This is a genomic window from Actinoalloteichus fjordicus, from assembly GCF_001941625.1.
Lineage (GTDB): Bacteria > Actinomycetota > Actinomycetes > Mycobacteriales > Pseudonocardiaceae > Actinoalloteichus_A > Actinoalloteichus_A fjordicus.
Genome location: NZ_CP016076.1, coordinates 3,572,872 through 3,630,542, shown reverse-complemented (window position 1 = coordinate 3,630,542; position 57,671 = coordinate 3,572,872). Strand labels below are relative to the sequence as shown.

48 protein-coding genes, 1 pseudogene and 2 CRISPR repeat arrays (2 of these 51 only partly in view) are annotated in these 57,671 nt (G+C 66.6%); of the genes and pseudogenes, 22 read left to right on the top strand and 27 right to left on the bottom strand.

Going from position 1 to position 57,671, the window contains the following annotated elements:
• The 3 genes in view from UA74_RS16075 to UA74_RS31865 are tightly spaced (each overlapping or abutting the next) and all read right to left on the bottom strand, a layout consistent with a single transcriptional unit that may run on beyond the window.
• Positions 1 to 113, bottom strand: the start of a protein-coding gene (locus tag UA74_RS16075) for a cytochrome P450 family protein (RefSeq protein ID WP_232237278.1). It extends 1,045 nt beyond the left edge of the window; the window shows 113 of its 1,158 coding nt (coding positions 1-113); the start codon lies at positions 111 to 113; the stop codon falls past the left edge of the window.
• Complete coding sequence (locus UA74_RS33625) at positions 74 to 868, bottom strand: cytochrome P450 (RefSeq protein WP_232237277.1); 795 nt, start codon at positions 866 to 868, stop codon at positions 74 to 76. The genes UA74_RS16075 and UA74_RS33625 overlap by 40 nt, the downstream gene beginning before the upstream one ends.
• A complete protein-coding gene (locus UA74_RS31865) occupies positions 862 to 1,395 on the bottom strand; it encodes a cytochrome P450 family protein (RefSeq protein ID WP_157442242.1) in 534 nt (177 codons plus the stop codon). The genes UA74_RS33625 and UA74_RS31865 overlap by 7 nt, the downstream gene beginning before the upstream one ends.
• Before the next feature lie 538 nt (positions 1,396 to 1,933).
• On the opposite strand from UA74_RS31865, the gene UA74_RS16065 reads away from it, so the two are divergent.
• The 6 genes from UA74_RS16065 to UA74_RS34010 all read left to right on the top strand — a co-directional run bounded on the left by UA74_RS16065 (position 1,934) and on the right by UA74_RS34010 (position 7,263).
• The gene (locus UA74_RS16065) at positions 1,934 to 3,142 is read left to right on the top strand and encodes a helix-turn-helix domain-containing protein (protein WP_075764715.1); all 1,209 of its coding nucleotides are present in this window, start codon (positions 1,934 to 1,936) and stop codon (positions 3,140 to 3,142) included.
• Positions 3,139 to 3,816 (top strand): HAD-IA family hydrolase, encoded by a 678-nt coding sequence (locus UA74_RS16060; RefSeq protein WP_075764713.1) that lies wholly within the window; start codon positions 3,139 to 3,141, stop codon positions 3,814 to 3,816. The genes UA74_RS16065 and UA74_RS16060 overlap by 4 nt, the downstream gene beginning before the upstream one ends.
• Before the next feature lie 92 nt (positions 3,817 to 3,908).
• Positions 3,909 to 4,160, top strand: coding sequence for a hypothetical protein (locus UA74_RS33620; protein WP_157442241.1), 252 nt, complete (start codon positions 3,909 to 3,911; stop codon positions 4,158 to 4,160).
• 213 nt (positions 4,161 to 4,373) lie between these two features.
• On the top strand, positions 4,374 to 5,297 hold the full coding sequence (locus tag UA74_RS32890) for a phosphotransferase family protein (RefSeq protein WP_232237276.1): 924 nt from the start codon (positions 4,374 to 4,376) through the stop codon (positions 5,295 to 5,297).
• 528 nt (positions 5,298 to 5,825) lie between these two features.
• A complete protein-coding gene (locus UA74_RS16045; protein ID WP_157442240.1) occupies positions 5,826 to 6,770 on the top strand; it encodes a hypothetical protein in 945 nt (314 codons plus the stop codon).
• A gap of 370 nt (positions 6,771 to 7,140) precedes the next feature.
• Positions 7,141 to 7,263: a hypothetical protein gene (locus tag UA74_RS34010; protein WP_257787473.1), complete on the top strand. Its 123-nt coding sequence runs from the start codon at positions 7,141 to 7,143 to the stop codon at positions 7,261 to 7,263.
• 608 nt (positions 7,264 to 7,871) lie between these two features.
• On the opposite strand, the gene UA74_RS32885 is transcribed toward UA74_RS34010, so the two are convergent.
• From UA74_RS32885 to UA74_RS16035, 3 genes and pseudogenes are all read right to left on the bottom strand, one after another.
• Positions 7,872 to 8,441 (bottom strand): 2OG-Fe(II) oxygenase family protein, encoded by a 570-nt coding sequence (locus UA74_RS32885; RefSeq protein WP_198042727.1) that lies wholly within the window; start codon positions 8,439 to 8,441, stop codon positions 7,872 to 7,874.
• A gap of 87 nt (positions 8,442 to 8,528) precedes the next feature.
• Positions 8,529 to 8,708, bottom strand: a pseudogene (locus UA74_RS34275) (2-oxoglutarate and iron-dependent oxygenase domain-containing protein); the annotation flags it as partial.
• 331 nt (positions 8,709 to 9,039) lie between these two features.
• Positions 9,040 to 10,809 carry a tyrosine-type recombinase/integrase gene (locus UA74_RS16035; RefSeq protein ID WP_075764708.1) on the bottom strand — a complete coding sequence of 590 codons (1,770 nt, stop codon included), beginning with the start codon at positions 10,807 to 10,809 and terminating at the stop codon, positions 9,040 to 9,042.
• Between the two features lie 208 nt (positions 10,810 to 11,017).
• On the opposite strand from UA74_RS16035, the gene UA74_RS31855 reads away from it, so the two are divergent.
• Complete coding sequence (locus tag UA74_RS31855) at positions 11,018 to 11,380, top strand: hypothetical protein (protein ID WP_157442238.1); 363 nt, start codon at positions 11,018 to 11,020, stop codon at positions 11,378 to 11,380.
• A 122-nt stretch (positions 11,381 to 11,502) separates the two neighbouring features.
• On the opposite strand, the gene UA74_RS16030 is transcribed toward UA74_RS31855, so the two are convergent.
• The 3 genes from UA74_RS16030 to UA74_RS16020 are packed head-to-tail and all read right to left on the bottom strand — an operon-like array spanning position 11,503 to position 17,356.
• Positions 11,503 to 14,580, bottom strand: a complete 3,078-nt coding sequence (locus UA74_RS16030; protein WP_075764707.1) for a type I restriction endonuclease subunit R — start codon at positions 14,578 to 14,580, stop codon at positions 11,503 to 11,505.
• A 3-nt stretch (positions 14,581 to 14,583) separates the two neighbouring features.
• Positions 14,584 to 15,792, bottom strand: coding sequence for a restriction endonuclease subunit S (locus UA74_RS16025; protein WP_075764705.1), 1,209 nt, complete (start codon positions 15,790 to 15,792; stop codon positions 14,584 to 14,586).
• Entirely contained in the window at positions 15,785 to 17,356 is a 1,572-nt protein-coding gene (locus UA74_RS16020; RefSeq protein WP_075764703.1) for a type I restriction-modification system subunit M, read from the bottom strand. The genes UA74_RS16025 and UA74_RS16020 overlap by 8 nt, the downstream gene beginning before the upstream one ends.
• Before the next feature lie 322 nt (positions 17,357 to 17,678).
• On the opposite strand from UA74_RS16020, the gene UA74_RS16015 reads away from it, so the two are divergent.
• Both UA74_RS16015 and UA74_RS16010 read left to right on the top strand, forming a co-directional pair.
• Positions 17,679 to 18,059: a hypothetical protein gene (locus UA74_RS16015; RefSeq protein ID WP_075764702.1), complete on the top strand. Its 381-nt coding sequence runs from the start codon at positions 17,679 to 17,681 to the stop codon at positions 18,057 to 18,059.
• Positions 18,044 to 18,232 (top strand): hypothetical protein, encoded by a 189-nt coding sequence (locus UA74_RS16010; RefSeq protein ID WP_075764700.1) that lies wholly within the window; start codon positions 18,044 to 18,046, stop codon positions 18,230 to 18,232. The genes UA74_RS16015 and UA74_RS16010 overlap by 16 nt, the downstream gene beginning before the upstream one ends.
• Positions 18,233 to 18,766: 534 nt before the next feature.
• Here the strand turns inward: UA74_RS16010 and UA74_RS16005 are convergent.
• Positions 18,767 to 20,998, bottom strand: a complete 2,232-nt coding sequence (locus tag UA74_RS16005) for an N-6 DNA methylase (protein ID WP_075764698.1) — start codon at positions 20,996 to 20,998, stop codon at positions 18,767 to 18,769.
• Between the two features lie 17 nt (positions 20,999 to 21,015).
• Positions 21,016 to 21,645 carry a hypothetical protein gene (locus UA74_RS16000; RefSeq protein ID WP_075764696.1) on the bottom strand — a complete coding sequence of 210 codons (630 nt, stop codon included), beginning with the start codon at positions 21,643 to 21,645 and terminating at the stop codon, positions 21,016 to 21,018.
• A gap of 1,074 nt (positions 21,646 to 22,719) precedes the next feature.
• Between UA74_RS16000 and UA74_RS15990 the strand changes: the two genes are divergently transcribed.
• The 3 genes from UA74_RS15990 to UA74_RS15980 all read left to right on the top strand — a co-directional run bounded on the left by UA74_RS15990 (position 22,720) and on the right by UA74_RS15980 (position 25,046).
• On the top strand, positions 22,720 to 23,619 hold the full coding sequence (locus UA74_RS15990) for a hypothetical protein (RefSeq protein WP_075764692.1): 900 nt from the start codon (positions 22,720 to 22,722) through the stop codon (positions 23,617 to 23,619).
• A 419-nt stretch (positions 23,620 to 24,038) separates the two neighbouring features.
• A complete protein-coding gene (locus tag UA74_RS31850; RefSeq protein WP_157442237.1) occupies positions 24,039 to 24,599 on the top strand; it encodes a hypothetical protein in 561 nt (186 codons plus the stop codon).
• Between the two features lie 3 nt (positions 24,600 to 24,602).
• Positions 24,603 to 25,046: a maleylpyruvate isomerase N-terminal domain-containing protein gene (locus UA74_RS15980; RefSeq protein WP_075764688.1), complete on the top strand. Its 444-nt coding sequence runs from the start codon at positions 24,603 to 24,605 to the stop codon at positions 25,044 to 25,046.
• A gap of 160 nt (positions 25,047 to 25,206) precedes the next feature.
• On the opposite strand, the gene UA74_RS15975 is transcribed toward UA74_RS15980, so the two are convergent.
• Together UA74_RS15975 and UA74_RS15970 are read right to left on the bottom strand one after the other, a co-directional pair.
• Positions 25,207 to 26,004 (bottom strand): hypothetical protein, encoded by a 798-nt coding sequence (locus UA74_RS15975; protein ID WP_075764686.1) that lies wholly within the window; start codon positions 26,002 to 26,004, stop codon positions 25,207 to 25,209.
• 267 nt (positions 26,005 to 26,271) lie between these two features.
• Entirely contained in the window at positions 26,272 to 27,480 is a 1,209-nt protein-coding gene (locus UA74_RS15970; RefSeq protein ID WP_075766167.1) for a hypothetical protein, read from the bottom strand.
• Between the two features lie 850 nt (positions 27,481 to 28,330).
• On the opposite strand from UA74_RS15970, the gene UA74_RS15965 reads away from it, so the two are divergent.
• Positions 28,331 to 30,961 carry a DEAD/DEAH box helicase family protein gene (locus UA74_RS15965; RefSeq protein ID WP_157442236.1) on the top strand — a complete coding sequence of 877 codons (2,631 nt, stop codon included), beginning with the start codon at positions 28,331 to 28,333 and terminating at the stop codon, positions 30,959 to 30,961.
• Positions 30,962 to 31,090: 129 nt separating this feature from the next.
• Here UA74_RS15965 and UA74_RS15960 read toward each other — a convergent pair whose 3' ends face one another.
• From UA74_RS15960 to UA74_RS15950, 3 genes are all read right to left on the bottom strand, one after another.
• Complete coding sequence (locus UA74_RS15960) at positions 31,091 to 31,342, bottom strand: hypothetical protein (RefSeq protein ID WP_075764682.1); 252 nt, start codon at positions 31,340 to 31,342, stop codon at positions 31,091 to 31,093.
• A gap of 239 nt (positions 31,343 to 31,581) precedes the next feature.
• A complete protein-coding gene (locus UA74_RS15955) occupies positions 31,582 to 32,970 on the bottom strand; it encodes a hypothetical protein (protein WP_075764680.1) in 1,389 nt (462 codons plus the stop codon).
• A gap of 465 nt (positions 32,971 to 33,435) precedes the next feature.
• On the bottom strand, positions 33,436 to 33,675 hold the full coding sequence (locus UA74_RS15950; RefSeq protein ID WP_075764678.1) for a hypothetical protein: 240 nt from the start codon (positions 33,673 to 33,675) through the stop codon (positions 33,436 to 33,438).
• Positions 33,676 to 34,165: 490 nt separating this feature from the next.
• Here UA74_RS15950 and UA74_RS15945 point away from each other — a divergent pair, with 490 nt between their 5' ends.
• Positions 34,166 to 35,296, top strand: coding sequence for a tyrosine-type recombinase/integrase (locus tag UA74_RS15945; protein ID WP_075764676.1), 1,131 nt, complete (start codon positions 34,166 to 34,168; stop codon positions 35,294 to 35,296).
• A 572-nt stretch (positions 35,297 to 35,868) separates the two neighbouring features.
• A CRISPR array of direct repeats spans positions 35,869 to 36,957; the repeat unit is 30 nt; unit sequence GTTGCGAACCCTCCTAGGGCAGATGAGGAC.
• A gap of 112 nt (positions 36,958 to 37,069) precedes the next feature.
• On the opposite strand, the gene cas2 is transcribed toward UA74_RS15945, so the two are convergent.
• From cas2 to UA74_RS15905, 8 genes are read right to left on the bottom strand one after another with little or no spacing between them, the layout of a single operon-like run.
• Positions 37,070 to 37,333, bottom strand: coding sequence for a CRISPR-associated endonuclease Cas2 (gene cas2 / locus UA74_RS15940; RefSeq protein ID WP_075766165.1), 264 nt, complete (start codon positions 37,331 to 37,333; stop codon positions 37,070 to 37,072).
• Positions 37,334 to 37,335: 2 nt separating this feature from the next.
• Entirely contained in the window at positions 37,336 to 38,316 is a 981-nt protein-coding gene (gene cas1b / locus UA74_RS15935) for a type I-B CRISPR-associated endonuclease Cas1b (RefSeq protein ID WP_075764674.1), read from the bottom strand.
• The gene (locus UA74_RS15930) at positions 38,316 to 38,813 is read right to left on the bottom strand and encodes a CRISPR-associated protein Cas4 (protein ID WP_075764672.1); all 498 of its coding nucleotides are present in this window, start codon (positions 38,811 to 38,813) and stop codon (positions 38,316 to 38,318) included. Before UA74_RS15930 ends, cas1b begins: the two co-directional genes overlap by 1 nt.
• Positions 38,810 to 41,239, bottom strand: a complete 2,430-nt coding sequence (locus tag UA74_RS15925; RefSeq protein WP_075764670.1) for a CRISPR-associated helicase/endonuclease Cas3 — start codon at positions 41,237 to 41,239, stop codon at positions 38,810 to 38,812. The genes UA74_RS15930 and UA74_RS15925 overlap by 4 nt, the downstream gene beginning before the upstream one ends.
• Entirely contained in the window at positions 41,236 to 41,910 is a 675-nt protein-coding gene (cas5, locus tag UA74_RS15920; protein WP_075764668.1) for a CRISPR-associated protein Cas5, read from the bottom strand. Before cas5 ends, UA74_RS15925 begins: the two co-directional genes overlap by 4 nt.
• Positions 41,907 to 42,929 carry a type I-B CRISPR-associated protein Cas7/Cst2/DevR gene (gene cas7i, locus UA74_RS15915; protein ID WP_075764666.1) on the bottom strand — a complete coding sequence of 341 codons (1,023 nt, stop codon included), beginning with the start codon at positions 42,927 to 42,929 and terminating at the stop codon, positions 41,907 to 41,909. Before cas7i ends, cas5 begins: the two co-directional genes overlap by 4 nt.
• Positions 42,926 to 44,362 (bottom strand): hypothetical protein, encoded by a 1,437-nt coding sequence (locus tag UA74_RS15910; RefSeq protein ID WP_157442235.1) that lies wholly within the window; start codon positions 44,360 to 44,362, stop codon positions 42,926 to 42,928. Before UA74_RS15910 ends, cas7i begins: the two co-directional genes overlap by 4 nt.
• Positions 44,359 to 45,096: a CRISPR-associated endoribonuclease Cas6 gene (locus UA74_RS15905; RefSeq protein ID WP_075764662.1), complete on the bottom strand. Its 738-nt coding sequence runs from the start codon at positions 45,094 to 45,096 to the stop codon at positions 44,359 to 44,361. The genes UA74_RS15910 and UA74_RS15905 overlap by 4 nt, the downstream gene beginning before the upstream one ends.
• Positions 45,097 to 46,461: 1,365 nt before the next feature.
• A CRISPR array of direct repeats spans positions 46,462 to 47,015; the repeat unit is 30 nt; unit sequence GTCTTCATAGTCCCTACGAGGGTTCGCAAC.
• A 365-nt stretch (positions 47,016 to 47,380) separates the two neighbouring features.
• Here UA74_RS15905 and UA74_RS15900 point away from each other — a divergent pair.
• Entirely contained in the window at positions 47,381 to 48,199 is an 819-nt protein-coding gene (locus UA74_RS15900; protein ID WP_198042726.1) for a nucleoside-diphosphate kinase, read from the top strand.
• Positions 48,200 to 48,207: 8 nt separating this feature from the next.
• Here the strand turns inward: UA74_RS15900 and trpD are convergent, their stop codons facing one another.
• Positions 48,208 to 49,275, bottom strand: coding sequence for an anthranilate phosphoribosyltransferase (trpD, locus tag UA74_RS15895; protein WP_075766163.1), 1,068 nt, complete (start codon positions 49,273 to 49,275; stop codon positions 48,208 to 48,210).
• A 125-nt stretch (positions 49,276 to 49,400) separates the two neighbouring features.
• Between trpD and UA74_RS15890 the strand changes: the two genes are divergently transcribed.
• From UA74_RS15890 to UA74_RS32865, 6 genes are read left to right on the top strand one after another with little or no spacing between them, the layout of a single operon-like run.
• Complete coding sequence (locus UA74_RS15890) at positions 49,401 to 50,336, top strand: ADP-dependent NAD(P)H-hydrate dehydratase (RefSeq protein ID WP_198042725.1); 936 nt, start codon at positions 49,401 to 49,403, stop codon at positions 50,334 to 50,336.
• Positions 50,337 to 50,371: 35 nt separating this feature from the next.
• Positions 50,372 to 51,511 carry an acyl-CoA dehydrogenase family protein gene (locus UA74_RS15885; protein ID WP_157442234.1) on the top strand — a complete coding sequence of 380 codons (1,140 nt, stop codon included), beginning with the start codon at positions 50,372 to 50,374 and terminating at the stop codon, positions 51,509 to 51,511.
• Positions 51,511 to 53,055 carry an AMP-binding protein gene (locus tag UA74_RS15880; protein WP_075764654.1) on the top strand — a complete coding sequence of 515 codons (1,545 nt, stop codon included), beginning with the start codon at positions 51,511 to 51,513 and terminating at the stop codon, positions 53,053 to 53,055. Before UA74_RS15885 ends, UA74_RS15880 begins: the two co-directional genes overlap by 1 nt.
• On the top strand, positions 53,042 to 53,665 hold the full coding sequence (locus UA74_RS32875; RefSeq protein WP_198042724.1) for an HAD family hydrolase: 624 nt from the start codon (positions 53,042 to 53,044) through the stop codon (positions 53,663 to 53,665). Before UA74_RS15880 ends, UA74_RS32875 begins: the two co-directional genes overlap by 14 nt.
• Positions 53,666 to 53,691: 26 nt before the next feature.
• Positions 53,692 to 54,603: an NAD-dependent epimerase/dehydratase family protein gene (locus UA74_RS32870; RefSeq protein ID WP_075764650.1), complete on the top strand. Its 912-nt coding sequence runs from the start codon at positions 53,692 to 53,694 to the stop codon at positions 54,601 to 54,603.
• The gene (locus UA74_RS32865; RefSeq protein WP_075764648.1) at positions 54,600 to 55,568 is read left to right on the top strand and encodes an aldo/keto reductase; all 969 of its coding nucleotides are present in this window, start codon (positions 54,600 to 54,602) and stop codon (positions 55,566 to 55,568) included. The genes UA74_RS32870 and UA74_RS32865 overlap by 4 nt, the downstream gene beginning before the upstream one ends.
• Positions 55,569 to 55,604: 36 nt before the next feature.
• On the opposite strand, the gene UA74_RS15860 is transcribed toward UA74_RS32865, so the two are convergent.
• Positions 55,605 to 56,681, bottom strand: coding sequence for an acyltransferase (locus tag UA74_RS15860; RefSeq protein WP_157442233.1), 1,077 nt, complete (start codon positions 56,679 to 56,681; stop codon positions 55,605 to 55,607).
• A 95-nt stretch (positions 56,682 to 56,776) separates the two neighbouring features.
• On the opposite strand from UA74_RS15860, the gene UA74_RS15855 reads away from it, so the two are divergent.
• Positions 56,777 to 57,466, top strand: a complete 690-nt coding sequence (locus UA74_RS15855; protein WP_075764644.1) for a PIG-L deacetylase family protein — start codon at positions 56,777 to 56,779, stop codon at positions 57,464 to 57,466.
• Here the strand turns inward: UA74_RS15855 and UA74_RS15850 are convergent.
• Positions 57,450 to 57,671, bottom strand: partial view of an NUDIX hydrolase gene (locus UA74_RS15850; RefSeq protein WP_075764643.1) — the 3' portion only. Its footprint extends 261 nt past the window's final position; the window shows 222 of its 483 coding nt (coding positions 262-483); its start codon lies beyond the right edge, outside the window; the stop codon is at positions 57,450 to 57,452. The genes UA74_RS15855 and UA74_RS15850 overlap by 17 nt on opposite strands.

The window sequence follows — 57,671 nt, the reverse complement described above, 5'->3', positions numbered from 1 at the left end:
CCGGGCCAGTGCCGGTGGGCGTCTTTGGACACCCTCGGGTCCGACAGGAGACGTCTCAGATGATCGTGGCTGGTCACCGTCCATGCCACCACCGGGCCAGGGAGCTCCACCACCGTCGCGACACCCTCGCTGCGGAGAAGCGTCGCCTCGCCGTGGATGTCGCGGCCTGCGGGGTCGAGTCGGTACGGCCGTCGGGAAGTCGAGTGATCGGGCACGTGAGCTCTCCTGCAGTCGGGGTCGGGATGGAGGTCGGGGGGAAACGCACGGGCAGCGTGGTCAGTGCGCGGTGGAAGGGCCCGGGTCGCCAGGTCAGGTCCTCGACGGCCACGGCCAGCTCCAGGCCTGGGAGGTGGTCCAGGATCGTGTCGATCGCGATGGCGGCGATCAGGCGTGCCTGGGCTCGGGCGGGGCACAGATGCGGGCCCGCGCCCCAGGCCAGATGCGCCTGGTTGCCCGCTCGGTCGACGCCGCCCAGTGCGGGGTCGTTGTTGGCCGCGGTCAGGCTGACCAGCACCAGCGAGCCAGCGGCCAGGTGGAGGCCGTCGATCTCGATGTCGTCTGCCGGGTGGGTGGGGGTGTAGTTCGCCATCGGCGGGTCAGCCCAGAGGACCTCGGTGATGGCGTCGTCGACCGACACGCTCCCGCCGAGCAGCCCGTCGGCGAACCGAGGCTCGGACAACAGCACGCGTACGGCGTTCGCGATGAGATTCCGCGTCGGCTCCACCCCTGCCGCCACCAGCAGCACCAGCTGCTGCACCACCTCCTCCGACGACAACCCCGCCGGATGCGCCAACAGCCACGACGGAAGGTCTTCCCCCGGTACGACCCGTTTCAGATCGACCAGTTCGCTCCAACACCGCGTCAACACCCGGTCAGCCGCCCCAGCCCGGTCCCCGCATCGAAGATCAACGGCAGGTGCGTCATGAACTCCGTCGCCAACCCCGCAGGACAACCCAGCAACTCGGTGAACATCATCACCGGCAACCGAGCCGCGAACCCGGCTACCAGCTCCGCCTCACCGCGACCGGCCACCTCCTCGACGAGGACCAGGGCGCTGCGCTCCACCACTGCTCGAAGCCACCGCGGATCGATCTGCCCAAGACTGTCCGCCAGCGCCGCGCGCAGACGCGCATGCGCCAGGCCATCACTGAACAGCGCATTCGGCCGAAACCCCAACATCGGCAACACCGGACACCCCGACGGCAACGATGCTTGCCACCCCCGAGGATCCCTCGGAAACGCCTCCGGATCACGCAGCACCCGCAACGCCAACCCATAACTCGTCACCAACGTCGCCGACACCCCCGGCGCGATCTCCACCACCGCCGCCGGACCCACACCCCGCAGCCGGGCATACACCGCCGACGGATCCGCAGCGAACTCCGAGCCATACAACCGAGCCGTCCCGTTTTGGGCCGGGCGGCCCGGTGGCGTGGCAACGGCATCTGTCGATTCGCGAGTCGCTGAGTCGGTGTTGTCGAGGCGTGCCGTCCGGCCGACGGGGATGACCGGTGGTACGAGACTTTTCGTCATCGTGACCTGCCTGTCTCCCGCCGTAGCAGGCAGCACGGGTGGCTCAGCAGTGTGGAAGGTGGACGAGGTCCCTGGCTGGGCGGAGCATGGCGGCTCTGATGCACGCGGGGACGGGAACAGATCACGGGTTCTCCTGAGCATGGCTACGCGAAGGCACGGTTCGTCATGGGTAGCGAGGGGCGGTGATGAAGGAGGCGCGCATGGCTAGACGGGCTCCGGCGGTGACGAAATCTAGGGCTTGACCTGCTCAGCGGCGGTTCCCCATTCTGAGCTCGTAGATCATCCGGTGGTCACATTAGAGAGAGTCAACGGAGATCACTGGCAGTTTTTCTGCCAGGTAGCTGGAAGCTGCGCCTTACCCTGAATGGGGTGGCGACGAGAGAAGGACCGGGGGCACCGGATGGAACTTCCCATTGAACTGACCGTCGGCGAACGCATTGCCCGTGCCCGCATCGCTCGCGGTATCAGCCAGGAGGCTCTTGCTGGTCTGGTCGGCCGATCCGCTGGCTGGGTGTCCAAGGTCGAGCGTGGAGTTCTGCCGTTGGACCGGAAGTCGGTGTTGCTGAAACTGGCAGCCGTGCTCGAGGTTGACGTCGACGTGCTCGACGGCAGGAGTCCGGTAGCGAATGTGTCCGGCGACATCAGCAGGGCTGTCGTGGTCGGCGAGGTGAGGCAGGCCCTGATGAGGTGGGCGATGCCAGTGATCAACCAGGCTTCGGCAGGGCCTTGCCATCCGCTGAGCGCACTGCGGCAGCGCGTCGATACGGCGAACCGGCTACGGCAGGATGCAAAGTTCGGGCGCCTTGCTCTCGTGCTGCCAGCCTTGCTCGACGATCTCCGCGACGCAATTTCTCGCACAGAGTCGTCTGTGGACCGGGCCATTGCTCAGACTCTGGCGGCAGAGGCGATGCACGACGCACGCGCCATGACGAAGAAACTCGGCCATCTCGACCTGGCCTGGATGTCGGCCGAACTGGCAGGACAGGCAGCACGACAGAGCAGCGACCCACTGATGATCGCCGCTAACGCCTGGAACCACATCGAGGTCTACAAGACCGCGAATGCGCCCGGTCCCGCACGAGCGCTGGCATTGGCCACGATCGACCGATTGGCCGAGGGTTTGAGCACAGCAACTCCAGGCCACCTGAGTCTGTGGGGAACGCTGCACCTTCAAGCCGCACTCATCGCGGCGTACTGGAGCAATCGCGACGACGCCGCTACACACCTCGACGAAGCCGCTGCCGCCGCGCGACGTCTTGGCGGCGACGGCAACCATTACGACACGATGTTCGGTACCACCAATGTCGGCATCCATCGTGTCGCGGTGGCAGTGGAGTTGGGAGAGCCTGAGGCGGCGATCGCCCATGCCAAGAAGATCGACGCGTCCGGTTTGGGTCGCGAGCGGCGCGCTCGTCTGGAGATCGATCTCGCCCGAGCGTTCTCGCAGGCACGTCGGCACGAAAAGACTCTCGGGTCGTTGTTGGCGGCGGAGAAGCTCGCTCCTGACTACGTACGCCCACACCCGCTCGTGCGTGAGATCGTCGGCTCTCACCTGCGGCGCGCCAAGCCAGCGTTGCGCTCGTTGGCGCAGAGGATCGGAGTCACATGACGACTGATGTCACCACGATCAAGGTTCAGGGGCTGTTGTTCGACAACGACGGCGTCCTCATCGACAGCACCGCCGCCGTTGAAGCCTCCTGGCGGGCCTTCGCCAGTTGGTACGACCTGCCGGCGGACGAGGTGCTCGCCCGGGTCCACGGCCGTCGCTCTCGGGATGTCATCGGCGCCTACTCCGATCGCCTCCCCGTGCCCCCAGACGAGGCATTCCGCCGGTACATCGAAGCCTGTGTCAGCGACTTCGCCGACGTCACAGTGCTTCCAGGCGCAGCAGAACTCATCAGTGCCCTACCCGTCTCGGGATGGGCGGTCGTCACCTCCGGCACCGCCGTCGTCACCCAGGCTCGCATGGCTGCGGCAGGGCTCTCCGCACCACCCGTGATCATCACCGCCGACGATGTCCCAGTAGGCAAACCCGACCCAGCGCCCTACCGCATCGCCAGCGAACGACTCCAACTCGACCCCGCCGACTGCTTGGTCATCGAGGATTCACCAGCCGGCCTCAGCTCCGCCCACGCAGCCGGGTGCAGAACGCTAGGCCTACTCACCACCCACCACCAGCATGAGCTTGAGGCCGACTTCTATGCAAGCAACCTCTCGGATGTCCGAGCCATCGAGAACGGCCGATTCTCCGTGACGGTGGAAGGCGCAAGACGACACCGATGACTGAGCCAGACCTAGAACGATGGCATGAAGCCGGTTCGGATGCCGACGCTGCCGCACACGGGCGGACGCAGTGACATAGCGGCATCCACACGATGGCCTCCTACGCGATCGACGCCCTACTACGCCAGCACCGCGCCCCTACCGAGGTCGCCGTCGACTGGCTGAACGCCCTCACAGCTCTGGCCGGGCCGCGTCCTACCCGAGCGCTGTGGCTGCGGATATCTCCAGAGGTCGCCGCCCGTCGCGCCGATCAACGCGGCGGAGGCCGCCGCCCCGCATTCACCGGCGAACAACGCGCTCGCCTCACCTGGGTCGACCACGCCTACGCGCTGCTTGCCGAATGAGACCCACAGCTCACCGTCCTCGGCGTCACCGGGCTCGACCCGGTCGACGCTCACCACGCAATTCACGCGACCTTGCGTCAGATCAGCCAGACGAGCGACATCGATCTGAGCCCGTGTGTGGGGCACCACGAAACCGCCGTCTTCTACGCTGACCACGCCCGATCCCGTCCATCCGTGCCGAGCCGAAACCGAGCGTCCGAAACGGTGACCACGTTGGCCAGCCACCGCGAGCACACCGCTCCCACCGACCTGCTCAAGGCCCTACGCACCGTGCGTGCGGCCGGCACCGACGCACTGGCCGCCACGCTCGACGAATACGGATTGCACGAACTCGACGGTGGTCGCAACAACGACGTCTTCGTCTGGACCACGGCCCCCACGCCGATCTGCATCAAGCTCTACAAGAAGACCGACCGGCAGCGCGTCGAGCGCGAGTGGCAGGGACTCACTCACGCCGCCGGCCTGGGCAGCGCACCAGAACCGCTGTGGCTCGACGAGGACCCCGAACAGCCAGCCCTCGGCATGACGCTGCTGGCCGGCTCCCCGATCCTCGACGTTCTCGACCCTGCGTCGGCCATCAAGTCGCTGGCCAACACCACCCGTGCTCTGCAGAGCGTTCCGCTGAAAGAGCCGCTGGCCAGCCTGGAGCGCGTCGACTCCATCGGCCACTACATCGCCCGCCTCGCCGATGTCTGGCCCGGCCAGCTCGCCGACGCCGCCGACGATCCCCAGACCCCCGAGATGCTGAAGCTCCTGCACCGATGGGAGAACAGCGGCGACGCCGAACTGCTCGCGCAACCCGCCACCCGCGTCTACTCCCGCGGCGACGCGAACCTGCTCAACTGGCGCAACGATGGCGAGTCCACCTACGTCGCGGACTTCGAGTTCAGCGGCTTCTCCGACATTGCCGTCGACGCCGCCGACCACATCGAGCACATCAGCGCCCGCGTCATTCCCGACGACGTCTGGATCAGCGCCGAAGCCGACCTCGGCATCACGCCGGACAACCGCGCAAGGTTCGACGCCGCTCAGCGCACCATCGCGCTGCGGTGGCTCGCCGTGCTCTGGAAGCACCGCACCAAGCGGGGCGAGGAGTTTACCGCGCAGTACGAGCGGGTCCGCGCCCTCGAGGGCTGAATCACGACTCCACATCGCCTGCCAGCGACGTCAGCATGGACACCGCGTCGGCTGCACATGCGGTGCAGCCTTACACGCTGCATGAAGCCGACGGGTACCAACGCTGCCGAACGCTGGCGGGCGGCGGACTTCTTCCACGAGCTCGGAGATCGTCCCTTCCATGGCGCCACGGGAACACTGGGCAGAAGCAGACCGTAGCCGGTGCCGGTGCCGGTCGACCCATCCTCGCCCGCACGGGAGAGCTGAGGGTGCCCACCTTAATGATTGGGGCGGTTCTCGTTGAGCTCGCCGTGATGATCGGGCGGGGTCGGCTGCGGTAAGGACGAGGATCTCGAAGGCAGCCTGACATGGGGCGGGGCACGCCGTGCCCTACGTCGCCACCGGACGAGGTCTGGGCTACGTCATTTGCGTGGCCGCGACAGACTGCACCGGCAGGGTCGCTGTGCGACCACGCCACCCGAGACTGTGAGTTACCCAGAGTGTCCAGTCGATTACGCCAAGTGACTTTATGCATGGTCTACTTCACTGATGACCCCTCCTGGGCCTCCGTCTCCTGAAGAGAACATGCTCGGCCATCTGGCCTTGGTGCCACACCGAGATGACCAGCTCACCCAGCACGCGGCCACCCGTAGGGTCATGGCGGATCTCGGCGACGCTTCGCCAGCACCCATCATGGTTGAGGCCTACAACGAAATTCTGGAGCCCTACTATCACTCGCTGTGGTGCCCCAGGGCGATCCTCATGGCACTGGATCAGACCCCGGACGGCGCCCCTTATCCGATGAGCCCGCAAGCCGCCGCCAAACGGCTGGTTGCCCAGCGCCGACAAGACCGACGTTCCGGAGCACGGCACGCGGTTGGAGACGACGAGCGTGAACTCACTCCGATGGAGCGCGTTGTCCTGAAGCGCCTTGGCCGCTGGAACAGGTCTAAGCCCCCTAGGGAGGGGTTTCGTGATGCGGAAGAGCTGGCCGAGGCCCTGAACCGCCGGTCGATCGACCAGGCGGACCTCCTCAAGCCCGCTGCGGCGGCGAGCACTCGGGATGCGGTATTGGAGCCGTTCCGGCGGCCGACGAGGGCCGACGCGGTGCGGCGGGTGCGGGAATCGCAGGACCGGACCCGCCGGGCGCTTGCCAGCTTGGGATCGCCGCACCTGCCGCCGCCCGTCCCCAAGCCTCGCGCTGAGAAGCTCCGACGGGCCTGGCAGGATGCCCAGGACAAGCGGGCCGCCTACCACCTTGAGACGGACACCTCCGCTGCGGAACTGCTGGCGGTCCAGGCGCTGCGCCAGCACCGTGCTGACGTCGCCGCAGGATGGGTGCTGCAGGATGATGCCGTGTCGGCTGATCTAACCGAAGCAGCCCGTCAGGCGTTGCTGCGGCACCACCATCAGCGCCGACGAGCCTCACCGTTCCGGGCGTCGATGGACGCCCTCGACGCTTATCTCAACGCGGACGGTGACGATCACTTGTGACTAACGAAAGGCCTCGTTCGGCGGCTGCCTCGTCGATGGCTAGATCAACTAGCTTCGATCAATATGCGCCAGCTCTTCGGCTCCGTGCCCTGGCGCCGAGATCGCGTGAAGTCTGCCGAGGTCGCGCAGCTGGCTTCGGGACCGTCCTGGCATGGCGATTGGTGGTGCACTTGTTCACCTGAGGGGGACTACGTCCCGCACCGCTTGAGGTGTGCTGGCTCGGCGGTCGCCCGACGTCGAGCGGATACTCTCCTCGCGCGGAGATCCGCGCCGCCGAACACAAGTTGCGGCTGCTGATCGCCTACGGCCGCGAGTTCACCGAATCCGCCCCTACACCCTCGCCCAGGCCGCAGGCATGCCTGTCTCCGGCGTGCGCACCGCCTACGACGACGCCGAGATCGCGGAGGCCGCCCGGCGCATCGGCGCGAAATTGCGACACCGCGATCAGGACGACGAGCCCGGACGGGCCACCGCGCAATCAGCGTCGTACTGATCGACTTCAGGAACGTCCTCCGGTCACGGCCCGGAGCCGCCCGCACCTGCGAACCCGCTTGGCCCGGCCTCGCCGTCCGCCTGGACGATACGGAACCCTCATCGACGTCCAGCCTGCCGGCACCCCGGCGGACCAGCCTCACTCTTCACCGCCGGTTGCACCCGCTGCTCGCCCGCTACCCCCACCGCTTCCGCATCACATCCCGTAACCATGCCGCTGACCCGAGACGAGGCCACCGATGACCGGCACCCACCACCTGTACTCCCGCGACTGGGGCATCACCGAACTGTCCGCCGCGACCACCCCGCAACCACGTCCGGATCACGATCCACGGGCCCAACACCGACCCACAGATCCTCGGCCGCCGCGCCGGCAACGTCGAGATCACCCGCTTCGACACGGACCGCTTCCTCGCCGAGAACCTGCGCTACGCCGCATCACACGACCTCTGACCAGGCATCGGCCGCTACTTTGCACTTCGGGTCAGCTTCAAGAGTTCCGGGACTGTTTCGTAGCCGTCTTAAGAGGACAGAGGTCGGCCGTGGGGCGGGACAGGGGATCCGCACGCCGGTCACCGCGGCGGTGTCGACGGGGTCGCGTCGCGGGTGTCATCTGCCGAGGAGCGACCTCAGCACGGCCAGGTAGCCGGAACCGGTGTCCAGCGGCGCGTACGCCGGCGGTTCGCCGGGGCGGATGAGGCGGTCCAGCGGAGCGACGACGACGCCGTAGTCGGGGCGGTGCTTGTACTGGATCGACATCCGGTCACGGCGCACCGCGACCACGCGGTGCGGGACGGCGCGGTGCAGTCCATTCGACCAGCGTTGCAGGTAGTCGCCGAGAAACACCACCAGCGCGCCCGGCACGACCGGGACCTGATGCCACGCCCCGTCCGAGGCACGGACCTCCAGGCCCGGTTCGTCCTGATCCAGGATGGTCAGCAGGGAAAGGTCGACGTGCGGTGACATCGCGGACACCTCCCCGGGACCGGGGACGGACGCGGCGGCGGCACCGTAGTGGTTGAGACCCAGCCGGTGCAGGGGCTCGCCCAGAAACCCGGTGAAGAAGTCCTCGTCCAGCCCCAGGTCCAGGGAGCATGCGGCGAGGATGCCGTCGCCCAACCGGGCCAGGTGGTGGAACAGCTCCAGTGAACGCGGGAAGTGCTCGTGGTAGAACTCCACGGACTCCGGCGCGGCGAGTTCGCCGGTGGTGTTGCCGATCCGGTACTGCTCACAGGACTCCGTCCCGCCGTGGGTGCGGCTGCGCTCCCTGCCCAGTCTCCGGTACCCGAGGAACTGGGAAGACTCGCAGGCGTCGTACCCGCTCTTCTCCGCCGACGGCAGCCGGTAGAACTGCTGCGTCTCCGCGTAGACATCCTCGATCAGGTTGAGGGGGACACCGTGGTCGTGGACGAGGAAGAACCCCTCGCGCCGACAGACGGCACCGATCCGGTCGGCGACCGCCGCCCGTTACGTCGAACCCCACCCGGCCGCGTCCCCCGGCAGCCGTACATGCGATATCACCCATGTCCTCCCGTCTCCGTCGAACGGACCACCGCGGGGCGTCCGGCACGAACCCCGACGATCGCCGGGACGTCGACGCGCCTTAGTGCGCCGCCGGTCCGACCGGCACCCGGGCACGGCCGCCGAGAGCTCCACCTCACCACTTCATCGGCTGCCGGGCGGACCGACTTCAGCGGCCAACCGTGTACCGGGGGTCGAGTCTGGTGAGCTCTTGTGATCGAACGGTCTGTATTCGACGTGATGGGCCGGGGTGCAGTCACTGATCGTGGTCGCCGGGGACGTAGCGGTTCCAGTTGCCCCGGCCTCGATCAGGACGCGGGTGGTGTGCTTTTCGTGGAAGCCGAGCATCCGGGCGACGACCGGACGGCCGAGGAGGGAACTCCAGATGAAGCCGGACATGACGACCGAGTGTTGACCCCCGTTCACACCAATTCTTCTGGAGCAGAACCGGAGCACGGGTACACGCGCAACGACGTTCAACGGACACCCGACCGCACCATGCAGCACCGTCTGACGAACTGGCAGTGTGAGGGTCAGGGGTTCGAGTCCCCTCAGCTCCACCATCACTAGAACCCTCCTGATCTGGGATGTTCGTCCAGTTCAGGAGGGTTTTTGTGTTGTGGTGACGATCTTCGGTGATCAGTTGCCTGCTTCTGCCGGATCGGTTCAGTGGGTATGGGTGGAGGTTTTCTGGAGGATTGATCTCTCGGTCTCCTCGATCGGTGATCGGTCTGGGGCATCTGGAGATCGTCCGTGCTCTGTGTCGTTGTGTTCTTCCTGGTGTCGGCGTGATCGCGTCGATGATCGGTGTGCACCCCACTGAGTTGTGGCGTTTGGCGGTGGGCGGTTCGGGTGCGGTGGGCGTCGCTGGTTCCCTGCTGCCGTCGGTCTGGGCGTGGTGCCAGCGGTGTTCGAGGTGGCGGAGGAGTCGTTGTTCGACTTCGGGGGCGACGTGGCTGTAGGCCTCGATGATGCGGTTGTCGAGGTGGTGGCCGAGTCGGCGTGCTTGGGCGATTTCGGGAACGCCGTCGGCGATCATCCAGGTCTTGTGACTGTGGCGGAGACCGTGGAAGGTCAGGCCGGGACGGACTGGGTGAGTGCGGACGACGGGGTGGGGTAGTCGCAGGTTCCCGTCGACCGCAGGCCGGAACACGCGGCGGTCGAAGTCACTACGGCGCAGTGGACGACCGCGTGGGCTGGTGAACACCAGGTCGCCGTCGTGGCCGTCGAGGTGACGGCGGAGGAGTTCGATGAGGAACGGCGGCAGGGTGATGGCGCGGGCCGAAGCCGGGGTCTTGGTGGGTCCGAGCCAGAGGCCGTGGGTGGACTCGTGGAGGCATCCGGTGTCGGGGTCGATGAGGATGCAGCCGTCGTCGAGGTGGGTGTTGGTGCGGTGGAGGCCGGTCATCTCTCCCCAGCGGGCGCCGGTCCAGGCGGCCGTGACAGTCAGGACCCAGTCCCGGTGGCCGCCGAGCATCGCGGCCTGTTCGGCGATGCGCACGACCTGTTCGGGAGTCGCCCACGGTCGTTCCACGGGTGTGGTGGAGTGGTCACGGCGTCGTCCCCGGTGGGTTCTGCGGCGGGCGGGATTGGCGGCGATGAGGCGTTCGTCGACGGCGTCGTCGAGCATCATCGAGAACACGGTGCGGATACCGGCCACGGTCGAGGGGGCGTAGCGGGCTCGCAGTTGTTTGATCCACAGCGAGATGGCGACGGTGGTGATGTCGCCGAGGGCGGTGGTGCGCCAGCGCGGCAGGATGTGGTTGTGGATGCGGCCGAGGTAGTTCACCTCGGTGCGGGCCTCCACGTCCAGTGTCTCGATCCATGACGCAGCCCAGTGGGCCATGGTGGTCTTGGCCGCCTTCGGGTCCAGCCAGGTGCCCCGTCGGCGGTCCGCTTCGGCCTCCTGGACGTAGTCCTCGGCTGCTTTCCTGCTCGCGAAGCCGGACAGCGAGCCGATCCGGCCGTCATCGGTGGGGTAGCGCACCCGCCAGGAGTGCGCTCCGATCTTCTCGGTCCAGGCCATGGCGTCCTCCGATCGGTGTGGGAGCGGGTGCCAACGCCTGGTATGCACCACTGTTGGGTGCTTCGCAACTCGATCAGCACGCGCGTTGTTCGAGCACAGGCACTCGACCGATCCACTCGGGTGAGGGCTCCGCATCGGTCCGACACCGATCTTGACGCTTCAGGCGTCTGCTGTTGGCAGCAGCGGGCTTTCGGGAGATCATGTCTTGATGGACGACAGGGTCATCGAGAATGCATTGTTGGTCTGCCCGCACTGCTCGTCGGATGTCACGCACGTTGAGCATGTCTTCGTGTCCGCGCGGAAGGAGGATCAGTTATCCAATGAGATTACTGTGAATGCCATTTCTGGGCGGGTGGAGACTCATAACAAGGAAGAGGCGCCGATCGGCTCCGCCGTCGGCCACGGACGACGACAGCGCATCGCATTGGGGGGTTATTGCGAGTTATGCGGGCACCGCTTCGCCCTGGTGATCACGCAACACAAGGGAAGTACACTCGTCGAATGGGCGGAGCATGAGATTCTGCCGTGGAACGATGAAGACCATCTTGACACCGTAGAAGACCCTTTCTAGGGCAGTTGACTGCGATCAGTAGCCGCTATCTTCCCTACTCGCCGGGCTGGTGCCCCGCACTTACTAGCACCATCGGTCATCCGTACGTGCGGTGCGCAGGCCGCCTGGCGTTCGTAGCTGAGTCAGTCGACGAGGTAGTGGGCTTCGATGTAGGCGACGGTGGAGTCGTATGGCTCGCCCACCGGTTTCAAGCTGAAGTCGCGGAAGACCGTGGCGGTGGCGCGGCGGACGCCCCGGTTGCGGGCGTCGGCGTTATCCCATGATTGGACGAGGGTGCGGGTGACCACCTGGTCGATCTTCTCGGCCAGGTTTCTCTCCGTGACCGTGAGCCCGGACGGTGCGTGGTCGTGGATGATCCGCGACAGGACGCCGACGTGGTCGTCGTCCAGCACGATGACGGCCTCGTCGGGGTGCTTCTCGGCGTCCACGATGGCGCGGGCGACCCGGAGTGCTTCGGACAGGAACTCCAGGGCGTCCTGGGCGTTCTGGATGATCCGGTCCCGCAGCTGCTTGATCCGCTCCGCGAGGGCGGTGTACTTCGCGGATGCCGGTTCGACACCCTCGTCGAGGGCGGCCTTGATGCGGTCCAGGATCTCCTTCGCAGACGGCGATGTCCTGTCCTTGCCGTCGTCGGAGCCCTGTGTGGGGCGGACGAGGGTCAGCAGCTCCTTGAGAACGGCGATGCCCTGAGCGTCCAACACCAGGGCTTCCTCTTGGGAGGCGACCACGGAGAAGGAATGGACGTGGGCGTTGATGATCTCCAGGACCATCGGCCCCAGCTCGCTCAGCCGCTCTTTGCGTTCCTCGTCGGAGGACTTCTTGAATAGGGTCGTGTACACGGAACCGAACAGCCCGAAGCCGTCCCGATACTTGGCGACCCGCTTGTCGGTGTTGATCAGCGGGTACAGGCGGGCCAGGAGCCGGTAGTCCCTGGAGAAGACCTGGGCGGCGCCGGGATTGGCGTCCAGGAAGACGTTGACGGCTCGCACGGACTCGTATCCGTGGACCGTGAGGTCCAGGTCGTCCACGTCGGCGAGGAGGTCCTCGATACGGGCGAAGGTGGTGCGGAACTCGGCGACCAGCTCGGACAGCTCGGTGACGAATCCGCCGCCCTTGCCTGATCCGGCGGTGGTGGGGTCGACGACAGCGCGTTGGACTTCTTCGGCCAGGCCGATGTAGTCCACGATCACCCCGGAGTCCTTCACGAAGCCCTTCGGGGACACCCAGGTGCGGTTCGTGCGGGTGATCGTCTGGAACAGGGTATGGGCCTTCAGCGGCTTGTCCAGGTAGAGGACACCTTCGTTGGGGGCGTCGAACCCGGTCATCAGCTTGGCGGTCACCACGAGGAAGCACAGCGGGTCGTCCGGGGTGAGGAACCGCCGCTTCTGTTCCTCCTCCTCGGCCTCGGAGAGTCGGAACCTCTGCATGCCGCGGTCTTCGTCCTTGGCGTCTGAGACGGAGATGTTCACCTCGGCGGTGATCCGGTCGTGGTCCCCGACCTCCGCGAGTGCCTGTGATACCTCGAACCCGGCCAGCAGCTCGTTGATCTTGTCCGTGTAGGCCACGGCCAGCTCACGGTTATAGGCGACGACCTGGGCCTTGAGACCGTTGCGGTAGGCGCCTGCCAGGTAGTGGTCCACGATGTGTTGACACACGGTGTGGATGCGGTCGGGATTGGCGAACACCGAGGTGAGGCGCCCGAACTTGCGGGACAGGGCCTCGCGATCGGGGTCGTCGAGGGAGAAGTCGTCGGCGAACTGGTCGAACTCCGCCTGCAACGCGCGGTCGTTCATCTCGAAGTCGACCGGGTACGGGTGCAGCGTGACCGGGACGGTCGTCTCGTCCAGCAGAGACCGAGACACCGAGTACCGGTGCAGGACCCGGCCTGGATCGCTCTTCGAGCCGAACAGGTCGAAGGTGTCGGTGGCGAGGTTCTTGACGGGGGTGCCGGTCATGCCGAAGAACCTCGCGTGCGGCAACGCCGCGCGCATCTGCCCGGCCAGGGACTTCTCCCTGGCGGACTGGGTGCGGTGTGCCTCGTCGACCAACACGATGATGTTGCCGCGTGTCGAGAGGTTCTTGCCTGCGTCGGCGAACTTGTGGACGGTCGTGGAGATCACGCCGCGAACGTCGTCGGCCAGTAAAGAGCGCAACTCCTGACCGGTGGCGGGCTGATGGAAGTAGGCATCCCCCAACGCGGAGGTGAACACCCCGGAGGTCTGCCGGACGAGCTGGGCCCGGTCCGAGAGCAGGATGATCGTGGGAGACTCGGCGCGCGTGTCGGTCAACAACAGCGAGGCCGCGAACACCATCAGCAGCGTCTTCCCGCTGCCCTGGTGGTGCCAGATCAGACCCTTCCTGCCGCCCGCGAGGACTCGCGCGTGGATCAGGTGCGCGGCCTCCATCTGCGGGTAGCGCGGCAGATACTTCTTGTTCGCGCCGCCCCCGGAAGTGTCGAACAGGGCGAAGTTGGCGAGCATGTCCAGGACGGTGGCCGGGTTCAGCAGCAGCTCGACGGAACGCTGCACGTCGGCCTGCCCGGACAGGTTCTCGTCGTCGGCGGTGGACCGGAACGGCTGCCACAGGTTCGTGGGCGCCCCGGCGGCACCGAACCGCAGTTTCAACCCGTCGGAGGCCACGGCGAAGACGTTGGGGGTGAAGAACCACGGGTACTCGGTGGCGTACACGTCGTTGATCTCGCGTGCGGCGGCGGCCCACCCGGACTTCGAGGTCGGCGACTTCACCTCGACCACCACCAGGGGCAGCCCGTTGACCCAGTACACGAGATCGAACCGGCGGGAGGTCTTGCCCGGGACGGTGATGGCCACCTCGTCCGACACAACCAGCGTGTTGGCGGTCGGGTGCTCGAAGTCGACGACCCTCAGGGCATGCCAGCCGCCGTCTGAGTCCCGGAACTCCTTACGCCCCCGGAGCAGATGCAGCACCTGCTCGTTGGCCCGCACCAGCCCGCCGTCCACGGCGTTGACCGTGGCGACGATCTCCTCGACCACCGCGTCTACCTCGAAGGCATCGATGGTGTCGGGGTTGAGCCGGACGAGGGCATCCCGCAGCTGTCCAGTAATCACCGTCTGCGTCGTCGCACGCGGCAACGACCTGCCCGCTGTGAAGCCCCAGCCCATCGGAAGTGACCACTGGATCATCAGGTTCTGGAACTCGCGCTCCCGAATGCCCTTCGCCACGGATTAGACCTCCAGCTCGGCGGACTTGATGTCGATGGTGCGATTCAGCAGGCCCGACAGCAGACTGGCACGAACGCTGCGGAGCCGGCTGGCCTGCAGTTGGGTTCGGCGAATTACGTCCACGATCTCTAGGCATGCCTCCGCGATTGCATGATGCCCCTTGATGTCCGCCACTGGCAGGTTGCTCAGGATCTCGGTGTTGAGGTTCAACATGGTCGTCCCTACCGCGTGAGAGACCAGCCATTCGGTGGTCGCTGCGCCGGAGAGAGCTTCTGCGAGGAGCCGTGACATCGATGAGTCTTGCGGACGGACGCGAATGCATCCCGTTCCACACAACCAGCCATCTTGCTCGGCAATGACGAGGGCACGCTTCGAGAGGTCGCCACGTCGCGGAAAGACGATGTCACCCGCCGTGAGCCGATGTCGGGATAGCCTGGCCGCCACGTTGTCGGGTACCCGCCTGATTTTTGTGGTGAGGATCTGGCCGTCCACCAGGTCTTGCGGCATGACCACAGGAGTTCCCGACGAGTCCTCCGTGTACTCGTGCGCATGGAGCTGAGATCCGAATGGGCCGATCTGGATGCCACGTGGTTCTGCGAGGTCAACAAGAGCGGTCCTGTCCTCGACCGATTCCAGCTCCCGCCGGGTTCCTGCCAACAAGGATCGTAGAGAAGCCACCTCGGCCCCGAGAGCGGCGATCTGCTCGTCCACCGCGCCGATAACCTCGACTATCCGCTCTTGCACCTGCCTAGGGGGCACCGGAATCTCGATCAGGCCTAGGTTCACACCCGAGATGCGCGCGACTTTCGTCTCCGATACATACTTGATTTTCTGTGAATTGAACGGAGATGACGTGAAAAAATACGAGACGTACACAGGATCGAGTCTGTGGCGGAAGATATAGCAGTCATCGTGAACCGCAACGTCGTCGTCGCCCAGCCATGCGACTGCCTTCCCGACATCATCGACGTTCTCGCTGGTCGCAGCGATGACCAGGTCCCCAGGGCGAGCAAGGCGCATTCGCGCACGGGAATTTTCGGCGAGGAAGGTGAGGGAGTTCTTCGCAATAGCCGCAAAGTCCGTGTGAATCTGCGCGTAGTGGATGCAGCCAAGTCCGGACTCAACGTAGTCGTTCTTTGTGAAACGACGCCCCCGGATCAATTCGCCAATCTTAGAGAGGGCCTTCGAGGGCCACAGCGACTGCTCACTCATCGAAGCCCCCGATCCCAGCGGCGGCGAGGACGGCGAGCATGTGCTGCTCTGTCTTCTGACGCTCGGCCCGAGCGATATTGTAGGCGTCGATGAGGGCGCCGAGGTCTTCCTGCTCGGCTGCGGCCTGCTTGACGTAGCGTCCAGTGTTGAGGTCGTACCCGTTCGCGGCGATCTCCGTGGTGGGCACGAATCGCGCCGCGAGTCCGCCGCCATCAGAGTCGACTGGATTTCCGCCGGAATCCGAGCTCGAGTGGTAGGCGGTCACCACATCGGAGATGTCCAACTCGGTCAGAATGTTGCGATTCTTCGCCTTGGTGAACCGCTTCGAGGCGTCGATGAACAGCACCCCATCCTTGCGCTCCGGAGCCTTCACGCCGGGAGCACGGAACACGAGGATGCAGGTCGGGATCGATGTCGAATAGAAGAGGTTCGCGGGCAACCCGATCACCGCCTCTAGTAGATCGTCATCCAGGACACGCTGGCGGATGACTGCTTCCTGGCCGCCTCGGAAGAGGACGCCGTGGGGTAGGACGACGCCGGCACGGCCCTTCCGGGGGTCCATCGACGCGATCATGTGCTGCACGAATGCCCAGTCCGCCGACGACGGCGGCGCCACCCCGCCGAGGGCGCGCGGGTCCCTGATCCAAGGCTTCCACTTCAGGCTGTAGGGCGGGTTGGCGACGATCACGTCGAACTGCGCGGCGGACCCGTCCGGCTTGGTGAAGCGCGGGTCCTTCAGGGTGTCGCCGACCTCGACCTCGAACTGCGTGAGGTTGTGCATAAAAAGGTTCATGCGGGCAACACCTGCGGTGTCTGGCACGGCCTCCTGCCCGTACAGCTTGAGCGTGTACCCGCGTCCGCCCTTGGCCTTCAGGAGGTTCGCCGAGGCGATGAGCATCCCGCCCGACCCGCACGTCGGGTCGTACACCGATTCGAAGCTCGTGGGGTCGAGGAGCTTGACGATCAACTCGACGACCTCGCGCGGGGTGAAGAACTGGCCTGCGCGGGTGCCGGACCCGTCGGAGAACCGCTTCAGGAGGTACTCGTAGGCCCCGCCGAGCACGTCGTGGGACATGTTGCCCTCGTGCATTTTCGGTGTGCGGTCCATCGCCTGCATGACCGCTGCCAGCACGTCCGCCGACAGCACCTCTTCGGAGGTCCAGGTCATGGACCCGAACAGGCGGGAGAACTTGTCCGGGTTCGCCGTCTCGATGGTCTGCAGGGCGGAGCGGACTCGCCTGCCGAGGCCGGGCTGGGTAATGGTGGCGAGGATGGACGACCAAGTGGCGGGGCGCTCGTGGATGTTCCCGGGGTGGATGACCGGGATCTCGAACGACTGGTAGTCGCGGTACTCGATCTCGCGGGCTTCCTCGGCGGAGAGGCTCTCCACGCCGTCGTTCTCGGCCAGGAACTCCTGGTGGTGGTGCTCCCAGGTGTCCGACAGGTACTTCCAGAACATCAGCGGGAACATGACCGAGGAGTACTGCGCTTCGGGCATCGCCACGCGCAGCTCGTCGGCGGCGTCCCACAACCGGTTCTCGATCTCCTGCTGGGTCACTGCCATCAGTCGGGGGTGTCCTTGCTCGTCAAAGGGGTGGAGGGCCGAAGGCCGTGGTGTGCCTGCTGATCACCCTATTCGGGGTGCCTGACACGTACTGAGGAGCGTAGTTTCCCCGCAGATCACTCGAACACGACCTCCCGTGTCGCGGCGGTCCCGGAATCGGGGCTGGTCAGCTGTCACGCGAGTGTGTCAACTGGTGGATCGTGCGAGGGCTGCGGTCGTTACCACGCCCTGCTGTGCCCGTCGCCTGCTTCTCCACGGGCCACGTTGCTGGACCCGGAGTGTCGTCGCACACGAGCGGAGGAGAACTCGCGACCATAGGCGAATGTCGGTGCTGCTGTTAGTTGATGTCGACAACGTCGTCGGAGGAAACAACCCTCGCCCGGAGTTGGTCGAGGTGTGCCTGGTGGAGTTGATCGCGAGGCCGCCAGGACGGGCAGCACGGCCCGGGCCGAGCTGTCGTCGGGGCAAGGGTCCGCGTCAGGTCGCGACGGCGGCTTCGCGTCAGGACCAGAGTCACCCGAAGTCGTCGATAGGCGAGGCCGTCCCGACGGTGGACGACGAGGTCGCGATCCGCATCGGCGCCGAGCCTGAGGTGATGCGACGCCTCACCCGCTCCGCGCGCAGGCTGGAACGGGTGGGCTGGCTGCTCAGTTGGCGTATGCACTGTTGTCCGGCACGGTCGGGTTCGTGGTCGAGTATCTGATCGTCGGCGAGCAAGCGCTGGCGGGATGCAGCCATCTCGTGTTCTTCGTGGTGTTCATGGCAACGATCAACGGCCAGTACGTCTATCCTCGTGCGTCAACCACCACACGTCTGGCCACCGCCCTCTTGCAGGGTATGACCGCGATCGGGTCTTTATCTATGTGCGCGATCTAGAATTACTGGGGTGATCTCGGTGTGCGCAGCTTTCCGCGCATGGTGTCGGATATGTGTGCGATCTGGATGTGGCAGCCGTCGATCCACATCAATCCGGAACTGATGACCGAGCGATGATGCTTGTTTCACACCAGTTTTCCTGGAGCGGAGCTGGAGCATGCATATGTTCGCAACAAGGCTCAACGGCACTCTACGATGTGGAACGGCATCGCCTGACCTACTGGTTCTCCATCGGCGCAGGTCACGGCAGCGCGAAGATCACGCTGGCAGTGTGGGTGGTGTCGACATTATCCAGGCCTCGTGGCCATTGGCGTACCTGTGGAAGCTCAGGACTCGCGACCAGCAAAGCAGTCGCTGCGGGGCTGTGCCGCAGATGGTTCGAGTCGGGGTGATCGGGATGCGGACTTCAAACCAAGGTAGACGGTGCGGCGACCCCCGAATTTTGGGATATGGTCCATAAAGGAACCAGGGGGTGGCAGTGGAACATCTTGAGTCGGCCTCTTTAATGCGAATCACGATGATTGACGTGGTTGGTCAAAGATCGCCTATCGCGGCACCAGTGAGCGGGAAAATGACATCTCGGAGGCGCAGGGCGGCTGCGACGGCTCGTTGTTGCTGCTCGATGTGGATATTGGCGGCATCCACTGCGGCAACGATCTCTCGTTGCATCGTGAGCGGTGGCAGTGGGATAACCAGTTTGCGCATGGTGCTCGCGCTGATGTTCGGGATCGCAGTGCCGCGGGAACGCTCCTTAATCCATTTCTGTGCTTCGGGGGAGTTCAGGTAGTGGACAAGATACGTGGAATCAATTCCATTGACTGACGGCCGTAGACGCATGCAGCTGGGACCCAAAAGCCATCCAGCCTCCGCCTCACGGACGAGCCCGTGCCGGCCGAGTGTCCCTGATCGTGCGCATACGACATCCCCTGGCAATAGCGCATACTTCGCGAACCTCGCGGTAGTCTCCGGGTTTACGGTGTCCAGGTCCTCATGGCTTAGGTACCCGAGTCTGATATTACGGGGCAGTACCAGTCGAGTCCAAGTTGCAGTAAAGTGGCCACGTGTCCTGCGCACCGTACCTGGCCCTGATTGAACGTCGCATATCTGACTAAGGGGAACGCTCATCCTTCTTTCGAGAGTTGCGTCGTGTAGTGCGGAAATGCGCAAGGCGATGTCTTCTTGAATCACCTCCACCTTACTCTTCAGATCGTCCAATTCTCGCTGCAAAGACTTGAATTCGACTGATGTCACCGAGGTAGAAGAAGTGATTTCCGCGCCCACGTAGCGCTTAGATTCGAGAATGTAGTTCTCCTGCTGAATATCGGCGATACCGACTGATCGAGCGAACTTTTCGGAGCCGTCATGCTTCCACGAGCTCCCGAGATCGCGCCAGTCGCGATAGGTCTGAATGATTTTGCTCCGGAGCTCGGGGTGCAAGACACGTCGGCCGTCCCCGTCGGACTCACCTCGAACGGTCGTGGCGTCGATGAAGAGGATTTCTGGCACTTTCAGCTTGCTGGGTTCGGGTCGTTGAAGCAGCCAGAGAGACACCGGAATCCCGGTGTAGGCGAACAGACCTGCCGGCAATGTGATGATGCTAGCGATAATGTTTGCATCAACCATCATTCGTCTGATATCGGCATTCGCTCCGCCAGTGAACAATGCGCCGTTGGGCATGAGCACACCGGCGTGCCCGCCGGGCTTCAGGCTCATCACTGCAAGCTGGAGCCATGCGAAATTGGCATCTCTCTTCGGTGGCACGCCAAAGAGCCACGTGTCCTTTCTGGCTTCGTCGGGTGTCGGTAGGTTGAAGGGGGGATTGGCGAGGACGATGTCGAACTTCCTGTCGGTGAACGCCCCGCCTCTCACCTGAGGACCACCAATTCGCACGTCCGCTTTACCACCGTGCAAAGCGATGTTGAACAGCGACATCCGCTGCGACCGCTCATTCAGCGCTTGACCGGACACCGACGCCGCTCCCCGTTGCGCGGCAGCCACCAACAGCTCGCCGGAGCCGCACGCCGGATCATACACCGTGCTCGATTCACGAGGATCGAGTAGTTCGATCAAAAGGCGCACCAGCGATCGAGGAGTGAAGTGACCACCCCGCCGTCCGAAATCCCGGTGAAAGCTGTTCAACAGCGCGTCGAAGAGCGTTGCTGGATTGACAGCTTCCAGCTCGATCCGATTAAACAGATCGATCACCCGTAGCCACTGTCGCTCGCCGAGGGAACCTCTTCCGTCGGGGACCGGTAGCGGAGTACCCAGTCCCGCTACCGGTGCGGATCGCAGCAGTCGGCTCACGTCGTCCCAGTTCCCCTGTTCTGTGACTTCCTGCCACAGTGCCGGGGCGGTGGAGCGGAGGTAGAGAAGGCTCATGACCAACTCGGCAGCCGACGCCCGGTCTAGATCGCCGCGCAATTGGTCCATAATCTGCCACAGCAGAGCAGGCGTGTCATGGCTGGCCTCTGGGTTCATCCGCAGTGTCGTTGGCCGATCAACCGAGGCGTGCACCCCAGCGTTGCGCTTGAACCGGTCGCCGTAGGTGGTGCCGGGAGTCTCGTCTGACCGTAGCCCGTTGCGAGCGATCCTTCTCTGATCGAGCCAGCGCGCGATTTCGATGAGGGAGAACAGCTCCTGGCCCGCCGTCACGGTGGGGCGGGGGAAGTCGGCGTGTCGCTTGCGCCAGTTGCTGGCCGCGCTCACGCCGACCCCCGCCAGTTTCGCGATGTCGGTGAGGGGCAGGCCTTGGCCAGGTTCGGTCATGGGTGCATCCTCACTGATCAACGGAGCCAGAGCACGTGCGGGACCTGATCGATCTCGCGCATGGCCGGACTCAGTCCAGAAGACAGGTAGTCGTATACCCGGTAGAGCGCGGCGTGATCGGCACGCAAGTCACGACCATTGAGAGGTGCGTAGTGCATCACGCGGTTGCGCAGATCCCGTATGTTCTCAAGTTCGGCATGAAGGCGGTCTCTGCGTCCTCCGTAGTGCCGGAAGGCGCGGTGAAGGATCGGGACCCATAGTGTACGGTTGTACGTCTCGCTGACCAGCGAGACCCAGAAACCGAGGGTCATCTTCGCCACGACCTTGTTGGCGTTCTGCTGTGACTCTGGAACGTCGACCTTCTCCTGTGCTTTCTTAACCAGGTTCTGGCTGTGGACGGTGAGCGGGGCCACTGCCCACCAGTCATCGCGGCCGAATTGAGCAGTCAGCTCACGGTGCAGCGCGTTACGCAGTGTGATCTCGGCGAAGTGCAACAATGGGTAGAACGCCCCGCATACGCGGACGGTCCACACGTACAAGCGGAAGGCGGCAGCCACATCACCGCCGCACACCTCCAGGTACTTGCTGAAACGGGCCTTGGAGAGGGCCTCGGGGATCCACGCGTTTGAATCGTCGGTAGCAGCCATCCTGATCCCCCTGAGATGTGTAGCAGGCCAGCCTGAAGCTGTGCTCTAATATTCGAGTATGCCCCTGGTTCGCCTCTGCTTCGGCATGCCACCTGGCGCGCTGTCTTTTTTCTGGCACTCAACCAGGCGTCGTCGATGGTTGAACCGCGTTGCTGGCGCAACGGTAGCTGTACGCCTACCCGTCGTCAAGTACTGACCCGTACTCGGAGTTGTGAACTTGATGCTGTACGGCGCTATGCATTGGGACATCGGATGCCCGGGTAGCTCTGGCAGTTGCTCGCTGGTACGTCGATTAATGCAGTTCAGAGGGCTTCGGGGCTGCTTGGTGGCTTACGTGTTCGGCTGTTGCGGCAGCCTGAAGCACGCGATCGGGTCGCGACGTAGATTGCTCGTCGCCTATGTCGATCGCGTGAAGTGTGAAGTGCTGGGCTTCTCGGGGTACGCAGCCGCCTTGCAGTCTGAGGAGGCCTGGATCCTGGGGCGGGCGCCGAACGGCTGTGGGTACACGGAGAGACCAGCCCGAGCGAACTAATTCGGTCGATAATTGGATGCGCGAACTCGGGCGTGCTGGCTCGTCTCATGTGATCGTCGGTACCCGTGACGATGAGTTTCAAGCTGTGTGGGATACAGGCGACTTGAGCTTCCTTGAGAGATCACGACCACGGCATCGCAGGTGGGAGCGAGTGGCTGGCAGCGGAGCTGCCAGAGCGGACTGCGTTGCCATGCCGTTTGTAGCCATGCTTTTGGTGGCTTTAAATCTGCTCATCACCATTGGTCAACCCGGTCGGGCTTTAGTAAAAATGGAGCAAACGGGGCGTCGGATCGGTACGAACGGCTTTCGATGGCTAACCATAGAGCCGTGCAATGAGGCTGCCGTTAAATTTACTGGACATAAATCCGGTGCGTCTGTGCTAGCAATTTGCCGGTCAGGCTTGAGTCCATAATCATGTAGCCGCTTTTATCTGCGTGGAGTTGCGCGCGGCGAATTGGAATAGTCGAAGGGTTCTGCTTGAATTAATTGTTTCTGATTGGGTGTTATCATGGGTTCGGCCCTGCTCGTAGCGGCTGGTTGGAATGCTGGAGTCGGCGGCGCTGGACGCACACCTGCTGGACAGGCTGGACCCGGCGCTCATGACCTCCTCGCGTCGCCTCGAGCTGGTCGACCTGCTCGTCGACGTCATCGCCGCAGAGGCGGTGCGCTACACCCAGCACGAACTCGCCCAGGCCGGCTTCTGCACGGTTGAGGAGGACCGTCTCCTCGACCTGCGGGCGTCCCTACGCCCAGCCGCCCGATGTCGACCCCTGGGGGAGTTGTACTGCCTGGCGTGGCGGTCGGTGGCCAACGCCAAGAAGCAACAGCGGGCGCCGACGGCGACCGCGACGTCGGAGCTGGTCGAGCAGATCGAGACGCTCGCCGCACGTGCCGCACGTGACCCCGACTGGTGGATCCGGGCGTTCACCTCCGTGTCCACCCTGGAACTCGCCGCCAGCACCCGAGTCCTGTTCGACGTCATCCTCGACGCCGACCCCTACACCACCACCTCTGCCATCCTCGACGAGCACCTCCCCGACCCGCACGCCGGCGTGCTGCCACCACGGAAGATCACCCGATCAGACTTCAACTCCCTGAACTGCGCGGTCTGCCACACGAGAGTGCCTCCGCCGCAGGCCTGGATCTGGGTCGACATCCGCCACGCGGTCACCCTGTCCAAGACCCACCCCGACCACCTCGACGACGTACTCGAACGCCTCGCCCGCGACGACGTCACACACTCGACCTGGCAGATCGGCCACCAAGACTGCCTCCCCGCCGACGGAGCCTCGCACGACACCGCACTGCCCACGACCTACCGCGAACTCCTCGGCTGGGCGGGCGACCTGCTCCTCAACCGCCGATGGACCACCCACACCGACCTGCCCCTGATACTGACCGAGGCCGCCACCCTCACCAGACGGTTCGCCCCCGCCCCCTGACCGTCGACCGCACATCCCGCCCTCCCGCACCCTCCTGTCGGGCACATGCGCTGTACTGATCGTCGTGCACGTCCACAACGCGCAACCGAGACCCCGCGCCATTCTTGAGGACCTCGACGATGAGGTGGCCGCCGAGGTCGCAAAGCTGTTCCCGTCTTCCGTCCGTGTGACCGAAGGGGATCTGCTGTCTGAGTGGGAGGCGGACGTGCTCGTCACTGGAAGCGGGTCGATCAAGCGGGCATCGCATCTGCACGTGGTGTCTTTCGGTGCTCACAACCTCGGAGAAGCTACGGAGGTTGGGGAGGAGACGTTCTCCTCTGTACGGGACCTGCGTACCGACACACATGAGTCGCGGTCCCGAGAGCTGATCATTACCTCCGACATCACCGGCGAGCTGGGTGGGTTGGTCCGCGTGTCTGGTGCCGTATTTCGACGAGCAGAACCCGAGACCCGTGCTGAGCGCATGGAGGCAGGCCGAAGTACAAAGCATTCTCTCAAATCCGGACCCACGCGACTTCGCTAGACCAGTCTCGTCGGAGGATGCTCTCTTCTTGGACCTCCGCCCTTTCCTGCTCTCCGGTGAGGAGGCCGTTCTCGCGGGGGTGTTTCGTCGTCACGCCGGCGGCATGTGCTGGTTCCTACCGAAGGGCTGTCCCAGACCGGCGGCATGGGTGGCCGTGGCGTTGACGCACTTCCGGGAGGTCGATCCCGAGCGTATTCCGGCGTTGCCCAGGTGGTGGGAACGCCCGAAGTGGGCCACGGCCGACCAACGGGCCGCCCGCGACGTCGTCGCCGACCTCGAAGTCGAGCGGGAGAGGATGCTCGACGACCTGGACCGCCAGCTGGTCGAGGCCCGCGATCGGGTCGCTGTAGCCGACACCACTGCGGCCGAGGGGCTAGCACGGCTGCTCAGTGCGGACGGCGACGCGCTGGAAACCGCCGTCCGCATCACGTTCGAATCGTTCGGATTCGAGGTCTAGGACATGGACACCGTCTTCCCCCAAGGGCAGCGACGGGAGGACCTGCGCGTACGCGACCCGGACGAGCCCGGCTGGGAGGCGATCGTGGAGATCAAGGGCTACACCCGAGGAGCCCAGGTCAACCATCTCGCCCGGATCCGGCGCTGGGCTTCCCGCTACGCGACCGACCACGGCCGGGCCCCGGACGCGTTGTGGCACGTGGTCAACCACTTCCGGACCACCGATCCAAGCGCCCGACCCGTCGTACTCCCGGACGACGACGCCCTCGTCGACCTCGTCGCCGAGGGCGGTGTCCTGATCGACACCCGCGACCTGTTCACCGCAGCACGCGACGTGCAGGCCGGGACGGTCGCCGCCGATGTCCGCAAGCTCCTCTGTGGAGCACGAGGCCGGTGGAACCACTCAGAGCCGCCGGTGGCCGACGCAGGCAGCCACTCGCCCAGTTGATCAACGCGTCGGTGCGTCAAGTCGGGGCAGCGAACCGATCTCGTCGGAAGAAGCCGACAGGTGGTGTCGGCTTCTCCCGACGAAAGGGTCCTGTATGCGTTTTCACCAGTTCTAGCGGTCGGTCGACGAAGGCCTCGCCCGCCATCGGCTCACGACGCTCTCACGTGCCTTCGCATCGCCGATCGAACAAACGCCAGCCGCGGCGCAGAGTGATCATAGCGAGGTCATACCAGCCAGCGAGTTCTCCGAGGTGTCCTCCGGTGATACCAATCGATAAGCCGGTGGCGCGGTCCGGCAGACCAAACGCTTGGAACTCTGCCCGCTGGGCGAGACTCCACATCAGCACGTGCGCGTCACCGGACAAGGTGTTCCAAGCCAGCCGCAGGCCAGCCTGGCGGAACGGGTCTTCCGGGAAGACCACTGGTCCGACGTCCCGCACCACGTCTGCGACATTCAACTTCATGGGCGCTGGCTGCACCGCCGCGAGCGCACGCTCTCGGGTGGCGATCCACTCACGTTGGGCCCGCACCTGCTGCTCTCCAGCGGGTGTGAGCCCGAGACCGGAGGCCACATCGAGCGTCCGACTCTGATACTTGCGTAGTTGCTCGTATGACTCGCTGATCACCGCGTGGCCGCGTCGCTGCCGTGTCACCGCGTCGTCGGGCGCGGTGATCCACACGCCCTGCGCGGCACCGACCAGGGCGCCCCGCAGAGCGGTGTGCTGCGCGGAGCTGTACAGGTTCCCTCGGTCCAAACCGTCCCAAACCAAGCGCAGGTGCTCACCGGCGGAGATTAAACTGAGCCGCGCCATCTCGCTGATCCGCTGAAAGCGGAAGACTTTGTCGTCCTCGGCGAGGTCGCTACCACGCTCGGGCTCCTCCGGCGGGTAGCGCACCTGACGCTGACGCCACTGTTCCAACTCCGGCTGCGCCCTCCGAAAGACCGTCAAGTAATCCATACTGCGATTCTGGCCGTAGGCGGCAGGGCCTACCTTCTGCAGCGTCGGGCATATCCCGGCCAACGGGAAGTCACAAGGATACTGTTCGGAGCGGGGGAAGCTCTCTGGCCGTCGGCTCGGCCATCATCATGTCGGGCACGCCTTAGCGCAAGGCCGGTAACGCCGCCGCTCTGTAGGAGACCAGCTACAAACTCGGCTCTGTCCGCACTGGTTCCCGACCAACACTCCGACCATCCGGAGCCGAACCGAGTTACTACTACCACTGGCTCAGTCCTTGTCGAAGTGCGCCTCGGCGGCCCGACGGATCTGCGCTAGGCGCTTCGAGACGGCGCTGTGGTTTGCGTACCCGAGCACATCCGTGATCTCGGTCTTCCTGGTCACGCCGCTGTTGAGCAGCACAACGATCTGCCGGTTCCGGGCGTCCAGCAGCGCGAGGAAGTCGTTGGTGACCAGGTTGCCCAGCACCTCGCTTTCCGGCCCCTGGATCGGGATGGTGTCGGTCAACTCGACGAACTTCACCGTGACCTTGCGCCGTTTGCCGTGCAGCTTGCGTTCGAAGTCTTCGCGTGCGTACGACCAGTGGCTGGAGAAGTCGTCCTCGATGCGGTGGGATCGGACGGCGTCCAGGATGCCGCGGAGCTGGCCGGTCCGGTCGGCGGCTTCCACAGTCTCGACCACGGCGTCGTGGGCGTCGTCCTCACCGAACCACACGGGCCCACCCATCCTCGGGTTGCTGGCGATGGCCCCGGCGAGCACGCTGCCGTCCTCTAGGAGGACCGGGCTGGGAGTCCTGCCCTTGTCGACCTCGGGGAAGTCCCGCAGCCGCTCTTGGATCGTGGCGGTCACCGCAGGCACCCAGAAGTCCAGGTTGTGGGCCAACAGCCGAATCGGGTCGTCGGCCGAGAACGCCTTCATCTTCGACCCTGACATCAGGTGCGGCCAGACCGTCCACGCCCACGCGCGGGCCAGCCGGGCTTCGAAGTCGGTCGGGAGCAAGTCGTCGATGCCTGCCCAGTCAGCCATGAACGGCCACTGGCCACCACGCAACAGCGGGAGTCCGAACATGCCTAGGACGCGCTTGGGCAGCAGGTGGAACAGTGGCGCGTACTCGATGTACCGTGCCCGTGTCCGCGGCACGAACGTGACGTTGACGTCGCCGAGGTCGGCGATCTTGGCCATCGGCTTCGGCAGGGCGTCCAAGTCGAAGAAGCGCCGCCGGAACTGGGCCGCCTCCCACAGCATGTTCCACTGCGCGAGTGCGACGAAATCCCCGTCGGAGGTGTGGGGCATCGACAGCGTCGCGTACTCCGGCGGAGCCGGTTCGAGCGGGCGGACCACGCCGCCAAAGATGAATCCGGCTGAGATGTTCCGCAGGTACGGGAACTCCTCCGTAGTGGCTTCGGCCTCGGGGAGGAACACGTCATCGCGCCGCCACGCCAGCACCTCGGCCGCAGTCGGCTCAGGGTTCTCGCTCACCTCATCCTCTCCCGTTCGCCGCTCCGTGCGCTGACCGGTCCGCTCGTCGATCTGGGCCATACCTACATCACGACGGTCTCTGCGGGATTCGTTCCGAGCGCCGCGAAAGTCATCGGACGTCACGCACTCATCGCCTCTGACGTGACCGCCGAGGCCCTACTAGGCGTCAACCGGACACCCTCCGCCCGTATGTGAACATATGTTCGAAGAAGGGTGCATTGCTGGTCATGGACCGGTGCCTACTTCGGACTGCTCAACCGGACGGCAAGCTGGCATACGGGGCTTGACAGCTCGGGTATCAGGCGGTTGTGCACGATGGCGAGGTCCATATCAACTGTCTGGCTTGCGCTGCCGAGGGCACTGATCATTCCTGGCGGCTGACTACCAATGGTCCGACTCCTGATCGCGCTGAACTGGACGAGGAGATCTTTCGCGACCTCGTCCTCCGTCGGGCGAGGACAACACCGTCGTTGGCGGGTGGCCAACATGATCAATTGCCCGTTCACCATCTGGTAAGGCGACGAACTCCACAGCCGAAAGCGCGTGCTCACCAGCCTCTTGGGCCAGATGGAGACCTGTTTCCCTCGCCCGCCTGATGCTCCTCGATACGTCATCGCGCCTGGCCTGAATCTGACGGGCAAGGTGACAAGGCCAGCTCCACGGACGCTTTCCGAGCGTCGAGGGCGACTGGTTCGAAGTCCTCAACTACGAGATCAGCTACGCCGATGGCCGCCGCGAGAAACTGGACCTGGTCGACCATCGGGTGTCGTTCTCGATGTTGCGGGAACGGACATAGGTCGATCGAGCCCCGCGCCGTAGAGTTCAGGCTATACGGACGGAGGAGTGAGCGGTGGCGGAACCGGCGGCAGTACCAGATTTCGACGAGCGGCTAGCCGGATTCCAGTCGACGACCTTCAAGGAGCTTCGGCCTGGTCAGAGGCAGATGCTGGCCGCGTACGCGGCTCACCACCTCAAGACACCGGACGTGGCGATCGAAATGCCGACCGGTGAGGGGAAGACCCTGTTGGCGCTGTTGATCGCCGACTACGCACTCGACCAGGGGATGTCGGTTGCTTACCTGACCGGCACCCGCCAGCTGGCAGAGCGGGTTCAGGATGAGGCTGCGAAGTTGGGCCTGGAAATCGTCCGGTTCGCCGCGAAGGACTACGGTGGTGCCAAGCTCGACGACTACCACCAGGCCCAAGCGGTGGGCGTGATGAACTACTGGGTCTACTTCAACAGCAAGCCCGTTCCGCAACCCGCCGACCTGGTCATCTTCGACGACGCCCATCTAGCGGAACAGCCGCTTAGCGGGCTACAGACCCTGCGCATTCCGGACAAGCTCGGCCCTGCTCGCGTCCTGTACCGAACGATCTGTGATCTTGTCGTCGCGCACACCGACGCGTACGCCGGACTGCAGGCGATGCGTGATGGCACCGCTCGGCCAGGCACCCCGCCCGAGTTGCTGTCGTTCAGCGACTGGGCGGCGATCGTCACAGCCTCGCGGGACGTGATCGAGGCGTCGCCGCTGGTCGCCGACGTCGGGCTCAAGGATGAGTCGGACAAGGTCAAGGCGGAGGTCAAGAAGCTCAGGGACGAGATCAAGTGGGTGTGGCCCAAAGTCCGTGAGCACCTGCCCTACTGCGGCGTGCTTATTGGGCCGTCGGGAATCGAGATCCGCCCCTACCACCCGCCGACGGCGCTGAACGCCGGTTACAGCCAGGCCAAGCAACGGATCTACCTTTCTGCGACCCTCGGCTCGATGGACGACCTGCAACGCCGTATCGGCGGCGGTCGGGCCACTCGGCTGGTGACCGAGCATCCGCTGCTTCCCGGCGCTACCGGCGAGCGCATGTTCGCGTTGAATGCGTCGTCCGAGCAGGCACTCGATCCCGGCGTGCTCCGCTGGGCACTCGAACAAGCCCAGGCAGCTGGCGGCAAGGCGGCGTGGCTGTGCGCCAGCCACAGCGAAGCGGACACACTGCAGGCGATTCTCGGTGGGCTTGGTCATCCCGTTTACCGCCTGCGGGCTGGCGACGACACCGCAGTCGACGGCTGGAGCCGCGCTCCCCAGGGGCAGTTGATCACTGCGGGCCGCTATGACGGGCTCGACTTCCCCGGCGACATCTGCAAGCTGGTGATCATTACCACGGTGCCCCAAGCCAGTAGCGAGTTCGAGCGGTTCGTGGTCGCCTACCTCGGCGATGCGACCTTCATGCAGCACCGTGTCGGACAACGGGTCACCCAGGCTCTCGGCCGTGCTAACCGCACCGCGACCGACCGCTCGCTGTACCTGGGCCTCGACCCGACGTTCGCCCAGGTCCTCGCCGACCCAGCGGTCCGCGCGTCCATTCCCGAGGGCACACAGCCGATCGTTCGTGCCGCACTCGAACTCTACGACCAGGGCTCGGTCGCCACGACCGACGCCTGCCGTTCGTTCTGGCAGGTGGACCGACCGTCCGGCATCACCGGACTCGTCGAGCAGAGGGCGCCACGGCGACGGCCACGCCCAGGACGCAGCATCGGCGGCAGCGGTGAGGTCGCAAGCGCCGATGCTGAGGTGTCGGCGTCCACCGACCTGTGGATAGGTGACCACGGCCGCGCTGCCGAGCGAGCACGCGAAGCCGCGGACCTGCTCGCGTCGACCGGAGAGACCGAGCACGCCGCGTTCTGGCGCTACGTCCAAGCCCACGCCTTGTTCGACCGCGGCCGGAACGAAGACCTCGCCGCCGCGCGCTCCGCCCTCGAAGACGCCACCACCAACGGCCCTCGTACGGCATGGTTCCGCCGGTTGAGCCGTACGGTCGCCGATCTCAGGGGCCATGAGCGCACCGCTGACGACACTGACCGCCTCTTCCTCGTGTGGGATGAATGGCGCCGTGAAGCCGGAGGCCGGCTCGAACGCGCGCTCTCCGGCGGGCGCACCCTGGTCGCTGGCAGCCACGATCAGCAATGCGACGGTCTCACGATGCTCGCACGCCTGGTCGGAGCCAGCGGGGAACGACCGCCCAAGACCGAACAAAGCGCCACCGACTGCCGGTGGACCTGGTCAACCGTCAAGCGCGGTGAGCGCCGTGTGTGGGAAGTCAAGACCGGCGAACCACACCCGGTGTCCCGCGGCGACGTCAACCAGCTGCTCGGCCAGATCGAAGTCGAGACCAAACGCGTGGCCAGGACACGGGTCTACGGCTGCCTGCTCACCCCGGCGACCACCGTCCAGGGCGACGCTGCCGAGGCAGCCCGCGACAGGATCACGCTCCTCAATCATGACGCTGCCGTCCGGCTCTACAACCTCCTGGCCGACCGTCTTCAGCAGTATGCAGCGCTCTGCGGCGACGGCAACGCCGAAGCCCGCGGCGAGGCTCGCACGAAGATCGAGGCCACGTTGCCGCCGGACGGATGGCTGGGCAAACTGCTCTCCCCGACCCTCGGGAAGATCATCAATGTGGACGACGTGGCAAGTTTGTTCCCCTCGCGATGACAGCGGCGAAAACCGCCGTCATCCTGAGTTCCACCGGGCGGAGCGGGGCAGGCGGCCCCGCTCGTCCTCACCGAAGGATCCTTCCACGGCTCAGGCAACCGGCCACGCTGGCGAGCGCCGCCGCTCGCGTCACGCCACCAAGGTCGTCGGCACACCCCGCGCCACATCTCCCGCCTCCGCGTCGACGGACCCCGTGCGGACTCGGCTCAGTACTCCTCGCGGACAGTCTTGACAAGCCTCGCCCGAGTGAGGCGCGAGATTCTCGACGGTGGTGAAGCGGTAGGTGTGCAGGTGGGCGACCCAGTCTCGGGCCGCCAAGGACAGGGTGGGGGCTCGGACGGGGTTGTCGAGGTGCAGCAGGCACAGGGCACCCGCTGCCATAATGGGCGCATCTGGATGCGCTCAGGCGCTTGGACTCGAGTGCAGAACCTTGCGGCAGTGCCGCTCGCCCGTCGCCCGAGGTGCCGTTGCGAACCCTCGTAGGGGAGGCGGAGCCGTGACCCGGAGGAAACGGCAGCGTCATCTGTCTTCATAGTCCCTACGAAGGTTCGCAACAGTTGCGATCCAGTTACCGGAGGGCGGCGGGTCTACCGCGTCGGTCGGGGCTCTTTTCCGCTTGATCATCGGCCGGTGAATCGGCGGAGGCTGTCGGAGACGAGTTGATCGGTTCTGTTGGTTCCGGCCCACAGCATGACGGCGAGGGCGAGCGCACCGCTGAGTTGAGGGGTCGGGCTGTCCGAGTGTCCGGTCACGGCGCTCCAGGCGAGGTAGGTGACGCCCCAGCTGACTCCGAAGAGCATCACGAGTCTGATCGCTCGAATGGTCAAGGTGGGTGCTCGGTCGATGTCGAGGAGCCGTTGTTGCCATTCGGCGGCCTGGATCGGTGTGGCGGGTACGGAGGCGATCCATCGTCCGTGGACGACGTCGTCGGTTGTTGACGCGACCGTGGTGATGAGTTCGGTGGCGATCTCCCGTGGGTGCCTGCCGAGCTCGGGGAGGGCGCGCAGGCGTAGGTCCCGACCGAGCAGTCGGGCAGCCAGCCGTGGATGAGGGCCTGGGTGCTCCCACCGGCCCGTCTGGGTCTCGAGGATGCGGCCTGCGACGGTCAAGTGCTTCAGTCCGGACCACAGATCGACATCGAGGTTCGAGCGTTCGGCCGCGAGCAGCGCGAGCAGCGAGCGCCAGAGTTCGACGACCAGCCGCTGACTGACAGACCTGCGCAAAAGGTGATAGTGGGTGATTCCTGCGGCAAGAAGCGCGACGATGAACCCGGCCCGAGCGTAGCCGTTGTAGGCCGTTTCGCCGACAAGGAGTAACTCGATCAGGAATCCGACGGTGCCGAGTAGACCGGCGAACAAGTAAGCGGCTTTGAAGGACACGTCGACTCTGCGGACCGTGCGTTCGGCCCTTGCGATCTGCTGTATGGCTTCCGAGTCCGGGGCTACTCCGAGTTTCGCGGCCGCGGCCGTGGTGAAATCTGGTGGCTCGGCCTTACACCCGTTGACCTCGTCATGGTGGGGACTCTTCGCAGGGATCGTGGCACTGTGCGGCGGTGCTTCCTGCGACCGGGTGGCGCGGCGCGGTGGTCTGGCGACTCGATGTACTCGCCGTGCGGATCGCGAAAGGACCCCCGCGACTGGTTGCTCGTCCCATACGACGACCTCCAGAGATCCCCACTCGGCCACGGCGGCGAAAGCGCGGTCGGCTGACGCGACGAAGAACCGTGTCGACTCGGTCCTCGTCTCCGCCGCCCAGCGCAGCAACGCGTTGTCGGAAGCGTCCCGACCTTCGGCGACGGGTAACGCCGTGACATCGAGAGCGCGAAGAGCGTCGGCGATGGCCGCGGAACCCGATTCCGGACGGCGATAGCCCGCAGCGATCGTCGGTCGGGTGTTCGTCGCAGCTTCGACCACCGCTGTCAGGGCCTGGACGTGGGACGTGACCGTCTCGGGGCGGGGATTGTTCCCACCGATCACGTTGTCGACATCGATGAGCAGCAGAACCGACATCGTAGGATCATCACCCGACGGTTCCGGCATGACCAGCGAGACACACCAGACAGTGTCTGATATCTGATGATCTCGGAGATCCCCACGGATTCTGTCGGGTCATCGCTGCAATGCGTCGCTGCGACATACTCATACCGAGAAGCTGGCGCATCCGCGTCGAGTCGGGTTAACGCCTCCTGGATCTGTGAAATGCTCCGACACTCCGAACAGAAGCAGAGATCGACCGGGAAGAAGACGGCAGACCTGCTGCCCGTAGGCGGTGAGGGTCTCCTGAAGAATGTCCGCTTCGGCGTGGCTGGCGTACAGCCGCGCGGCTCAACCACCAGCTGCTTGGGCCCGATGCGAGCGCACAGCGGAGTACGTGCTGTGTGAGTCGGGTGACCGGTCCGCCGCGACGGGCCGCTGGAGATCATCTATCAGGCCGAGCGGAACTTTGCGGCGTAGGGCCCTTACTCGGCTGTGTTATTACCGCGCACGCAGCGCGTGTGGTGACAGCATGGGCTGGTCGACCAACCAAGACTTATTGCGGCGGCTTTCTGCGTAGTCGAGCTCATAGCTGACGACTCCGTACCCTAGTTTCCTTCGGGTGGTGTAGTCGTCCGGGATCACGCCGGTGAGGGCTGGGTCGGTCTCGATGACGTGCCGCAGTGCGTCGGCTTGCCGTGAGAAGAGGATGTCGAGGTTGGCCCACACCGACGTGAACACTGGCCTGTGCCTGGAGCCGATGTGAGTCGCGCCTTACCGGCTCGGCTGCGGTAGGACACTCGACGCGGTTCCCGTTGTTGCGCCAGATGGCCTTTGAACGGATGCAACCGGTCGGGCATTAGCCCGCCCTTGGCCAGGTCATCGCGACGTGCGGAGCAGGAGGGCCCTGCCAGCTGGGATCGCCGGGTGGTGTATCGGTCCAGGGCATCTCTGGCGTGTGTGGTGTCGAAATCGTGGTGGTTCGGCGGAGTTCAGGGGTGTCGCTCGCCGGGCGGGTGGTTGACGACGCGGGCGGTGGGACAGACGCCGACCGTAGGCGAGTGCGGTGGTCACGGCAGTCGGTGCCGGAGGCGGGGGTTCGGTGTCTCCGGGGCGTCATGGTCGGGGGTGAACACATACCGCTTGCTCTTTAGTGGTGTGGGAAGCGGGAATTGGAATGCCCTGCCCGTCCGGGCGGGCGCGGTGGCATCACGGTGGAAGGAGTCTGGTCATGGCGTGGGCGGAGAGACGGGGGAGTGGTTATCGGGTGCGGTATCGGTTGCCGGACGGGTCGTTGACGTCGGAGGCCGGTTTCGTCTCGATGGCGGCGGCCCGGGAGCGTGCGGCGGATGTGGAGTCGGATCAGCGGCGGGGGACGTTCGTCGACCCGTCGGCGGGGCGGGTGTCCTTGCGGGAGTGGGTGCAGGAGTGGGAGCAGGCGCATGACGTGTCGCGGGGGACGTGGGCGAAGTACCAGTCCCATCTGCGGAATCACATTCTGCCTCGGTTCGGGGACCTGCCGTTGTCGGAGATCAGCCGGATGGCGGTGAAGTCGTGGGTGAAGCAGTTGCGGCGTCGGTTGGCGGAGCCGACGGTGGCCGATGTGGTGTCGCAGTTCTCGATGATCCTCGGGGAGGCAGTCGAGGAGGGGCTGATCGGCACGAATCCGTGTCGGAGACTGCGCGTCAGTGTCGGGGCGGGGGAGGAGCGACCGCATGCGGCGCCGTGGCAGGTCGAGCGGATCGCCGGGCGTCTGGATGCGACGCATCGCCTGTTGGTGGTGACCGGTGCCTATACCGGGTTGCGGTGGGGTGAGCTGGCCGGGCTGCGGTGGACGGGCGTCGACATGACCGCGGGCACCATCCGGGTGGATGCGCGTTTCGGGGCCCTGCACGAGATCGGCGGTCGGGTGGAGTTGGGCCCGCCGAAGACACCTGCGTCGGTGCGCCTGGTGCATCTGCCGCCGTTCCTGCGTGACTCCCTTCGTGCTCACCGAAACGAACAGGACCACGAGCACGTGTTCACCGGAACCGACGGGGGCCTGCTGCGCAGGTCGAACTTCCGCGACCGGTTCTGGGTCCCCGCCGTGGCGGGGCTTCCTCGGCGTGGATGGGCGCCGCTGCTGCCCGGATTCCACTTCCATGATCTACGCCACACACACAAGACGTGGCTCATCGAGGACACCGTCCCGGAGGTTCTGCAACACAAGCGGCTCGGACATCGGATGCGCGGCGTCGCAGGCATCTACTCGCATGTGACGCAGGACATGATCGACCGGATGCTCGACGGACTCCAACGACGCTGGGAGCGGTCCACGGTGAGCACTACCGAGACCGACTCCCCAGAACACATACCGAGATGAGAATCACGCCACGATCCATTGCTCCCACAATGCTCCCACCAACGCAGAAAACCCCGCCGGTGATGAACACCGACGGGGCATCTGACCAGTGCATATAACTGGTGGGCGATACAGGGATTGAACCTGTGACCTCTACCGTGTCAAGGTTGGTTGACCTGGTTCGCGACCTGGTGGTTTTCGTTCCGCCGCAGGTCAGATGGTCCTGTTCCTTCTTGTTGCGCCGTTGCGGCACGGGCTGCGGCGGGTTCCCGTCGCCACGCTGGCGCCATCCGCGCATCGGATAGCGGGCGCCTGGCGGCGGGCGATTGCATCGGTGTTCCTCGGTTGGTAAACGCGTGTTGCGGCACAGGCGGGCCGTTCGGGAACTCGCGGATTCTGGAAGACGATCAGCGAGTCGCCATGATGCCGGGTGCGTCGTGGCGAGCTGAGTTCGAGCAGCCTGTTTTCACAGGGCCAAGGGTCTTGGTCGGCTCGGCCGGCTCGCGCTCGAGGGATGTTCCCGTTGGATGTTTGAAGCTTCGAGGGCGAATGAAGATCTCAGCCGGAACGTCACCCGAGTAGGCGCCGTACATGGTGCGAACCCTCCTAGGGCAGATGAGGACCGGCCCCGGTGAGACGTACGCGGTCAGGCCGGAGCAGTTGCGAACCCTCCTAGGGCAGATGAGGACGCCGCGAACGCCCACATCGCCCGCAGCCACGCCTTGTTGCGAACCCTCCTAGGGCAGATGAGGACACTTGCACGCCTGCTGCATGTGGACGCGGCGCACCTGTTGCGAACCCTCCTAGGGCAGATGAGGACCGCGCCGTGGGCGTCCCGCCCGAGGACGTCCCCGCGTTGCGAACCCTCCTAGGGCAGATGAGGACGGTGCAGATCGGCCTCGATCGCGTCGGGGTGCTCGTGTTGCGAACCCTCCTAGGGCAGATGAGGACCCCGGGCTGTTCTGTCGTGCGGCTGCCCGCCAACTTGTTGCGAACCCTCCTAGGGCAGATGAGGACCGCGCCGAGGCCAGGCAGCAGCACCGCCGGCAGGTTGCGAACCCTCCTAGGGCAGATGAGGACGCTCGACAGTGGCCCAGTTCGCGGCGGTGATGTCCCGTTGCGAACCCTCCTAGGGCAGATGAGGACCTCGCCGCGCCCATCCAACCGTCAATCTATGAAGACGGGTTGCGAACCCTCCTAGGGCAGATGAGGACCGCACGAACACCGCCTCGTCGCGTGAGCTGGAAGGCGGTTGCGAACCCTCCTAGGGCAGATGAGGACCCACCGCGCCCGGCAGCGGCCTCATGAGGTGGCTCCAGTTGCGAACCCTCCTAGGGCAGATGAGGACCCCAGTCGTCCATGCGCTAGATCGTGTCAGGCACTCAGGTTGCGAACCCTCCTAGGGCAGATGAGGACCACCCGGTCGCCCGCCGACCAGGCAGGACGCTCATCGTTGCGAACCCTCCTAGGGCAGATGAGGACCGCCGCGTGGATCGCGGCCGGGCGTGTGCCACGTTCGTTGCGAACCCTCCTAGGGCAGATGAGGACCCGCGTCGACCTCGGTGATCAGGTACAAGTGGTTCGGTTGCGAACCCTCCTAGGGCAGATGAGGACCCTCACCCCGGTGTTGCTTCCGCAGGACGGCATCATCGGTTGCGAACCCTCCTAGGGCAGATGAGGACCCCGAGAGTAAAGCCGCAGGTCACTGGCGTTCCCAGTCGGGTTTTTGGTGGTGTTTTTGCAGAGGACCGGAGGTTTGACGTCCGGCCCGGGGGTTTCGCTGAAATGTGGGGGTCAGAGGATGTCGTGTGGTTGGTCGTCGGGGCGTCCCCAGGATTGACGTCTGGGGTCGGTTCCGGGTGGGAAGGTGTAGACGAGGATGTGGTCGTAGGCGCGGTCGATGCGTTGTTCGAGTTCGGTGCGGAGCCGGTGCATCTGTGCTGTGCTGAGTTCGCCTTCGAAGACGCTGCGTTGTTGGTGTCGCAGGTATTTTCGGCAGGTGCGGAGGACTGCGGCGTTGCGTTCGGTGGCGGTGTCGTAGACCAGGATGGTGTACATGGTCACCACCAGACGCGGAACGGTGCGTAGGTGCTGCCTTCGAGGCAGGTGCGGGTGAGCGCGAGGGCGTCGAGGTAGATGAGTTCGTCGTAGGAGACGTTGCGGCCGAGGGTTCGGTGTTTGACGGTTTCGGCGAGGTCGTCGCGCACGGTCTGCACGATGAGTTTCCGGCCGGATTCGCTGAGCATGGCCTGGTTGGTGTTGATGTCGAAGTGTTGTGGTTTGAGCTGGCGGCGGTTGGCCAGGCGGATCAGGATGCGTTCGGCGAAGAGGGGTTTGAAGACTTCGGCGAGGTCGAGGGCGAGGGAGTGTCGGTGGCGTTGCATGGTGGCGTGGAGGAAGGCGATGCCGGTGTGCAGCGGGGTGAGGCGTAGTGCGCTGAGGATGCGGGCGTAGAGGATTCCGTTGATGTAGCTGATGACGGCGTTGCCTGCGTTACGGGGTGGGCGGCGGCTGCGGCCGTCGAGTTGGAGCCAGTCGGGCAGTTTGGTGTCGAGGGCTTCCCAGGCGTTGCGTCGGAAGTTGCCTTCGGCGGCCATGAGTTGTTCCCGGGTGGTGGCCTCGGCGATGGATTCCTTGAGGACGCCGTAGGAGCGGGTGAGCAGTTTCCTGTCGATGACCCAGCGGATGTTGAAGGCGGCGTTGTCGATGAGGGCTCGGGCGATGGGCAGGGCGTGTTCGTCGTCGGAGGCCAGTCTCATCTGGTTGAGGGCGACGGTTCCCGAGACGGCGGTCTCGGCGGGTAGGAACGATCCGGCGTAGTCGCCGTAGTAGCCGAGGATGTGGATCTGGATGCGGTGCTTGTTGAGCAGGCTCATCATGGAGGTGTTGAGGTCGACCTCGGCGGCGGCGATGATGTCGCGCACGTCCTCGATGGGCAGGAACGTGGGTGGGTGGCCGTCGCGTTCGACGCGGATGCTGTCGTCTTGGCGGCGCAGGCGGCAGGGCGTGGTCAGCCAGTAGGTTCGAGAGGTCGCGGGCATCACTGACTCCAGCAGTAGTCGAGGTAGCTGCACCCTCGGCAGCTGGTCCGGCCGAGCTTGGGCGGGGATTCCGCCTGGGCGACGATGTCAAGGACACGGTCGATGTCCTCGGTGGCTTTCTGGTGTTCGTCGTCGGTGTAGGGGAAGCGTTCGGTCTTGCGCGGGTTGCGGTAGTGCAGGACGGCGCCTTGCACGTCGACGCCGATGCGGACGAGTTGATGGCAGTAGTGGCGGGCTTGGGCTCGGTCGGCTTCCCGGCGCTTCGCGGAGTGCTTGATCTCGTGGACCCAGAGCTGGTTGTCGAGGTGGTCCAGGGTGGCGGCGCCGAGGTCGACGGGGCTGAAGCGGGAGTAGGACAGTTCGTGGACGGCGGTGCCGAGTTGCACGGCGTCGTTGAGGTGTTCGGGGCGGAATCCTCGGGCGTACAGCCAGAGTTGGCGTGGGCAGTGGTACAGGTACTTGACGTGGACGCCGCCCACGTCGTCGGCGGTGATCACAGGATCTCTCCGGGTTGGTAGCGCTGGTCTTCGAGGATGCCTTTGAGTCCGAGTTCGGGGTCGTAGTCGCCGTTGATGACGGTGATGCCGAGGCGGGCGGCGTACTTGCTGCGGGATCGCAGGTGGTCGGGGAGTGGGATGAGGAATCGGGAGGCCAGGAGGCGGCCTTCGCCGGTCTTGCCTCGACGTCGTTCGGTTCGGTAGGACGGGAGGTCCTCGGCGAGGACGGCCTCGGTGCCGTCGAAGGTCGCGTAGAAGTCGTCCTTGAGGTGATCGCGGTTGTCGAAGGGGCTGGTGAAGTCGAGGAAGCTACTGGTGAAGCGGTGCTGTGCTCGTCGGACCAGCTGTTCCCAGTCGCGTCCCCAGTCGGTGTCGTAGACGGCGTCGAGCCAGCGTTGGGCGTGGATCTCGTCGATGCACTCTCCGTCGTGCGGGGTGAGGTGTTGCCAGGCCAGTCGCGTGGGTTGTTCGGCGTAGACGCCGTCGGCCCAGAGTTCCTCGGCGCTGCCGCCGCCGCGGCGTGCGCGCCGGGTGCGGTAGTCCGGCGCGCAGACCCAGACCGGTGCCGGTTCTCGGTCACCGCGGCGGTTGACGCGGCCGAAGCGCTGGAGCAGGGCTTCCAGGGTGGCGCCGGAGGTGTGCAGGACGTCGAAGTCGACGTTCAGGCTGACTTCGACGACCTGGGTGGCCACGAGGAGACCTCGGCGTTGCGGCGTGCCCGTACCGAAGCATCGGAGGATCCGTTCTTCGATCGCGGCGCGGTGGTCGTTGCGGAAGCGTGCGTGCAGCAGCATCGCCGGGTCGCCCTGTTCGTGGGCGATTGGGCCGAGCCGCTGGTAGAGCTCGAGGGCGTCGGCGACGTTGTTGGTGACCACCAGCGTCGCCCGCCCGGCGCGCAGGTCTTCGGTGATGCGGGCGATGGAGGCTTCGGAGGTGAGGTGGTCCTGGCTGATCCGCAGGCGGTGACGCAAGGGTCGGTCGTCGGCGGTGAATCCGTCGACGGTGGTCAGGGTGTCGCCGATGGTGTCGTGCAGGATCTTCCGGAATCGTTGGGGCAGAGTGGCGCTGAGGATGCCCACCCGGCCGCCGAGTCGGTGGACCCAGAGTCCGATCATCGCCAGGATCATCCCGAGCCGGTCGGGCTCGTAGGCGTGGAGTTCGTCGAAGACGAAGACGCTGTTGGCGGTGTCCAGCAGTGTCGAGGATTCCGAGGCGCCGAGGAACGCCGCTCGCAGCAGCTGGTAGGGCGTGGTGACGCGGAGCTGCTCACGGTGATCTTTACTGGCCTGGACGTGGTCCAGTGCGATGGCGGCATCCTCCAGCAGCAGTTCCTCGCCCGGACCGGGCTGGTCGGCGGTGCGGGCGGTGGTGAGCTCGTGCAGGTGGAAGGTGCCCGCCTTGGAGTGCACGACTCCGACGTCGGCGAGGTGATCGCCGTCGCGGAGCCGGCGGACCATCGCGCTGATCGAGGCCAGGAACGGCAGGAGGTAGAGCACTCGCGGGCGGCCTCCGGTGTCGGCGGCGATCTCCTGCCAGGCTTTCTCCGCCCACATCAGCCCGGCCTCGGTCTTCCCGCTGCCGGTGGGAGCCACCAGGAGCAGGTGCCACACCGTCACGGCGGTGACCTGATGCTCGGCCAGGCGATGTCCGGCGGCGGCGAGCCGGGCGGCGACTCGGCCGCCGTAGCCGGCCAGCGGCTCGGTGAGCAGCAGCTCGCCGTGACCCGAGGCGATGTGGTCGGCGAAGGTCACCGCACCCAGCAGCAGCACGTGGGCGAGTCCGTCGTCGGCGTCGGCGGTGGCGAAGCTGAGCGGGCGCCAGCGTTTCGCGAGCCGCTGCAGCAGGTCGAGGGTCGCCGCGCGAACGTCGTCGCGGGTGGCCGTCTCCACCCGGGAGGTGTCGACCGCCAGGCCGTGGCGCGTCGCTTGGTCGGCGTACCAGCGGAGCAGCCGACGCAGGGTGTCCTCGTCCTCGGCGACCGTGAACGTCCGCCCCAACGCCTGCTCGTCGTCGGTGAGGTTGATCGGCAGGATCGCCCAGTCGACGGGCCTCTCCCCGGTCCGATCGAACAGCGGCCGGTGATGGGTGACCACCGCTGCCGCGATCCGGTCCCGCTCGGCAGAGTCCGGGACGAGCAGCCCCACGAAGCCCAGCGACAGGACCTCGTGGCGCTGTCCCCACGGCACGCCCTGGTGTACCTGGCACTGGAATCCCCAGTCGCACTTGCCGCAGTCGTGGAGTAGCGCGGCCAACTCGGCGGCAGGCCACCACGTCTCCGGCAGCGCGCGGAGCCGGCCGACGCGTCGCCGGATCAGCGGGACGGCGGCACGGGTGTGTTCGCTGTGGGTGGTGAGCCTCTCGCCGCCGGCGGCGGGATCGTGTTCGTCGGGGCTCTTGGCCCACAGGTGGTCGAGACCGTCGGTCACGAGCGCGCCTCCACCAGCGCGGGGTGGAACGCGGGCAGCAGGGCGACGCCCTGACCGGTGTCGGTGGACCAGCCGACCGGGAGCCGGTTGCCCGGTGGGGACTGGTGTTCGGTGGTCAGGGGGTCGGCGTAGCGGTAGTCGTCCCAGCGGGTGTGGCTGCGGTCCTCCCTGACCGCCGTGGTCAGCCGCAGGCGGGTTCCGCTGGCCTCAGGATGGTCGAGGATCACCGCGCGCCGCTGCTCACCGCAGACCTCGTCCAGGTCGACACGCCGGGTTCGCACCGAGGCGAGGTCCTGACTGCGCCCCAGGTGCAACGGCCACACGGGCCGCCGCAGTCGCGCTGCCCAGAGGTCGAGGTCCTCGATCAGCCACAGCGTCAGGGCGGTCCCCCAGAGGTAGTCGCGGTCCTTGGGCACCGGGGTGGTCTTCACCCCGACCTCGGCCAGGGGATGGAAGGTCTCCAGGTCCTTGCCCGCCGCCTCGACGTGGAAGGCCATGGCGAACCGGGTGTGCTGCGGGACTCGGGCCCAGCTGCCCGACGCAGCGGCGAGCAGGCCCCCGACGGTGGACGGCGGTGGACACGGCAGACCGACCTGCATACCGGGGTACAGCGGGTTACGGAAGGAGGCGACCGGCGCAGCGACGGTCACCTCCAGCGCCGGGATGCTCACGAGGGATCCTCGAACCAGCTGTCGCGGTCTCCGCTGGTCAGCGAGTCGGCAAGGTCGCGCAGGATCACTCGGGGGTGACCGAAGACCACCTGTCCGTCGGCGATCAGCTCCGCGAGAGCACTGCGGGCCTGCGCACGCTGATCGGGCAGATAGCCGGGGGCCCAGCCGATGAGCACCGGGCCGTCGAGCTCGTCGGCCCAGGCCGCCATCTCCTCCTTCAGCACCTCGACGTCGACCACCGTGGCACCGAGATCGTGGCCGATCAACCGGGTGAAGGGATTGTTCCCGCCCTTGATCGGGGCGAGCACGACCAGCGCCGGAGACCGCTCCCCATAGTGCAGCGACTGCTTGGCACCGCCCCGCAGCTCCGCCAGCGTCCGCCACAGCACCGCCGCCCGCCTGCGCCGCTCCGCGATGGGCAGCCGTAGCGCCGTGCCGAACCGGAAGTCGACCTCCTCGATGCCGCCTGCGCGAACCTCCTCGACGACCTCCTCGGCGAGGTCCGGCCGGTTGCCCTTGCCGTGGAGCTGGAAGGTCCCGATACGCGGCAGATCCAGCAGCAGCGGGCTGGACAGGTCACCGGTGTAGTGCTCGTGCTCATGGATCACCGGATCGGCACCGACCTCGAAGCCCCGGCTCATCGTGCCGAAGTCCTGCGTGATCTGCCGTGGTGCCACCGACATCGCCGTGCCCACCGCCAGCACGGTGTCCCGGTTGAACGACTTCTTCTCCACCGCGACCATGTAGCCGAACAGATCATCGTCGAGGTACAGATCTCCCCGCCCCACGGTGTAGGCCTGCTGCTTCTTCCCCTTGCCCGAGCGCACCACCGGAGCGCGCTCCTCGCTCGACGGGAGCGAGTCCCGCCACCAGCGACGCAGCGCCTGCGCGGAGACATACGGGTAGGTCTTCATCCCGACGCGGGTCGACTTGACCTTCGCGACGTTGTCCTCGCCCCGGCCGTTGTTCGGCGCCCCTGCCTTGATCTCCAGGATCAGGGTTCCCACCAGATACGTCACTGCTCGTCCTCCTTGTCGGTGACGTCCTCGTCGAGGGCGTCCTTGATCTCTTGCTGGTCTTGGGTATCGGGCTGGTGACCTCGGCGCTGCAGTTCGGCCAGCACGGCCGTGAACAGCAGGTCCCGAAACAGCCACGCCTCGTCGCCGTACTCGAACAACCACCGCAACTGGGTGGGTGAGATGAACGGCTTGCTGGTGTCGGTAATGCTGGTCAGCGCCGGGTTCTCACGTGCCAACAGCCAGTCCACGGTGCAGCGGTGCAGCCAGCGGCGGAGATCGCTCGGCTTGCGGTGAGCCACCACCAGGGTGTTCACCTGCTTCTTCGTCACGGTCATCAAGGCGGCAGCTCGGTTTCCGACTTCGACGATCTCCTGAAGCTGTTGCTCGTTCACTTGCTGAACCTCTCTCACGAATGACTGGAGCAACTCCACGAGTCCGGTGATCTCGTCGCCGACTTCCGACCCTCGGGAGTCGGCCGTTCGCGTCGAGATGTATCGGGCCACCCGCCCGACGATCCGATGTGGCTGACGGACCAGCAGCCCGGCCAGCGCCGCAGACCCGGCAACCCGCTCGGAATGACAGGCCCGCTCCAACGCCGACCATGCCGCCTTCCGCTCCGGCTGCCGGGCGGTGGACCGCAGCCAGATCGCCAGCGGCAGACTGATCCGGTACTCGCTGAACTCCTGCTCCTGGTTGCTGTTGGTGAACGCGATCAGCGACACGTCCGCCGTCACCGGATGCGAGTACCGACGGAGCCGCTCCAACGCCACCTGCTCACGGGCATAAGCCGTCTTCGCAGGCTTCTCCGTGGACATGCTCGCGATCCGCCGACTCGTCTCGACCACCTGGCCCCGGATCGCGGGGCCGAGGAAGGCCTCATCCCAGCTGTGCAGGATCGCCGCCCGCCCTCCCTGGAAGTAGCAGGCATAGGGCAGGGCATAGAAACTGGCCAGGCATCCCCGACACAGCGCCAACCCGGCGTGCCCGGGCACCGTGGTGTTGCGGTACTCCACCGACATCGCCAGCGGCACGTCGACCTTCCCGAAGAACCCGCACGCCGCCTGCCCACACAGAGCGCAGGCCGCATCGATCCGGCAATCCGGGTCGCGTGGCGCCCGCCACTGCTCCACCGCCTCGGCCCGCTGCTCGGCCGACAGCCGTCGCATGCTCGGGATGTTCATCTTGCAGTTCGGCCACAGCCCGTAGCTGGCCGCCAGCAGGAACGCACCCGGCTGCTTGGCGTCCAGACGCCGTGTCGCCGCAGCGGCATCGTCGGTCATCAAGGCCCACACCGCCCCGAACTCATCCTCACCGACCTCCTGCGGATGATCTCTCCGGGCCAACGCCGCCAAGGCGAACGCGCCGGCCCGCTGCATCGGATGCGCCGTCAACTCCACGAGAACCCCGGCGGTCGCAGCCGTCGACGTGCTCATGACGCCACCGACCCGAACCCGGCAAGATTCGCGACACCCAGACCCCAGGACGACACCGCCCGCAACGTCTCCGGCGCCCCGGCCAGCGTCACACCGACTTCCGCACCGATCTTCTTGCCCTCACCCACCGCGAACGACCGCTTCGGACCGACCCGCCACACCTCCGTCAACCCCACCTCCGGGTCCAGCCCCAACGACTCGGCCTTCCGCCGCAGATTCCGCAGGAAGAACACCTCCCACTCCGCCTCACCCGGCAACAACCACCGCTGCGCCCGCACCCGACCTCCCGCGTCGTCCCGCGCAGGCGGCCCCTTCACCACCACCGGCGTCACCGAGACCATCCGCGCCGAACCGTCGGAGAAGTCCGGCGGTTCCACCGCCGTCACGCCCGACACCCGAAGGGCCGTCCCGCCCCAGTCCAGAACCCGGGCCCGCGACAACCCCGCAGTCAACGCCTCGACGACCTCAGGAAGCGGGCTGGAGAACTCCACGACGCCAGGCCCGCCGGTCACATAGCGACCATGATCGCGACGCCGAGCAGCACCGGAGAATCGCGGTGCGCTGTGCCCCACCGGCACCATCCGATAGGGCCCCCAACCCGACTCGTGCAGCCGGGCACCGAGCTCGGGCGCGAACTCGGAAAGGATCTCGTAGACGATCCCTCGACCCGGCCGCAGCACATCCCGCCACGGGATCTCCTGAGCCGCCGTGGTCACCTCCACCCGCAGCCGCATGACACCTCCAGAACTCGGTTCACGGCGAACTAATAGCACAGCGTCGGCGGCACCTTTGATGCTCCGATTTCGGTGCGGGATTCCCCGACGACGACAGCCCTTCGGAGTGCACGACCACACCACTGGGAACGACTCGGCATCAGCGGAACGGCACGCGCCATCAGATACCAGAAAGGGGTGACACCGATCCTTCCGATGTCACCCCGAAACCCCTACCACCAGGGGCGATGAGTACTCCTGCCCAACACGAACAAGCATGAAAGGAGCCGCGTTGCTACCCCGAACGCGGGCCGATGATCAGCCTGTGCAGGCAGGGAAAGCGTAGCCGACTCCGGCCCTGAACCTCGGCCGTCACCTGGATTCGGGCCGCCGATCATGCTGGCAAATCCCTCTGAGTTTCACCCATACAGCCCAACGATTCGGCGCCCGAGTGCCTCCGCCTGCATCGCTCACTTCAGCGGACCTACGCCTGGCGATGCACCGACAGAGGTCCGCTGAAACTACGGCCGAAAGAGACTAGCTCCCGAATACGGCAGGAAGCGGCGCGAGCTGTGCACGTTCGAGCTCAGCCGCTCCGCCTACGTGAGTCGGGAACTTGACGTACGAAGGCACATGGAGCGGCAAGCCCCGCGAGATGAGGGGCCGAGGCCGCGCCTGACAGAGAGGGCCCGAGACATCAATCGGGCTGAGGGCTTGTTCACCCGCGCAGAAGGCAGGAGCCAGCCGACGCAACTCGGGGCGCTCTAACCAGCGCATGCCGACGTACGGGCGACGCAGCCGCCTGTCATGGGCGCCTCGCGCTGGGTGCAGTTGCCTCCAGACGGCTGCCGGTGGGGGCGCCCTGCAGATGCTGTTTCAGCAGCGCGACTTCAACCGATGAGCAGTACTGACCGTCGTTGGGGTGGCGGTGTACACCGGTTCGCAGCCGACAGGCATGCAAGAAGCGGGGGTGAAACTGATCAAGGTCGTGTCATTTGCGTCCGGGGCGGCTCTCTTCGGCATGATTGAGGCGCTCGGGTCCAAGCCGTAACATCCGTCCTGAAGAGCACCCGATCCGAGTTGGTTGTGCTGGGCTCCAGGAGGACTGAGTCGGTGGTCGCGACTCGGCACGGGCGAGTACGCCCAGGTCTGGCTCGACGGCCAGCGGAGCAGTATGGATGAGAAAGAAGCCGGCATGCCGTTCGGCGCGTTGTGAAGAGGTCGGGATTGACGGAGAAGGGCTGTTCGCTAGTCGATGACCATCAGCAGCGAGGCCCACCCATCTTCAGCGAACCCCCGGGCCTCCACGTCAAACCGGAGGATCCCTGAAAAATCAGCCTCCAGAGCGAAGGTGGCAGAGGTGCTGACCTGCGACTTTACTCTCGGGTCTTCATAGTCCCTACGAGGGTTCGCAACTTGTACTCGGCGACTGAGCGCGCGGTGCCACCGTCGTCTTCATAGTCCCTACGAGGGTTCGCAACAGCGTGACGACGGCCGTGTGGTCGAGATAGCAGGTGTCTTCATAGTCCCTACGAGGGTTCGCAACAAGCCCCCCGCACCCCGGAATCGGGGGTGCGAGGGGGTCTTCATAGTCCCTACGAGGGTTCGCAACCTGTGCGACGGCCGTCGTTGCATGCGCGCGCGTCGTCTTCATAGTCCCTACGAGGGTTCGCAACCGAGGAGGCTCACGCACAAACAGTAAGGGACCCCGGTCTTCATAGTCCCTACGAGGGTTCGCAACGGGACGGGCACGGGGGCTCCTCACGGTCACGGTGGGGTCTTCATAGTCCCTACGAGGGTTCGCAACAAGCTGCCTGTTGAGCTTCCCGAATCCGCGCAGGAGGTCTTCATAGTCCCTACGAGGGTTCGCAACTGTCCGCGAGCCCGCCGACCAGGTTGGACGCGATGACGTCTTCATAGTCCCTACGAGGGTTCGCAATACCAGCTTGGAGGGTGATTAGCGGCGATCGTTCGCCTCTTGCTTTCAGTCTTCCGGCTCAACCCGCTGCTAACGGTGACCCTTGAGATTTGGCGCGATCTTGATGATCTGACACTCGCTGCTCGACTAGCTGTTGCTCACCTTTGGAAGAGGATGACTCTATCGCGCAATGGCCGCACGGTTTCATGTGATTTCACACAGATGGCTCCCGGTTCACGAATTTCACGGCGCTAGCCTCTGGGACACAAGCCCTGATAGCGCTGTGGTGGTTCTGCTGAAGAAGCCCAGATGCGGCACGATCGGGAGGGTACTGAAGTGACTGCGTGCGCAGGGGAAGAGGTGGGCCGGACCGCCGCGTGGGGCGACATGCCGGTGCCTCCTCTCGACCGACTGACGATGGACCGGGAGAAGGCGCTTCGCTACGGCGTGGACCCGCTGGTGCGGGAGGGCTGGACGACCCTGGTCGGAGTACTCGGCGAGCCCCAGGCGCTTCGATTCGCCCTTGAGACAGGGTTGGTGTGGCTGCGCCCGGACGTCGTTGCAGCCGGTTCCGCGCGGGGGCTGATCGAGAGGATCGCCGGAAGCGGCTTCGTTCCGGTCGGTGCGTGTGTGGTGCGCGTGGACCGGGGCGGGGTGCGGGCGCTGTGGTGGTGGCAGTTCAAACGCGCGACGGCCGAGCGACTGCTGTTGTTGGACGCCGTGGCGACGCTGGGACCGGGGCTGTTGGTTCTTTACCGGCACGCGGAGGGTGACTCGGCGCGTCGGTTGACTCGGTTGAAGGGTGGCAACGACCCGTCGGCTCGGTCGGTGGATTCGCTGCGGTCGGTGGCGGGGAGTCCTAATCGGCTGTTGACGATGGTGCACACCAGCGACGATCCAGTGGACGTGGTGCGCGAGCTCGCGGTGTTCCTGCCTTGGCGTGAGCGGGCGGCCCTGGTGGCATCCGCGTCGGCCAGTCACCCCGATTCCTCTTCGTGCCTGGTGGCGCCGCTCGCGGTGGTGGAGGCGGCGTACCGGGGATGCCTGGAGGCGTCTGCGGAGGATCGGTGGGTGCCGCAGCAGCGGGGCGAGGCGTTTGCGGCTCTGGTACGCGCTATCGGTGTCCCGCAGTTACCGCAGCGTTGGGCAGCGGTGCAGGACTGGTCGCGTCGGGTGCCGTTGCTGAACGACGGGTCGGCGGGGTGAGGCGCGTGTCAGCGGGGTTCGGCCACTGTGGAGGCGAGTGTGATCCATCGTTCGAGCAGGTCGGCGGCGGCACCGCTGTCCACGGCGGTGCGGGCCCGATCGAGGCCGTCGGCGAAGGCGTCCTCGAGGGATGCCTGACGCCCGGCGATTCCGCTGTGGGCTGCCAGGGCACCGGCGGCGTTGGCGAGGACGGCGTCGCGGGCGGCTCCGGGCGCACCGCTGAGCACGGTGTGGACGACGCGGGCGTTGTAGTCGGCGTCGCCGCCGCGCAGTGCGTCTGGCTGTGGGCGGGCCAGACCGAAGCGGGCGGTGTCGAGCGTCGTCGTGCGGACGCCGCCTCCTGCTGTGGTCGCCCATACGTCGGTGGGAGCGGCGGTGGTGATCTCGTCCAGTCCGTCGTGGCCGCGAACCACCAGGGCGCTGGCGTCGCGCTCGGCCAGCACGGCGGCGAGGACGGGGGCGATCTGGGGGTTGGAGCAGCCGACCAGGGCGGCGCCGGGGCGTGCGGGGTTGGTCAGTGGCGCGAGATAGTTGATCGCGGTGGGCACGCCGAGGGTGCGCCGGACGGGGGCGGCGTGTTTGAGGCCCTGGTGGAAGGTCGGGGCGAAGGTGAAGCCGAGTCCAAGATCGGTGAGGCAGCGGGCGACCTGCTCGGGGCCGAGGTACAGCGGCAGGCCGAGGGCCTCCAGGACATCGGCGGAGCCGCTCTTGCTGGAGACCGAGCGTCCGCCGTTCTTCACCACGGGAGCCCCGGCCGCGGCCGTGACGATCGCGGCCATGGTGGAGATGTTCACCGTGTGCGCGCCGTCGCCGCCGGTGCCCACGATGTCGACGACCCTCGACCCGTCGACCGGCAGCGGCACGACCCGCTCCATGAGGGCGTCGAGCAGGCCGCTGATCTCTGCGGCGGTCTCACCCTTGGCGCGCAGCGCGACCAGGAAACCGGCGAAGGCGACGGGCTCGTGGTTGTCCTTCATGACCTCGCCCATGGCCCAGTGGGTGTCCGCTGTGGTCAGGTCGTCGCCGCGCAGGAGAGCGGCGAGGAGCTTGGCCCAGGTGCGGACGGGTGTGGTCACGGCGGTCCCCTCGATGCGGCCCGAGATCGTCTGTCGAGCCGGGTGCGTCTGTGTCGGAGTTCGAGCGTAGCGAGTTCCGGTCGCGTTGATCATCGGGACGGGTCGGTGCCGTGGACGTGGTGAGGGTGGGCGAGGCCGTCGTGCGGGCGGCGGCGCGGCGGGCGGCGGCGGTGGCCTCCGGCGGCGTGAAGGGCGATGGCGGTCTGGTGATTGTGATCGGCGGTTCGCGCGCCTACAGCGCGCCGCCGTTCCTGGCCGGCCTGGCAGCCAGGCGTACTGGGGTGCACGGCGTGCGGATCGCCGCTCCGGCAGGGCCGGCCTCCCAACAGACGGTTCTCGAGGCGCATCTGCTCGAGGCGTCAGGTCCGGAGTTGAACGCCGCGACAGTCCGCGCGGTTGCCGAGACGTCGGCCCAGGCGACTGAGCGTCTCCAAGCCGACGGCGCCCGCGGCCGGGTGGTGTGGCTGGTCGGGCCGGGACTGGGCGGCAGTCCGCAGGCCCGGCAGGTGCTGGATGCCCTAATCGAGGCCCGCAGGCAGGACCGGTCGGCGGCGCTGGTGGTCGACGGGTCGCTCGGCGGGGGAGTGACAGCCCGGCGGCGCATCCAGGCACTGGGTGCGGACGTGGTGCTCCTCAACCTGCATGAGGCCCGTGCGCTGCTGCCCACCACACGCCAGCCGGGTCGCGGGGAGACGATCGATCCGCTGGCGCTGGCCGCGTTGGCACGGGAGGTCGGCGCTGTGGTGGTGGCCAAGGGAGACCCCGACCGGATCACCGACGGTGCTCGAACCCTGGAGGTGCCGGTCGGGCATCCGTGGCTGGCGCGCCACGGAACGGGCGACGTGCTGGCCGGCGTCGCAGCCGGCCTGCTCGCGCAGGCGCTTCCCGCGCTGGACGCGGCGGCGTTGGCCTGTCATCTGGTCGGCACCGCAGGCATCGTGCTCGCCGCCGACATCGGCCCGGGCTGGTTTTCGCGCGACCTGCTCGACACGGTCGGCGCCGTGCTGCGCGACCTGCTCATTCCAGGCAGCCGTGGAACGGCCCCGACTGATCAGCCCTGACCTTCTCGATGTATTTGACCTGAGTGGAGATCGTGATGACCGTTGTCCAAGAACACCTCGCCTTGGCCGGATTCGACGCCGTGGAACGGCTCAGCGAGGCAGCCAAAGCGCACAGGGAACACGGCGAGCGGCACGGCACATTGCACCCGAAGGTGTGGCGGATGCTGGAGGAATCCGTACTGCCGCGCGTCGCGGTGCCCACCCACTGCGGTGGCCTCGAATGGTCGGTGCCGCGGATTCTCGACGCGGTGCACCAGGTCGCCGCCGCTGATCCGGCGGCCGGATGGGTCGTCGCGATCCACGCCCCCGCGGGCGCCTTCCTGTCGCGCCTGGACCCGGCCGTCGCCCGTGACCTGGCTGGCCGCAATCCGGTGATCGCGGGATCGTCCCTGCCCGCCGGAATCACCGAGCAACACGGGACGAATGTTCGCCTGAGCGGACGATGGCCCCTGGTCACCGGCGCGCCCGCGATGACGCTGACCGCACTCGCCGCCCCCGTCCGCAGCGTTGAGGGGACCCAGGCGCCCCGTTGGTGGCTGGTGCCGCGCGACGCGGTGACGGTGAAAGAGGACTGGGATGCGCTGGGGTTACGCGGCAGCGCCTCCTTCACCGTCGCCTGCGACACCGAGGTCCCTCTCGCACACAGCATCGCCTTGACGGACCCGCCGCGCCTCGACACACCGCTCTACCGGTACCCGCTCTACGGCCTGATGGCCGGATGCATCGCCGCAGTGGCACAGGCCACTGCCACGCGGGCGCTGACCGCGTTCACCGAACTGGCCGCCACCACCGACACCCGGCACCCGGCAGGGACGCTCGCCGATCAACCGATCGCTCAGACGATCTTCGCTCGCGCTCACGGCCGAATTCGCGCCGCAGCTGCGCTGTTAGAGACGGCGACGACCGCTGCCTGGACTAGTGCCTTAATCGGCGAGGTGCCAGCTGGTGAACGGGCGTTGCTGCGCTCGGCTTGCTGCCAGATGGCCGAGGCCGCCGAGCACGCATGTCGAGACCTGTTCGACGCCGCCGGTACCGCCGCCGTCCACCGCCGCCACGGCCTGGAGGGCTGCTGGCGCGACGCCGTGGTGATCTCCCGCCACGCCTTGGTCGCCGCACGAGGCCGCCAGCTGACCGGCGCATACGAGCTGTCCGCGACCACAGGGAAGGACCTGTGATGCCGGACCGACTCCTCCACCACTTCCTCCGCCAGCCCGGCCAACAGACCGCCACCATCGATCTCGACGGCACCGCGTGGTCGTTCGACGACGTCCTCGGCCGCGCCCTCACCATCGCCCGACGGCTACGTGTCCGAGGCGGAACAGCGGGGCGCGTGGTGCTGTTGCGCAGCGAGCCGGGGCCGCTGTTCGGCGTCGCCGACCTGGCGGTGCTCGTGGCCGGTGGGGTGCCTGCCGTCCTGCCCGACCTCACCCACGAGCAGCTGACGGCGGTATGGCGGGTCGTCGACCCGTCCGCCGTCATCGACACCACGGGCCAGGACCGCAGCCTGCTCGATGACGAGGCATCCAGGACCGGGACCGTCCTGCATCGGGTGGACGAGGCGAACTGCCGTCCAGCGGGAACACCCGTGGAGTGGCGTGCCGTCGCCCGCCGCTGGGCTGAAGCGAGGAGGGAACCCGCCGCCACGGTGGTGTTCACCTCCGGCACCACCGGTGCGCCGCGCGCGGTCGTCCTGAACGAGACGGCGCTCGTGCGCGGAGTCCGCGCCTGGACCGCCCAGTGGACCGCCCGCCCCACCCGGACCCTGTCCTACCTGCCGATCTCTCACATTGCCCAGCGCCTCATGGGTCACACCTTGATGTGCCTGTACGGGACCACCGTCGTGGCCTCCACCCCCGGCCGCGCCGCCGACGACCTGGTCGCGTACCGGCCGGACACGCTGCTCGGGGTCCCGCACCTCTGGGCCCGTCTGGCCTCTGCGAGCGCGCAGAACGACGAAGCTGGCCAGCTCCTGTGCGCAGCCCTGGCCGGGGTGACGACGGCCGTCAACGGGGCCGCCGCCCTGGACCGGGCCGTCGCCGCCGAACTCCAGCGCCGTACCGGGATACGGATCGCCGATGCATACGGGGCGACGGAGACCACCGTCCCCGCCTTCCACCAACCCGACGCAGCACTACTCGGGCTGGGCCGGCCGGTCGGCGTCCAACACCGGCTCACCGACGAGGGCGAGCTGCTGCTGCGCGGGCCGAACCTGGCAGCCGGGTACGTCGACCGCTGGCCCCGTCTGCGTCCGGTCACCGGCAGGCACGGGTGGCTCCCCACCGGCGACCTCATCCGGGCGGCCGACGACGGCACACTCCATCCGGTCGGCCGCCGTGCCTCGGCATTCAAGACCTCCCGCGGCGAGATGATCAGCCCCGAGCCGGTGGAGGCCCACCTGCTCACCCACCCCGCCGTGATCGCCGCCTGCCTGCTGGGTCACAGCCTGCCCCGCGCTGTCGCCCTCGTCTGTGCACCCGACACCGCCACCTGGATCCCTGCACACGTCGCCGCCCTCCAACGCGAGCTCCACGACAGCGCCGAAGCCGCCCGACGGCGCGGCGACGTTCCGTGGTCCGACCTGGCGGCAGTCCACGTCCTGCCCGACTCCTGGGCAGACCTCGGCCTGGTCACCAGCACCGGCAAGCCGCGCCGCCGGGAGATCCATAACCACTACCGCCACCTCCTCACCCTTCCGGAGTCTGCCCATGCCCCCGCGTGACCAACAGCAACCCGTCCTCCTCATCGACATGGGCGGGGTGTTCTTCTCCTACTCCTTCCTCGCCGCCCTGGCCGCTTGGGCGGACGCCGCCGGCGTCGACGCAGGCCGACTGCGCGAACGCTGGCAGATCGATGGTCCCTTCGATGCGTTCGAGCGCGGCGAGATCAGCCCCGCCGCCTACCTCGAGCACCTGCGCCACCTGCTCGACCTCGACGTGGACGACGAACAGATCGTCGTCGGCTGGAACTCGATCTACGGCACGGTCGACACCGACCTGATCCAACTCTTGGGCGCAGCCGATGTCCGTGCCCTCTTCCACCACATCGCCGGCGTCTCCAACACCAACACCCTGCACGCCGACTTCTGGCGCGAGCTGTACCGCGAGCACCTCCCGGTCCTGGACACCGTCCACTGCTCCCACGAGATCGGCGTGACCAAGCCGACCGCTGCGTTCTTCGACCACGTCGCCACCGTCGCCGGTGTCCCTCGCGAACGCCTCGTCCTCGTCGACGACATCGCCGAGGTCATCGACGCCGCCCGCGACCTGGGCCTGCGCGCCCATCTGTACCAGGGCGCCGCCGAGCTCGCCGCCTTCCTCGACACCCTCTGACCCCGACGGCATCAAGGGAATCCGCTGTGGAACTGCTGATCACGGGAGCCGCCGGCTTCATCGGCTCCGCCCTCACCCAGGCGCTGCGCACCGCAGGCCACACCGTCGCCGCGGTGGACGACCTGTCGGTCACCTCCCCGCGCCCGCACCCGGACGATCTCCAGATCCGCGACGTCCGCTCGTTGACGCCCCACGAGCTGGGCGGCGTCGACACCGTCGTTCACCTGGCCGCGCACAAGTCCGTCCCCGCATCGTTCGACGTCGGGGGGTTCGAGCACAACGTCGCCGTGGACCGGCACCTCATCCACGCCTTCGCCGCCTCCAACGCCCGGCGTCTGCTGCTGGCCTCCTCGTGCGAGGTCTACGGCCAGCAGGCCGGAGCGCTTGCGGAGGCCGCGTCGCACGCCCCCCGTTCCCCGTATGCCGCAGGGAAGGCGGCCACCGAACACCTGGCCGACATCTACCGGCCGCGCCTGGGCGAGGGCCGCCATTTCGGCATCGTGCGGTTCTTCAACACCTTCGGCCCCCACGAGGACGGCGACGCCGTCGTCCCGGCCTTCCTCGACGCCGCCACCGAGGACCGCCCGTTGACCATCGAAGGCGACGGCAACCAGTCCAGGGACCTGACCCACATCGACGACGCGATCACCATGCTCACCCGCATTTTGAACGCCCCCACACTGCTGCCCGTCGTCAACTGCGGCTCGGGACGCGGCGTCTCCATCCGGGCGCTCGCCGACGCCGCCATCCACGCTGTGGGTCGCGGCACCATCACCCACACCGCTGCACGACCCAACGAGATCAGCTCCTTCCTCGCCAGTACGACCCTGTTCACCCGCGTCTACGGGCACATCGAGCACCGTCCCCTCGACCAGGCGCTGGCCGACACCCTCTACCAGCGGACCCGTGCCTGGACCCCGGCCGGAGCCTCCCGGTGACATCCGGTCCCACCTCGGTGCCGCCGCGGGTTCGGCCGCCGCTGAGCGCGGTCAGCGGCCCGGCGGCGTTGGGAACCTTCGAGTTCGGCACCGCAGCCCTGCCCCCGCACCGCGCCCAGGAACTCCTCGACGCCTACTACCGGTCCGGAGGGCGGCTCATCGACACCGCCCCCACCTACGGGCCCGGCGACGGCGCCTTTCACGCCGAGCCGCTGATCGCCACCTGGCTGCACGCCACGGGCGCTCCGGATGTGCACGTCATCACCAAGGCCGGCCTGCACCCGTCGCACCCCGACTCCGGTGATCTGCGGCCCGAGACGATTCTCCGCCACGCCCGCCACAGCGCCGACCGCCTCGGCATCCCCTTCACCCTGGTCCTGCATCGCGACGCACCGACCATCGGCGTCGACGAGATCGCCGACGCCGTCGATCGTGTAGTGCGCGAAGGCCTCGCCGATCGTGTCGGCGCCTCCAACTGGACCACCGACCGGCTGGAGAACTGGATCGTCCACGCCCGCCAAGCGGGTCTGGCCGTCCCTGAGGTCACCGCACCGCTGTGGAGCCTGGCACCCCGCGCCCAACCGCCACCCGAGCCGTGGCTGGTCGAGGCCGACCCTGTGCACCTGGCCTTGGCGGTGCGGAACCGGATGACCATCACACCGTTCCGCACGCTCGCCGCCGGATTCCTCACCACCCGCCACACCGGACGGCACTCGGCCCACCACGCCATCACCTACGACACCCCTACCGGTCGGGCACGCCGTGCCCGACTACAGCGGGCCGCCCTGGCGCTGCGGATGACACCGCACGGACTCGCCCTGGCCTATCTGCGCGCCCTCGGCTCGACCGTGGTTCCGGTCATCGGCCCGCGCACGCTCGTGCAGCTGCGCGAGTGCATGGCGGGCGCCGCCGCGTCCGACCGCGTCACCCCCGACCTGGCCGCCTACCTCGAAGCACGTTCGTGACCAGCCCCGCCGCCCGACCACCACCGAACCAACGGGTCATCGGAGTAGCCGGGCAAACCGCTCCGGCACCAGGCCACGGCTGTTGCCCTCATACGGGAACAGCCACGTCGCACGCCGCAAGAAGTCCCGCAGATCGTGACCGAGATCGTCCAGCACGCCGCGCACCGCCAGCGGCTCGGCGAAGTCGAACACTGCCGGCACGCCCTCGTTCCCTGTTCTTACCTCCACCACCCCGGTGCACTGCCTGCCCGCTGCTCGCCAGACGACTTCCCAGCACCGAGCGCTGCTGGACACCCACCACCGGCTCCCGGCCCCGTCCGCGTCCCTCTGTTCCACCGCCAGGCCCTTGAACCGCAGGCGCTCCAGCCAGCCGTCCAGCAGCCCGGCGGCCGCGTCGCGCCGCCCGGCTGCGTCCAGCGCCGCTGGCTCCAACTGCCGTTTGACCTGGGCGGGCACGCCGGCCGCCAGCACCCCGGCGGGCAGCGACCGGTTCACGGTGGCAGTCGCGGCCACCACCGTTCCCGCCCCCACCCGAACACCGGGCAGCAGCACCGACCGGAACCCCAGCCACACCCCGTCACCCACCTCGACTCCCGCGAACGCCGCGCCGTGACCCTCCCGGACCGGGTGCCCGGTGTGGTAGCCGTGCGTCCAGATCGCCACCTGAGCGCTGATCCCCACCCCATCCCCGATCACCACCGGCTCGGTCGGATTCACCACCACATCCGGCGCGATCTGGCACCGGTGCCCGATCCGCACCACCGAACGCCGCTCCATCGACGCCCCCGCGCCGACGCGCAGCCGGTGCCCGATGTAGCTGCCGTCGCCCACCACCCACTTCCGGCACACCACCTCTGCGCCGACGTCCACGACCGTCCCGGTACCCAGCCGAGCCTCGTCCGCGACAAGCCATCGACTGCCCACACCCACCTGCGCACCCGGACCCAGCTCCAGACGCGCCGACCGCAGGTCACACCCGGCTCCCACCACGGTGCCCGCGCCCAACACCAGGTCGTCGGCAACGAGCACTGTCCCTTCGCCGATCCGCACCCCTTCGCCGATGCGCGCCCGGCTCACCCGCAGTTCCACGCCAGGAAAGTCCACCGCAGCCACCACGTTCTCCCCTACCTTGTTCGGTTCAGTCTGCGGAAACCCCAGCAAGGGCGGCTGCCCACACGGTTTTCGTTCTCACCTACGTCAGGAGCGCCATGAACTCGACATCGCGCAGTGTTCTCGCCGTCGCGGCTCACGCCGACGATGAAATCCTCGGCGCCGGCGGCACCCTGGCCGAACACGTCCACGCCGGTGACCGCGTCCATCTCCTCGTCCTCAGTGCCAGCGCCACCAGCCGCCCCGGCGAGCACCAGGACGCGGTCCGCTCCCACCGAGCAACCTGCGTCCGCAAGGTCGCCGATTTCTACGGCGCCGACCTGGAGATCGCCGACTTCGCTGACAACGCCTTCGACACCGTTCCCCGGTTGGACATCACCCAGACAGTCGAAGCCGCCGTCGCCTGCTGGCAGCCGCAGGTCGTCTACACCCACAGCGCTGCCGACCTCTCTCTCGACCACCGCATCACCGCCGAGGCAGTCGCCGCCGCCACCCGGCCACAACCCGGCGCCACCGTGACCACGGTGCTGGCCTGGGAGATCCGCTCCGCCACCGAGTGGGGGACCGGCATCCCGTTCCGTCCGACCTGGTTCCAGCCTCTGACAGACCACGCTGTTGCCGTGAAGAACCAAGCCCTGCAGCTGTACGCCTCGGAGATGCGTGCCTGGCCGCACACCCGATCGACCCGCGCGCTGCAGTCTGCCGCGCACCTGCGCGGCGCCCAGATCGGCGTCGAGGCGGCCGAGGCGTTCGAACTCGTCCGGCACACCGTCATCCCGCCGGGGTGAACCACGCGCGCGGCTCGTCGCGCAGAGCCAGCGCGATGCGCTTGCGGACGCCCTCCCGCACCGGCGGCAGGGCGTCCACCGCGAACCAGGCGACCTCCAACGACTCCTCATCCGCCACGCGGGCCACCTGCCGCAGATCGGCAGGTCGGCACGCGAAGACCAGCTCCAGGTACTGTGCCCGATCCCCATGGGGATGCCGGATCGG

What these genes read in the sequence shown, in the direction of transcription:
- UA74_RS16065 (WP_075764715.1), top strand. Translation starts at nt 1,934, where the DNA reads ATGGAACTTCCCATTGAACTGACCGTCGGCGAACGCATTGCCCGTGCC.
- UA74_RS16060 (WP_075764713.1), top strand. Translation starts at nt 3,139, where the DNA reads ATGACGACTGATGTCACCACGATCAAGGTTCAGGGGCTGTTGTTCGAC.
- UA74_RS33620 (WP_157442241.1), top strand. Translation starts at nt 3,909, where the DNA reads ATGGCCTCCTACGCGATCGACGCCCTACTACGCCAGCACCGCGCCCCT.
- UA74_RS16045 (WP_157442240.1), top strand. Translation starts at nt 5,826, where the DNA reads ATGACCCCTCCTGGGCCTCCGTCTCCTGAAGAGAACATGCTCGGCCAT.
- UA74_RS16035 (WP_075764708.1), bottom strand. Translation starts at nt 10,809, where the DNA reads ATGGCCTGGACCGAGAAGATCGGAGCGCACTCCTGGCGGGTGCGCTAC.
- UA74_RS31855 (WP_157442238.1), top strand. Translation starts at nt 11,018, where the DNA reads ATGGACGACAGGGTCATCGAGAATGCATTGTTGGTCTGCCCGCACTGC.
- UA74_RS16025 (WP_075764705.1), bottom strand. Translation starts at nt 15,792, where the DNA reads ATGAGTGAGCAGTCGCTGTGGCCCTCGAAGGCCCTCTCTAAGATTGGC.
- UA74_RS16020 (WP_075764703.1), bottom strand. Translation starts at nt 17,356, where the DNA reads ATGGCAGTGACCCAGCAGGAGATCGAGAACCGGTTGTGGGACGCCGCC.
- UA74_RS16015 (WP_075764702.1), top strand. Translation starts at nt 17,679, where the DNA reads ATGTCGGTGCTGCTGTTAGTTGATGTCGACAACGTCGTCGGAGGAAAC.
- UA74_RS16005 (WP_075764698.1), bottom strand. Translation starts at nt 20,998, where the DNA reads ATGACCGAACCTGGCCAAGGCCTGCCCCTCACCGACATCGCGAAACTG.
- UA74_RS16000 (WP_075764696.1), bottom strand. Translation starts at nt 21,645, where the DNA reads ATGGCTGCTACCGACGATTCAAACGCGTGGATCCCCGAGGCCCTCTCC.
- UA74_RS15990 (WP_075764692.1), top strand. Translation starts at nt 22,720, where the DNA reads ATGCTGGAGTCGGCGGCGCTGGACGCACACCTGCTGGACAGGCTGGAC.
- UA74_RS15980 (WP_075764688.1), top strand. Translation starts at nt 24,603, where the DNA reads ATGGACACCGTCTTCCCCCAAGGGCAGCGACGGGAGGACCTGCGCGTA.
- UA74_RS15975 (WP_075764686.1), bottom strand. Translation starts at nt 26,004, where the DNA reads ATGGATTACTTGACGGTCTTTCGGAGGGCGCAGCCGGAGTTGGAACAG.
- UA74_RS15960 (WP_075764682.1), bottom strand. Translation starts at nt 31,342, where the DNA reads ATGGCAGCGGGTGCCCTGTGCCTGCTGCACCTCGACAACCCCGTCCGA.
- UA74_RS15955 (WP_075764680.1), bottom strand. Translation starts at nt 32,970, where the DNA reads ATGTCGGTTCTGCTGCTCATCGATGTCGACAACGTGATCGGTGGGAAC.
- UA74_RS15945 (WP_075764676.1), top strand. Translation starts at nt 34,166, where the DNA reads ATGGCGTGGGCGGAGAGACGGGGGAGTGGTTATCGGGTGCGGTATCGG.
- cas2 (WP_075766165.1), bottom strand. Translation starts at nt 37,333, where the DNA reads ATGTACACCATCCTGGTCTACGACACCGCCACCGAACGCAACGCCGCA.
- cas1b (WP_075764674.1), bottom strand. Translation starts at nt 38,316, where the DNA reads ATGCCCGCGACCTCTCGAACCTACTGGCTGACCACGCCCTGCCGCCTG.
- UA74_RS15910 (WP_157442235.1), bottom strand. Translation starts at nt 44,362, where the DNA reads ATGAGCACGTCGACGGCTGCGACCGCCGGGGTTCTCGTGGAGTTGACG.
- UA74_RS15905 (WP_075764662.1), bottom strand. Translation starts at nt 45,096, where the DNA reads ATGCGGCTGCGGGTGGAGGTGACCACGGCGGCTCAGGAGATCCCGTGG.
- UA74_RS15900 (WP_198042726.1), top strand. Translation starts at nt 47,381, where the DNA reads ATGCCGGTGCCTCCTCTCGACCGACTGACGATGGACCGGGAGAAGGCG.
- UA74_RS15885 (WP_157442234.1), top strand. Translation starts at nt 50,372, where the DNA reads ATGACCGTTGTCCAAGAACACCTCGCCTTGGCCGGATTCGACGCCGTG.
- UA74_RS15880 (WP_075764654.1), top strand. Translation starts at nt 51,511, where the DNA reads ATGCCGGACCGACTCCTCCACCACTTCCTCCGCCAGCCCGGCCAACAG.
- UA74_RS32875 (WP_198042724.1), top strand. Translation starts at nt 53,042, where the DNA reads ATGCCCCCGCGTGACCAACAGCAACCCGTCCTCCTCATCGACATGGGC.
- UA74_RS15855 (WP_075764644.1), top strand. Translation starts at nt 56,777, where the DNA reads ATGAACTCGACATCGCGCAGTGTTCTCGCCGTCGCGGCTCACGCCGAC.